Source organism: Stenotrophomonas acidaminiphila, from assembly GCF_001431595.1.
Classification (GTDB): domain Bacteria; phylum Pseudomonadota; class Gammaproteobacteria; order Xanthomonadales; family Xanthomonadaceae; genus Stenotrophomonas; species Stenotrophomonas acidaminiphila.
Genome location: NZ_LDJO01000025.1, coordinates 1 through 57,671 on the forward strand (window position 1 = coordinate 1; position 57,671 = coordinate 57,671).

Genomic DNA, 57,671 nt, shown 5'->3' on the forward strand with positions numbered 1-57,671 from the left:
CATCGCCGCCGGCGACCTGGTGTTCGAGCCGATCTCGCCGCGTTCGGGCGTGTGGGCCGAGCCGGCCATGGTCAACAAGGCGGCCAAGGAGTTCGAGGACACCGAGAAGATGATCGGTGCCGCCGAGAAGCTGTACGGCGAATACCGCTGGGGCCGCTACGACATGCTGGTGCTGCCGCCGTCGTTCCCGTTCGGCGGCATGGAGAACCCGCGCCTGACCTTCGCCACCCCGACCGTGATCGTCGGCGACAAGTCGCTGGTCTCGCTGGTCGCCCATGAGCTGGCGCACAGCTGGTCGGGCAACCTGGTGACCAACGCCAGCTGGAAGGACATCTGGCTCAACGAAGGCTTCACCACCTACGTGCAGGCGCGCATCACCGAAGCGCTGTACGGCCAGGAGGCGGCCGAGATGGAGCGCGAGATCGACCAGACCGACCTGCTCAACGAAGTGAAGGACATGAGCCCGGCCGACCAGGCGCTGGCGCTGCCGCCGCTGAACGAGCGGGACCCGGACGACGCGCTGAGCCAGGTGGCCTACGTCAAGGGCGCGTGGTTCCTGCAGTTCCTCGAACAGCGTTTCGGCCGCGAAGTGTTCGATCCGTTCCTGCGCGGCTGGTTCGATGACCATGCCTTCCAGAGCGCCAACACCGACCAGTTCGTCGAGTACCTGAAGAAGAACCTGCTGCCGAAGAACCCGACCGCGGTGAGCGATGCCGAACTGCACGCGTGGCTGGAGGAGCCGGGCATCCCGTCGTTCGCACCGAAGGCCCGTTCGCGCGGCTTTGCCGTGGTCGACACCGCGCGCATCGCCTGGCTGGGCAGCGAGCAGCTGCCGAGCAACCAGGTGACCAGCCAGTGGACCACCCAGGAATGGGTGCGCTTCATCGACGGCCTGGGCAAGACCGTGCCGGTGGCCAAGCTCGAACAGCTGGACAAGGGCTACCACTTCACCGGCACCCCGAACGGCGAGATCGCCATGCGCTGGTATCCGCTGGCCATCCGCAGCGGCTACACCCAGGCCCAGCCGGCCGCCGGCGAGTTCATCCAGAAGGTCGGTCGCCGCAAGCTGATCCTGCCGATCTACGCCGAGCTGCTGAAGACCCCGGAAGGCCTGGCCTTCGCCAAGGAGGTATTCGCCAAGGCCAAGCCGGGCTATCACCCGATCACCACCGCGTCGGTGGCCGACATGATCGCCAAGGCGGAGGCCGCGCCGAAGCCGTAACCGGCGCGTCGCGGCGAAACGGACAACGGCGGGCCCCCGGGCCCGCCGTTTCTGTCTGGGCCAATGCGGGCGCGGAGGGTGACAGGGCTGGGGTTCGCGGCAGTGGATGTTTAAAGTGGACGCCATCGCGCGGCATCGCCGCGCCTGTCCACGCGGAGTCGTTCGATGAAACCCCTGATCCTTGGCGCCCTGTGCGTCCTCGCCCTGGCCGCCTGCAGCAACCCGGAGGCCGAGCGCCAGCAGCAGGAGGCCGCCGCCGCCCAGGAACGTGCCCGGCGCGAGGCCGATGCCGACGGCATCGCCAGGCTCTACGACGCGGCGGTGACCGCCAGCGAGTGGGAGAAGGCGCGTGTCCACGGCGCCGCGCTGCTCGACCAGTTTCCCGGATCGGCTGCCGCCAGCCGCATCGAGCCGGGCTTCGCCGAGGTCAAGGAAAAGGCCGAGGCTGCGCGCGAACTGCGCCGCATGCAGGGCCTGTGGAGCTACAACCAGGTGGCCGTCGGCAGCAAGGGCGTGCAGCGCTCGGCGATGATCCAGGGCAAGGAGCGGGTCGATGTCGATGGCACCGGCCCCAAGGTGGTGCAACTGGTGTTCCGCGATCATCCGGAATGGAAGCGCCACGCCTACCTGGTGCTGCAGACCGGCGATTTCGCCAAGGCGTGCTATGCCAGCTGCCAGGTCACGGTGACGGTGGACGACCAGGCGCCGCGGCGGATGGCCGCGTACCGCCCCGACACCGACGAGGCCATCGCCATGTTCATCACCGACAACCGGGGCCTGTGGCGGCTGGCGGGCAAGGCCCGGGTGGTGCGCATCGAGTTCCCGGTGAAGGCCGGCGGCACCCGCACCGCGGTCTTCGAGACCGGCGGGCTGGATGGCAGCCAGATGCCCGCGGGCTGGGATTGAGCGGCATGGACACGCACGCCGGCTCCATGCCGCGGCGCCGCGCTGCGCCGCGCGCGTACTGGCCATGCGCGCTGGTCGCGCTGCTGTGGCTGCCCCCGCCGCCGGCGCTCGCCTGCGGCAGCCTGCCCGCCGACGCGCAGCGCCGGCTCGTGGCCGGGGACCTGCAACGGCAACAGGCGTTGGCCGCCATGCTTGCCACCCGGGCCGACGCCATCGTGATCGCCGACGTCGTGGCGGTCGCACCGGACGATGCCCGGGTGCATGTGCGCCAGTGGATCAAGGGGGCAGGGGATGCGGCGCTGCAGGTGGCGCCGGCGAACCGGCTCGATGCCATCGGCTGCCTGCCGTCGGCGGAATTCGGCAATGTCGCGCTGCGGCCCGGGGAGCATTACCTGCTCTATCTGGCCGGCGGCAGCGTGCTGCGTGCCGGCAATCTGCGGCGCGGGTCGCGGGAACTCACCCTGGGCCAGGAACTGGCGCGGGTGCGCGGGTCGATGGTGGCGCCGGCAACGACGGAGGTGCGGTGATGGATCTGGTGATCGTGATCGTGGTCAGCGTGCTGGCCATCGCCCTGCACGTGGTGCTGTACCTGCTGTTCCGGCGCTGGATGGACCGTGACCTGGCGCTGTCGCTGGCCGGCGATGACGAGGACAAGCGGCGCTACATGCTCGATTGCCTGCAGCGCGCCAGGGACGACGGCGTGCGCCGGCGCGAGCTGCCGGCTTGGCTGGAGCGCGAGGCGGCGCGCTACGCGCCGCGCTAATGGGCCGTGGCGCGGTCCGCAGACGCAAACGAAAACGGCGCCCTGCGGCGCCGTCTGCATGTGTCCCGGGCGCGCAGGATCAGAGCGCGTAGCCGAACTGCTGCTTGAACTGCTCGTTGAACTCGTCGAAGTCGAAGCGCTGGTTCTGGGTGCCCGGGTGTTCGACCTTCAGCGCGCCCATCAGGTTGCCCATGCGGCCGATGGTCAGCCAGTCGTAGCCCTTCTGGATGCCGAAGATCAGGCCGGCGCGGAACGCGTCGCCGCAGCCGGTCGGGTCGACCACGCGGCGTTCGTGCGCCGGCGGGATGTCGTAGCTCTTTTCCGGGGTGTGGATCACCGCGCCCTTGGGGCCGCGGGTGGTGATGTAGGCCTTGACCCGGCCGACGATCTCCTTCTCGTTCCAGCCGGTGCGCTCCTGCAGCAGGTTGGACTCGTAGTCGTTGACCACCACGTAGTCGGCCTGTTCGATGAAGGTGCGCAGCTCCGGGCCGTTGAACAGCGGCATGGCCTGGCCCGGGTCGAAGATGAACGGCACGCCCATCTCCTTGAACTCGATGGCGTTCTGGATCATGCCCTCGCGGCCGTCGGGGCCGACCAGGCCCAGGGTCACGCCCGGCACGTCCTTCACGTGGTTCTCGTAGGACCGCATCATCGCGCCCGGGTGGAAGGCGGTGATCTGGTTGTTGTCGTGGTCGGTGGTGATGAACGCCTGCGGGGTGAACAGTTCCTCGATCACCCGCACCCGGGTCAGGTCGATGCCCAGCGCGTCGAAGTGCTCGCGGTACGGGCCGAAGTCCGAGCCCACCGTGCCCATCGGGATCGGGTCGCCGCCGAGCAGGTGCAGGTTGTAGGCGATGTTGCCGGCGCAGCCGCCGAATTCGCGGCGCATGCGCGGCACCAGGAAGGACACGTTCAGGATGTGCACCTTGTCCGGCAGGATGTGGTTCTTGAACTGGTCCGGGAACACCATGATGGTGTCGAAGGCAAGGGAACCACAGATCAGAGCGGACATCGCGAACGGGCCTATACGGGTAATGGGGTGCCGCCGCCATGCGGGCGCAGGCGGGGTGGCGCGGGCGCGCGCCAAAGTGCATAAGGGTACCGGCTGCGGCGGCGCGCGACCAGAACCACGTGTCGCCGGGGCACCCGGGCAAGGGCCTCCAAACCCCCTGCGGGCATGGATTTTCCTTGCCCGTGCCGGGGTGGGTTGATAGGCTAGCCAACCTCGTTTTCTGCCCATTTTTTCGCCATCCGGCGTGGGCGCGCGCCCTCAGGATCACTCCCCAGATGTTCAAGAAGCTCCGCGGCATGTTCTCCAATGACCTGTCCATCGACCTGGGCACGGCCAACACCCTCATCTACGTGCGCGGGCAGGGGATCGTGCTGAACGAGCCGTCGGTCGTGGCCGTGCGCCAGGACCGCGCCATCGGCGGTACCCGCTCGGTGGCCGCAGTCGGCGCCGAGGCCAAGCAGATGCTCGGCCGTACCCCGGGGCACATCACCACCATCCGCCCGATGAAGGACGGCGTCATCGCCGACTTCACCTACACCGAGGCGATGCTCAAGCACTTCATCAAGAAGGTGCACAAGTCGCGCGTGCTGCGCCCGAGTCCGCGCGTGCTGGTGTGCGTGCCGGCCGGTTCGACCCAGGTCGAGCGCCGCGCCATCAAGGAATCGGCCGAGGAGGCCGGCGCCCGCGACGTGTACCTGATCGAGGAGCCGATGGCGGCTGCCATCGGCGCCGGCATGCCGGTCACCGAGGCGCGCGGCTCGATGGTCATCGACATCGGCGGCGGCACCACCGAGGTGGCGGTGATCTCGCTCAACGGCATCGTCTATTCAGCCTCGGTCCGCATCGGCGGCGACCGCTTCGACGAGTCGATCACCAACTACGTGCGCCGCAACCACGGCATGCTGATCGGCGAGGCCACCGCCGAGCGCATCAAGGTGGAACTGGGCTGCGCCTACCCGCAGGCCGAGGTGCAGGAGATGGAAATCTCCGGCCGCAACCTCGCCGAGGGCGTGCCGAAGATGATCAAGATCAGCTCCAACGAGGTGCTCGAGGCCCTGCACGAGCCGCTGTCGGGGATCGTCTCGGCGGTCAAGCTGGCACTGGAGCAGACCCCGCCGGAACTGTGCGCCGACGTCGCCGAGCGCGGCATCGTGCTGACCGGCGGTGGCGCCCTGCTGCGCGACCTGGACCGGTTGATCTCCGAGGAAACCGGCCTGCACGTGCAGGTGGCCGACGACCCGCTGACCTGCGTGGCGCGTGGCGGTGGCCGCGCGCTGGAGCTGGTCGACATGCACGGCAACGAGTTCTTTGCGCCGGAATAAGCCGCACCGGCCCGCTACCGCGCCCGCGCCTCTGCGGCGCGGTGCCCGTGGCGCGCAGGCGCCGGGCATCGCACCGCCGGGGCGTCGTCGCATCCTTCTCCCGTATTTTTCCAGCTGAAGTCCGTCGTGCCGCCCTATGCCGGTCCACCCGTAGCCTCCCGACAGGGCGACGCCAGCAGCACCCTGCGGCTGCTGGCCTACCTGGCCCTGGCGATCACCCTGATCGTGCTGGACGACCAGGGCGGCTGGCTGTCGCGCCTGCGCACGCAGGCCGCCGTGGCGGTGCAGCCGGTGTGGGCGCTGGCGGGCCTGCCCGGGCGCCTGGGCGCCTCGGTACGCGACAACGCCGCCAGCCACAACCAGCTGGTCGCCGAGAACCGTGAGCTGCGCAACCAGCTGCTGCTGGCCAACGCGCGCCTGACCCGCCTGCAGACCGCGGCGCTGGACAATGCCCAGCTGCGCGAGCTGCTGAACGTGGCCGAGCGCAGCGGACTGGACGTGCAGCTGGCGCCGATCCTGGATATCGACCTGGATCCGGTGAAGCAGCGCCTGGTGCTGGATGCCGGCAGCCGCGAAGGCGTGCGCATCGGCCAGGCGGTGATCGATGCCGGCGGGCTGATGGGGCAGGTGATCGCGGTGACGCCGCTGCATTCGACCGTGCTGCTGCTGACCGACCCCGACCATGCGGTGCCGGTGACGGTGGCGCGCAACGGCGTGCGCCTGATCGCCTACGGCCGCGGCGACCGCGTCGAACTGCGCGACATCCCGCTCAGCGCCGGGGTGGAAGTGGGCGACGAGATCGTCACCTCCGGGCTCGGCGGACGCTTCCCGGCCGGCTTCCCGGTGGGCCGGATCCTGCAGCTGCGGCCGGACGATACCCATGCCTTCCTGGTCGGCGAGCTGGAGCCGGCGGCCAAGCTGGACCGCGGCCGCGACGTGCTGCTGTTGCGCTCGGTGCCGCAGATCCCGCGCATGCCGGTGACCACCGGCCTGGAGCCGCCGGCCGGCGACACCGCGCCGGGTCCGCGTCCGGCGCCGGGCAACGAGGTGCCGCGGGGCGCTGCACCGTCGGCGCCGGCCGATGCGGCCACCGCACCGGCAACCCCGCCGGCGCCCGTACCCACGCCGGCCGCCACCGCGTCCCCGGCCACCGACGTGCCGGCGGCGCCGGCAGGAGACCGCCGATGAGCCGCCTGCGCAGCCGCGGCTGGGTATTGCCGGCCAGCATCGCCCTGGCCCTGTTGCTGGGGCTGGTGCCGCTGCCGGACCTGCTGCAGCCGATCCGCCCGTACTGGCTGGCGCTGGTGCTGGGCTACTGGGTGATCGAAACCCCCGAGCGGGTCGGGCTGGGCTTCGCCTTCTGCATCGGCCTGCTGGCCGACCTGCTGTACGGCGGGATCCTCGGCGAGCAGGCGCTGCGGCTGGTGGTGTTCGCCTTCATCCTGCAGCGCTTCCGTGCCCGCATCCGCTTCTTCCCGCTGTCGCAGCAGGCGCTGGCGATCGGCGGGCTGCTGCTCAACGACCGCATCATCAGCGCCGCCGTGCGCCTGTTCACCGCCGAGCCGCTGCTGCCGTGGAGCTACTGGTGGGCGCCGCTGCCGGGCATGCTGCTGTGGCTGCCGATCTACGTGCTGCTGGACGCCGCGCGGCTGGGCAAGCGCGGGCACTGAGCCATGTACGGGCGGCGCCAGCACAAGAACCCGCAGGCCGAGGCCGAGCAGTTCCGGCGCCGTGCGGCGGTCGGCTTCCTCGGCGTGCTGCTGGGGCTCGGCGTGCTGGCCGGCTGGTACTTCAAGCTGCAGGTGCTCGACCATGACGTCTACGCCACCCGCTCGGAAGCCAACCGCATCAAGGCGCGGCCGGTGGTGCCCGGGCGTGGCTTGATCTATGACCGCAAGGGCCGCCTGCTGGCGGAGAACGTGCCGGCGTTCCGCCTGGACGTGACCCCCAACAAGGTCCAGGACATGGCCGCCACCCTGGACGGGCTGCGGGCGATCTTCTCGCTGAGCGACGAGGACATCGAGCGTTTCAACCAGTCGCGCAAGGCGCGGCGCAGCTTCATCCCGGTGACGCTGAAACTGCGCGTCAGCGACGAGGAGATGGCGCGCTTCGCGGTGGACCGCTGGCGCTACCCGGGCGTGGAGCTGGAACCCTACCTGACCCGTCGCTACCCCTACGGCGACCTGCTGGCGCATGTCATCGGCTACGTGGGCCGGGTCGACGACAAGGACCTGCAGGAGCTGGGCGAGGGCAATGCGGCGCTGACCCATATCGGCAAGTCCGGGCTGGAGCGTTATTACGAGGACCAGCTGCGCGGCAAGGTCGGCTATGAGCGGGTGGAGACCAACGTGCAGGGCCGGGCGATCCGCACGCTTGGCCGCGTGCCGGCGCAGTCGGGCGCGGACCTGCGCCTGTCGATCGACGTCGACCTGCAGCAGGCGATGGTGACCGCGTTCGGCGAGCAGGAAGGGTCGGCGGTGGCGATCGACCCGCGTACCGGCGAGATCCTGGCCATGGTCAGCCTGCCGTCGTACGACCCCAACCTGTTCGTCAACGGTATTTCGCACGCCGATTTCAAGCGCCTCAACGAGAACCCCTCGCGGCCGCAGTTCAACCGCCTGGTGCTGGGCGGCGTGGCGCCGGGCTCCACGGTCAAGCCGTTCCTCGGCCTGGCCGGGCTGGACAGCGGGCTGCGCCGGCCCGAGGACAAGATCCTCTCGCGCGGCATGTTCTACCTGCCGGGCGTGAGCCGCGGCTGGGGCGACGCCAATCGCGGCGGCCATGGCTGGACCGACCTGCGCAAGTCGATCTCGCAGTCGGTGAACACGTACTACTACCAGCTCGGTACCGACATGGGCGTGGAGCGTTACGACCAGTACATGGGCGGCCGCTACGGCTTCGGCCAGCCCACCGGCATCGATCTGGCCGGCGAGATCGGCGGCATCCTGCCGTCGCCGGCGGCCAAGGCCCGGCTGCGCAATGAGCGCTGGTATCCGGGCGACATGGTCAACGCCAGCATTGGCCAGGGCCTGTGGAAAGTGACCCCGCTGCAGCTGGTGCGCGGGGTCGGCGGATTGGCCTCCGGGCAGTTGCGCAGGCCGCACCTGGTGGTCGAGCAGAAGGTGGGCTTCGACCACGACTGGGCGCCGCTGCCGCAGCCCGAGTCCAGGCCGATCAGTCCCAATCAGGCCAATCTGCAGGCCGTGCGCGAAGGCATGATGGGCACCATGCAGCCCGGTGGCAGCGGCTGGCGGGTGGCGGCAGGCGCGCCATACCTGATGGCCGGCAAGACCGGTACCGCGCAGGTGGTCAGCCGCAAGGGCACCGCCGCGGTGAATCCGAAGAACCTGCCGATGCACCTGCGCCACCGCGCGCTGTTCATCGGTTTCGCCCCGGCCGAGGATCCGCGGATCGCCATCGCGGTCGCGGTCGAGGGTGGTGGCTACGGCGGCGCGGCGGCGGCGCCGATCGCGCGCAAGGTGTTCGATGCGTGGCTGCTCGGGGTGATGCCCGAGGTGCAGCAGGCTGCCGATGCCGGTGGCTTGGTCGAAGGTGCGGCCAACGCCGGTTCCGCCGTGTCCGCTCCCGCGGCAGCGCCGCCGGGCGAGCCGCTCCCGACGCCGGTACCGTCGCCGTCGCCGGAACCGGTACAGGAGGAACGCCGATGAGGGACTTCCTGCGCTGGTTGCTGGAAATGGCGCAGCGCCTTACCCGCGGCCTGGACTGGCCGTTGCTGCTGGCGCTGTGCGCGCTGATGGGCATGGGCCTGGCGGTGCTGGACAGCGCCGGGGGCAGCGGCCTGGTGATGGCCCAGGGCGCACGTTTCGCGGTGGGTCTGGTGGCGATGTGGGCGATCGCGCGGGTACCGGTGCTGCGCATCCGCGCCTGGACGCCGATGATCTATGCGTTGTCGATGCTGCCGTTGCTGGCGGTGTTCGTGCTGGGCACCGGCAAGTACGGCCGCCAGTGGCTGGACCTGAAACTGTTTTACCTGCAGCCGGCCGAACTGCTCAAGGTGAGCATGCCGATGATGGTGGCGTGGTACCTGCACCGGATGCCGTTGCCGCCGCGGATACCGGTGGTGCTGGTCGCTTGCGTGATCATCAGCGTGCCCACCGCACTGGTGATGCTGCAGCCGGACCTGGGCACCGCCATGCTGATCGCCGCCAGCGGCGTGTTCGTGCTGTACCTGGCGGGGATGCCATGGTGGTGGTTCATCACCGCCGGCACGGTCGGCGGCAGCGCCCTGGCGGTGGTCCTGTTCGCGCCGATCTCGTGGTTCTCGTTCCTGCGGCCCTACCAGCAGGATCGCATCCTGACCTTCCGCGATCCGGACAACGACCCGCTGGGCGCGGGCTGGAACATCATCCAGTCCAAGATCGCCATCGGCTCGGGCGGGCTGACCGGCAAGGGCTGGGGGCTGGGCTCGCAGTCGCACCTGAACTTCATTCCCGAGCAGACCACCGACTTCGCGTTCTCGGTGCTGAGCGAGGAATTCGGCTGGCTGGGCGTGGCGTTCGTGATCGCGCTGTACATCTTCATCATCGGCCGCTGCCTGTGGATCGCGGCGCAGTCGCGCGATGGCTATTCGCGCCTGGTTGCCGGCGCCGTGGGCCTGTCCTTCTTCGTGTACGCGCTGGTCAACGGCGGCATGATTTCGGGCCTGCTGCCGGTGGTGGGCGTGCCGATGCCGCTGATCAGCTATGGCGGCACCGCCGCGGTGTCGCTGTTGGCCGGGTTCGGCCTGGTGATGGCCGCGCGCAGCTACAACCCGGTGCATGGCGGCCACGGCTGAGCCGGCGGCAGGCGCGACCTCCATTCCGGGGAGGTTGATCAGGATCAAACACCGGGTTTCACAAAAGCGTCACAATGGCGCCCGCCACAGGACGCGTCGCGCCGTGGCGGCTGGCCTGCAGACCTGCTGGACGGCTAGGCCGGGATCCGCAGGCCGGGCGTGGGGAGACGCCCGGCTTGTGTCTCAATCCGGTCCGGGCACCGGCTGTACCCGCGGGGATGGGGGTGCAGCCGGTGCCCAGATTTTTTCCGGCCCCGGCGCGGGGCGCTTGCGGACGCCGCGCATTCAGTTTTTAGGCCGTTGCAGCGCGGGGGCGTGTTTTCCCGCGCGGTCATTCCTGGCACTTCAATCTCTTTGCGATTCATGGTGTTATTGATGGAAATTCATCAATGACCTGTTAATCTCGGCTGATGATTCGACGTGTTCTGGTCTGCTGTCTCACCCTGGGCATGGTCGCCTGCGCGACCCAGCCCCAGGCGCCTGCTCCCGCTCCTCACCCGACGGGCAAACCGATAGGCACGGGCGGTACGCCGGCCGAAGCCGCCCCCGAGCGCAAGCCCGATCTGCCGCCGGTGGACCTCACCCCGGTGCCGTTCGAGACCGCGCGCGCCAATTTCGTGCGCGATACCGCCGCCCGCTATCGCCTGGACCCGGCCTACATCGAGTCGGTGCTGGCACAGGCGCAGATCCGCGAACCGATCATCGCCGCCATGGCGCGCCCGGCCGAACGGGTCAAGCCGTGGAACGAGTACCGGCCGATGTTCATCAGCCAGGCGCGTATCGATGGCGGGCGCAGGTTCCTGGCCACGCACCGCGACGCCCTGCAGCGCGTGCAGGAGCGCAGCGGCGTGCCGGCCGAGGTGATCGTGGCGATCATCGGTGTGGAGACCAGCTATGGCGCCAACACCGGCAGCCACCGCGTGCTCGATGCGCTGTACACGCTGGCCTTCAAGTACCCGCGCAGCGGCGACCCGGAAAAGCTCGAGCGCGAGGTGCGACGCGAACTGTTCTTCCGCGACGAACTGGCCAAGCTGTTCGAACTGGCCGCGCAGGAGAGGCTGGATATCACCGCGCTCAAGGGCAGCTATGCCGGCGCCATGGGCATGGGCCAGTTCATGCCGTCCAGCTACCTGGACTATGCCGTGGATGGCGACGGCGATGGCCGCCGCGACCTGTTCAACAGCCATGACGACGTGTTCGCGTCCATCGCCAATTACTTCGTGAAGAAAGGCGGCTGGGTGCGCGGTGGCACCGTCGCGGTGCCGGCCACGCTCGATGCGGGCCGCGAGGAACTCAACCCCGTGGACTGGACGCCGACCCTGGGCATCGACGCGCTGGCCGCGCGCGGCTACCACGCGGTCGTTCCGGTGCGCGCGGCCGGCGCAACCGCCACCCCGATCACCCTGGAAGGCAGTGACGGCAAGCAGTACTGGCTGGGCTTCCAGAACTACTACGCGATCACCCGCTACAACCTTTCCAAGATGTATGCGATGGCCGTGTTCCAGCTGTCCCAGGCCATCGCCGGACAGGAGTTGCCTCCGGCATGAACAGCAAGTGGCTGGTCCCTGCGTTGATCGTTCTCGGGCTGGCTGCCTGCAGCAGCGCGCCACCGAAGTCCCGGTCCGCCGGCCATGGCGCTTCGTCCGGCAGCGTGGTGCAGGGCCAGGGCGGGCGTCCGTCGCACTGCCCCGAGGGCTCGCCCTATGCCAAGGCGCAGGAGGACCCCGCCACGCGCGGCAACTACCGTGCCGGCGGCCTGTATCGGCCGGGCGTCAAGGACACCACCCCCGACTACGTGCCTGACGTGGCCTGCATCCCCGAGCCGCTGGTCAGCGACGAGCCGCGCTCGGCCGTCGGCAACCGCTCGCCGTACGTGGTGCTGGGCAAGGAATACCGGGTGATGGAGCGGGTCGACGATTACGTCGAACAGGGCACCGCCTCGTACTACGGCGCCAAGTTCCATGGGCGCCTGACCTCCAACCGCGAGGTCTATGACATGTACCAGTTCACCGCCGCGCACAAGACGCTGCCGCTGCCGAGTTTCGCCCGTGTCACCAATCTGGACAACGGCGAATCGGTGATCGTGCGGGTCAACGACCGTGGCCCGTTCCACGACGGCCGCGTGATCGACCTGAGCTATGCCGCTGCGGTGCGGCTGGGCATCACCCAGCGTGGCACCGGCCGGGTGGAGGTGCGCGGGTTGACCCCGGGCAGCGACAACCTGCTGGCCTCGCGGGAGACGCGTCGCCCGGCACGCGGGCGCGCCGCCGCACCGGCGGCAGGTACCGCCGCCGCGCCGCCGCCCAGTCGCATGGGTCAGCTGGTGCAGGCGTTGCCGGCCACGCCCGGTGCGGCGCGGACGCCGCGGCCGGCCGAAGTCCACGCCGCCGGTCCGGCGGCACAGGCGGTAGCCGTGCAGGCATTGCCGGCTGCCCCTGGTCCGTCGCCGGCGCCGTCGACGCTGCCCGGCGCCGTCGCGCCGGTGGCCGCCGCCCCGGTACCCGATGCCGCGGCCCGCGCGCTGGGCGCGATCCTGCTGCAGGTGGCGAGCTTTTCCAGTCGCGACAACGCCTCCCGCGCGCTGGGACAACTGAGTGCGGCCGGCATCGCCGGCGCCACGCTCAGCGACGTGGTCAGCGGCGGACGCACTCTGTGGCGCCTGCGCGTGCCGGCCGACGACGTGGCCAAGGCGGCGGAACTTGCCGGCCGCATCGCCGGTCTGGGTTTCGGCAGGCCACAGATCGTCCGCGATTGACCGCGATACGGCATGGAAGCCACGCCGATTGGGCGCTGATGCCGGTGCGATGCCGCCGCCACGCCCTACAATGACCGCCTGTTTTTCCATTCCTTGTCCCGACAGGAACCGCTTTCCAATGAAATTCCGCTTTGCCGCCGCCGCCATGGCCACGACGTTCGCCATCGGCCTGGCCTCCGCCCAGACGCCCACTCCGGCCCCGGCTCCGGCCGCCGCCCCTGCCTCCGCCCAGGTGGCGATCCCGCCCGCACCGGCGCCGTCCACCTCCACCGCGTGGGTGCTGATGGACTACGCCTCCGGGCAGGTGCTGGCCGGCGAGAACATCCACATGCCGCTGCCGCCGGCCAGCATCACCAAGGTGATGACCTCCTACGTGCTGGCCGCCGAGACCCGCAACGGCAAGATCAAGCCCGACGACCAGGTGATGATGAGCGAGCGCGCCTGGCGCGAGGGCGGCGCCGGTACCGATGGCAGCTACAGCGGGTTCCCGGTCAACCAGACCGCGCGCCTGGAGGACATGGAAAAGGGCATGGCGATCCAGTCGGGCAACGACGCCGCCATCGCCCTGGCCGAGCACGCCGCCGGCAGCCAGGAGGCCTTCGCCGCGTTGATGAACAACTATGCCGCCAAGATCGGCATGAAGGACTCGCACTTCGTCAACGCCCACGGCCTGACCGCCGAGGGCCACCAGTCCAGCGCCTACGACCTGGCGCTGCTGGGCCGCGCCTTCGTGCGCGATTACCCGGAAACCTATGCCTACAACAAGATCAAGGAATTCACCGTAGGCAACATCACCCAGCCCAACCGCAACCTGCTGCTGTGGCGCGACGCGAGCGTGGACGGCATCAAGACCGGGCATACCTCGGCGGCCGGCTACTGCCTGCTGAGCTCGGCCCAGCGCGGCGACCAGCGCCTGATCGCGGTGCTGATGGGCGGGGCGTCGGAGAAGCAGCGTGCCGACGACAGCCTGGCCCTGCTGAACTGGGGCTTCCGTTTCTTCGAGACCCACCGCCTGTACGAGACCGGCAAGGCCGTGACCACCCAGCACGTGTGGAAGGGGGCCGCCGACGAGGTGCAGCTGGGCGTGGCGCAGCCGCTGCTGGTCAGCGTGCCGCGCGGCCGCTACGCCGACCTCAAGCCCAGCATGGACGTGCCCAAGCAGCTCGTGGCGCCGATCGCCGCCGGCCAGCAGATCGGCACGGTGAAGGTGACGCTGGATGGCAAGGTGGTCGCCGAGTCGCCGCTGGTGGCGGTGCAGGCGGTGGAAGAAGGGGGCTTCTTCAAGCGCCTGTGGGACGCCTTCATGATGTGGTGGAAGTCCTGATCTGCCCATGAAAAAAGCCGGCGCAAGCCGGCTTTTTTCATGGGCGATGGCGGCCGCTGCCGGCCTGCGTGATCACAGCGTGCGGCTGATGGTGAAGCTGCCGAACACCGGGCGCTGCTTCTGTCCCTCGAATTCGCGGCTGCGGTGGTAGCGGGCCAGCGCGAACTTCCACTTGCCGCGGGTGAGCGCCACGCCGTAGCCGATGTCGCCGACCAGTGCGCGCCTGTCCACGCGGTGGCTGCCGCGGAAGGTGTTGCCGTCCAGGGTGATGTCGCGCAGCACCCAGCGCGCATCGGCGGTCGCGAACAGGTGCCCCGACCAGCCGGACAGCCGGCCGCCGCGGGTCGGCGCGGTGTTCTCGCCGGCCGGGCGCAGCGGCGAGCTGCCGAAATCGTCGGGCAACTGCCAACCGAAGCGGACTTCACCGCCGGCGTTGCCGTAGGTCGCCAGGTTGCCGAGGGCGCCACCCCAGTGGCTGATCGCGTCCCAGCCCCAGCCGGCATCGTTGTTCGCCGGCCAGCGCCGCATCCGTTCATGCAGCAGCCGCAGCACCGGCTCGTCGTGCAGCTGGTTCTTCCAGCCCATGAACTTCTCGTCGTCCAGCACGCCGTGCACGGCGTCCTGTACCTGCTTGCCCTGCGCCGACGGACCGACCATGCCCACTGCCAGCTGGGTGGTGCGCAGGCGGTCGCCGGTGCGCGCGTTGTAGCCGAAGTTGACCAGCAGCACCCCGGCATAGGGACGGTCGTCGCCGATCAGGTCGGTGCGGGTGCTGTCGGTCGGGGTGAACAACCCCTGGCCGACGCTGAAGATCATGTTCTGCTGCTCGAAACCGCCCGGCTGCAGCCGTTCCAGGTGGCGGTTGATCCAGCGCGCCGGCGCCGGCAGGCAGGGGTCGTCGGTGTAGTCGGCCAGGTTCGGCGAGACCAGGGTCAGCATCGCGCCGTTGGTATAGCCCTGGTCCTGGTGGGCGCCGCCGAACAGGTCGTTGTCCACGCGGAAATTGACCGCGGGCGGGTGGTCGCGCAGGGCGCTGCCGCTGCAGGTATCGGGCTGCGCGGCCGCGGCGCATGCGGGGCTGCCGGCGAGCGCCAGTGCCAGCGCCAGGGGCAGCCGGAGGCGGGTGTCCATGCACTCGGATCCGGGTCGTGGGAGTGCGCGCAGCTTACCGGCGCGGCCCGTTCAGGCGCAGTGGCGGCCGCGGATCACATCGTTGCAGCACCGCCGGCTGGCGCCGCGAACCGTGACGGGCGCAGGTTGGAAACCGTCATGGCCCTGCGGTAGCATCGCCGCCGACCACTCCGCGCTTGCCATACTGGCTGCCTGCAAGGACCAGGACCCTAGTCGCTGGGTTTTCAGACCAAAGGAACGCGCCCGCCACGCGGCGCAGGTTAACGGGGAATACAACACTATGCGTAATGTCTTTTCGCCGCTGATGGCGGCTGCCCTGACCGTGGGTGTCGCCGCGGTCGTGTCCAGCCAGCCGGCGCAGGCGTCGTTCAAGAACACCGGCACCCAGGCCCAGGAGCAGCGCAAGCAGGCTGCCGCCCAGATTCCGGTGTGCCAGCGTCCGATCGGCACGATTTCGGTGATCGAGCCGGAAGACGCCACCAACTGGTGGACCGGCCAGCAGCTGCCGGCGCCATCGCGGCTGATCAAGGTGTTCGTCAGCCGCTCGCGCTGCTTCACCCTGGTGGACCGCGGCGCCGGCATGGCCGCCGGCCAGTTCGAGCGTGAGCTGGCCGCCAGCGGCGACCTGCGCGGCCGTTCCAACGTCGGCAAGGGCCAGATCAAGGCCGCCGACTACGTGATGATCCCCGACCTGGTGTCGCAGAACAGCGACGCCGGCGGCAATGCCATCGGCGGCCTGCTGGGCGGCCTGATCGGCGGCAAGGCCGGCGCGATCGTCGGTGGCCTGAATTTCCGCAGCAAGACCGCCGACGTGGTGCTGACAGTGACCGACGTGCGCTCCTCCGAGCAGGTGGCGATCTCCGAGGGCTCGGCGCGCAAGAGCGACATCGGCTTCGGTGCCGGCGGCGGCCTGTTCGGCGGCAGCGGCTTCGGTGCCGCCGGCGTCGGCGGTTATGCCAACACCGAAATCGGCCAGGTCATCACCATGGCCTACCTGCAGGCCTACACCGACATCGTCGCCCAGCTCGGCGGCCTGCCGGAGAACGCCTCGGCGGCCAACGCCCAGCAGGCGGTGACGGTGACCCGTCCGGGGCGCCTGCTGGCCAACGCCAAGGGCACCGGCGCGCCGGTGCGTTCGCTGGACGCGGGCATGATGCTGTACCCGACCGGCAACAAGGAAGGCGTGATGTGGGAAGTCGAGGATGAACTGGGCAACAAGGGCTGGGTCTCCTCGACCCTGCTGGAGCTGTCCAAGTAAGGGCGGCGCGCCCGCACCGGTGCCGGCGTCCGCCCGGCGCCGGCCGCGCGGCGACAACGCAGCTTTCCATGGAAGGGCCGCCCGCAGCGGCCCTTCCGCGTTCCCGGACCTTGGGTTTGCCGGTCCGCGCCCCGATAATGGCGGGCATGGAAATCAAGTCCGACAACCCCGAACACGGCTTCCAGTTTCCCGGCACCTTCGAGTTGAGCGCCATGGGCGCTGCCAACATCGGGCTGGAGCATGAACTGCCGCAGCTGCTGCTGCAGGCCGGTCTGGATGTGCTCAGCGAGCGCATCAGCTGGAAGCACTCGTCCAACGGCAAGTACGTGTCCGTGCGCATCGCCTTCAAGGCCGACAGCCGCGAGCAGTACGACGCCGCGCACGCGGCCCTGCGCAACCATCCGGAAGTGAAGTGGACGCTGTAGGCGCCTGCGCGGCCGCGGCGGTGGGCGCTGGCAAGGTCCGCGCGGCGACGCTGCGCGACCTCGGTCGCCAGGCCTATGCACCGGTCTGGCACGCGATGCAGCGTTTCACCGACGCCCGCGACGACGCCACCACCGACGAGCTGTGGGTGGTCGAGCACGATCCGGTGTTCACCCTGGGCCAGGCCGGCAAGGACGAGCACGTGCTGGCGCCGGGCGACATCCCGGTGCTGCACGTGGACCGCGGCGGCCAGGTGACCTACCACGGCCCCGGCCAGATCGTGGTCTACCCGCTGCTGGACCTGCGCCGGCTGGGCATCGGCGTGCGCGACTACGTATGCCGCATCGAGCAGGCGATCATCGACACCCTGGACGAGTGGAACATCGTCGCCGAACGCCTGGAGGGCGCGCCGGGGGTGTACGTCGGCGGCGCCAAGATCGCCGCGCTCGGCATCCGCGTGCGCCGCGGCTGCAGTTTCCACGGGCTGGCTTTCAACGTCAGCCTTGACCTGGAGCCCTTCCATCGCATCAATCCCTGCGGTTACGCCGGGATGCAGGTGACCTCGGTGCTAGACTTGGGCGGTCCTTCGGGCATCGCGGCGGTCAAGCCGGTGCTGCTGTCCCATCTGGCCCGGCAGTTCGGGCTGGACCTGCGCGACGATCCCGGACTGCCCGACCTGACCATGCGGCCCTGACGCCGCCGGAACGCCATGAACGAATCCACCAGCCGCTCCATCCCCCTGCAGGTCCTGCAGGGCGACACCCCGTCCGCGCCGCTGCAGGCCGGCGCCAAACAGCTCGGTGGCGACAAGATCAACCGTTCGCCGGTGCAGTTCGCCGATGCCCCGGTGCTGCGCAAGCCGTCGTGGATCCGCGTGCGCATCCCGTCCGGCAACGCCGTCCAGCAGCTCAAGGCCAAGCTGCGCGAGAACCGGCTGGTGACGGTATGCGAGGAGGCCAGCTGCCCGAACATCCACGAGTGCTTCGGCCACGGCACCGCCACGTTCATGATCCTCGGCGAGGTCTGCACCCGCCGCTGCTCGTTCTGCGACGTCGCCCACGGCCGGCCCAAGCCGCCGGACGCCGCCGAGCCGCTGCACCTGGCGCAGACGGTCAAGGACATGGGCCTGAAGTACGTGGTGGTCACCAGCGTGGACCGCGACGACCTGCGCGATGGCGGCGCCGGCCATTTCGTCGATTGCATCAGCGCCATCCGCGAGTTCAGTCCGGGTACCCGGATCGAGATCCTGACCCCGGACTTCCGTGGCAAGGGACGCATGGAGCGCGCGCTGGAGATCCTTGCGGCCAATCCGCCGGACGTGTTCAACCACAACATCGAGACCGTGCCGGACCTGTACCGCAACGTGCGCCCGGGCGCGGATTACCAGTGGTCGCTGACCCTGCTGCAGAAGTTCAAGGCGCAGCATCCGGGCGTGCCCACCAAGTCCGGCATCATGCTCGGCCTGGGCGAAACCCTGGAGCAGGTGCAGGCCACGCTGCGCGACCTGCGCGCGCACGACGTGGAAATGGTCACCATCGGCCAGTACCTGCAGCCGACCCCGCACCACCACCCGGTGCTGCGCTACTGGACGCCGGACGAGTACAAGGCGCTGGAGGACTACGGCTACGCGCTGGGTTTCCACCACGTGGCGTCCGGGCCGATGGTGCGCTCGTCCTACCACGCCGACCGCCAGGCCGCCGGCGCCGGGGTCGGCTGACGCGCCTTCGCCGCACCCCGCGAGCCCGTGTCCGCGCCGCTTGCAGGGTGGCGCGGCGCAGTGCCGCCGCCACGGTGCACAGCGTTATGCCCGGCAGCGTGGCCCGGGCCTGCTTTTCCCGTTCTACCGCCCCGGCTGCCCTGGCCCGCGAGCCTCGCCCCGGCAGCCGGGCGATCGCCAGGCACCCCGGTTGCCCCTGCTGGAATGACCACCGCGCCCGTCGCCGGGCTGGCCGGCCCGGCGGGGCTCCGGCACGGTTCACGTTGCGCTACGGTCGGGCCGCTAGGCTGTGGGCGGTCCGGATGACAAGCGCTGCAACTTCCGGCACTGTCCCGTTGTCCGAGTCATCCGCAGTCTCATTCCACCGCCCGGTGCCACGAGTATTTTGATGAACTACCGAGTACCCGCTTTCCTGCTGGCTTTCGCGCTGACCGCGCCGGCCGCGCTGCTGGCGCGCGCCGACACCTCGGCGCTGCCGTCCACCGCGACGGTCGACCAGGCGACCACCTCCAAGCTGGTCTACGGGCTGCTGTCCGACAGCCGCTACGCCTACCGCCCGCGCCCGCTGGACGCGGCGACCTCGCAGGATGTGTTCAAGCGCTACCTGGAGTCGCTGGACAGTGGCAAGCAGTTCTTCACCCGGGACGACGTGGAGCGCTTCGCGCCGCTGGCCGAACGGACCGGCAACGCGATCCGCAGCGGCGAACTCGACCCGGCGTTCGAGGTGTTCGCGGTCTACCGCCAGCGCGTCGGCGAACGCGTGGCCCATGCGCGGCGGCTGCTGCGGCAGGAGCCGGATTTCACCACCAACGAGCGCTTCGACTACGACCGCAAGGACGTGCCGTGGGCGACCAGCGCCGAGCTGGACGAACTGTGGCGCAAGTCGGTGAAGAACGACTGGCTGCGGCTGCGGCTGGCCGGCAAGCCGGCCGCCGACATCCGCAAGACCCTGGACAAGCGTTACGCCACGCTGCTCAAGTCGGTCAACGAGGTGAAGGGGGAGGACGTGTTCTCCTTCTTCATGAACGCCTACACCCGCGCGGTCGATCCGCACACCGATTACTTCACCCCGCGCACGGCCGAGAACTTCAACCAGGCCATGTCGCTGTCGCTGGAAGGCATCGGCGCGCAGCTGCAGCGCCAGGACGACGTGGTGGTGATCCGCGAGATCATCGCCGGCGGCCCGGCCTCGGTGGACGGCACCCTCAAGCCGGGCGACCGCATCGTCGGTGTCGGCCAGGGCCGCTCGGGCCCGGTCGAGGACGTGATCGGCTGGCGCATCGACGACGTGGTGGCCAAGATCCGCGGCGCCAAGGACACCCAGGTGCGGCTGGAGTTCATCCCCGCCGCCGAAGGCCTGGACGGCAAGCACCGCATGGTGACCCTGACCCGGCAGAAGGTGCGCCTGGCCGAGCAGGCCGCCAAGGGCGAGACCATGTCCATTCCCGGCGCCGCCGGCGAGCCTGCGCGACGCATCGGCATCGTCAAGCTGCCGACCTTCTATCAGGATTTCGAGGGCCGTCGCCGCAACGCCACCGACTATGCCTCGGCCACCCGCGACGTGGCGCGCCTGCTGGCCGGCTTCAAGGCCGACAAGCTCGACGGCGTGGTGCTGGACCTGCGCAACAACGGCGGCGGTTCGCTGGACGAGGCGATCGAACTGACCGGCCTGTTCATCGAACAGGGGCCGGTGGTGCAGGTGCGCGAATCCGGCGGCCGGGTCACCGTCAACAGCGACCGCAACCCGGCCGTGGCATGGGACGGGCCGCTGGCGGTACTGATCAACCGCGGTTCGGCCTCGGCCTCGGAGATCTTCGCCGGCGCCATCCAGGACTATGGCCGCGGCCTGGTGATCGGCGAGACCACCTTCGGCAAGGGCACCGTGCAGAACGTGGTGCCGCTGGACCGCTGGCCGGCCAGCGAGAAGGAACGCTTCGGCCAGGTCAAGCTGACCATCGCCCAGTTCTTCCGCGTCAGCGGCTCGTCCACCCAGCACAAGGGCGTGGTGCCCGACCTGGCATTCCCGGCCAGCGTCGATGCCAGCGAGTTCGGCGAGAGCACCTACGACAATGCGCTGCCCTGGACCCGCATCGCCGCGGTGCCGCACACCCAGTACGGCAACTTCGCGCCGATCCTGCCGAAGCTGGAGACGCGCCATGTCGCGCGCATCCGCGGCGACCGCGAGTTCAGGTGGTGGGAAGAGGACGTGCAGCAGTTCCGCAGCGAGGCGGCGAAGAAGTACGTATCGCTCAACGAGGCCGAGCGCCGCGCCGAACGCGACAAGCAGGACGCCCAGCGCAAGCAGCGCCAGGAAGTGCGCAAGGAACTGGGCCTGCCGCTGGACCCGCTGGCCGACGACGGCAGCGACGACGGCCTGACCGGCAACGAGCGCGACATCGTCAAGGATGCCGCGCGCGAGAAGGCCGCCGAGAAGCGCCCCGATCCGCTGCTCAAGGAATCGGCGTCGATCCTGGCCGATGCGGTGAACCTGCTGGAGAAGGACCGGCCGCTGTCGGCGCAGGTGCTGCCGCAGTCCAGCGGCCCCGGCCGCTGGGCCGACTGAGCGCGGGCCGACAGCGTCCGCGCGTTCAATGCGCCGTCAGCGTGCCTGCACGCTGGCGGCGTTATGCTGATGGCCTTCCGGTATGTGGAGGCGCCATGCACAGGCATCGTTCACGCGTACTGCTGGCCCTGGCCTGCTGCACCGTCCTGGGCGGCTGTGGCGGCCGGGCCGCCGACACCCCGCTGCTGCGCGAGTCGTTCGACTCCGGCGATACCTATACCCGCGACATCGATGCGTCCCCGGCGCAGGCCTGCGAAGCGGCGCGCCGTGCGCTGCTGGGGCAGGGCTACGCGATCACCCGCGCCGGTACCGACAGCGTCGAGGCCAACAAGAATTTCCAGCCCAGGGAAGAACTGCACGAGCAGCTGGTGCTGCGGGTGTCCTGCGCGGCGCACGGCAATGGCCGCGCGCAGGTGTTCGCCAGCGCCGTGCAGGACCGCTACGCGCTGAAGAAATCGCCGACATCGGCCAGCGTCGGGGTCGGCGCGCTGGGTTCGGTATCGCTGCCGTTCGGCGGCAACGACGATTCGCTGGTGCGGGTGGCCAGCAGCACGGTGCAGGACCCGGTGTTCTACCGTCATTTCTTCGAGCGCCTGCAGCAGTACCTGACCCCGGCGGCTCCAGGGGACGCCGCGCGGTGAGGCGTGCCCGTCGCATCCCGGCCTGGTTGAGCGGATGCGCGCTGGCGCTGCTGGGCCTGGCACCGACGGTGGCGGCCGCCGATGGCGCCGCCTGCGTGCTGCCGCTGCTGCAACGGCTGGGCTGGCAGATACGCGAAAGCGACGTGCCCGCGCCGCTGGTGCACGGGGGCGAGCCCTGCCGCCGTGCCTCGCTGGACGATGCGCGACGGCACGGCGACCTGCAGGTGCAGGTGCCGCGCGGCTACGCAGGCGTCCCGCGCGCGCGCCTGCAGCGCGAGCTGCTCGAGCACCCCGCGACCCTGTGCGCCTACGCGTTCGAACTGGGCGAGGCCGCGCGCCGCGCCGCCACGCGCCTGCAGGACAATCGCGGCTACCGCTTCTCCGCGCTGCAGCTGGGGTGGATCGGGTTCGGCGCACGCGGCGCGCGTTCACAGGGCTGGCAGCGCTTCCGCAGCTTCGGCCGCGGCTACCGGCCGGTCGCCTCAAATTCGGTCGCGCTGGAGGCGTTCTACAGCGGGCGGGTGCGTTCGGAATGCGGCGTCGGTCGCCAGGTCGCGCAGCTGGCCACGCAGCGCGAGCTGTACGGCGATGCCGGCTTCGACCGCGAGTTCACGCCGGGCGAGTTGTCGATCGGCACCTTCCTCACCCTGCACGACACCCCCAGCATCCTGCTGGGCAGCCAGGCCGGCGAGTTCTTCGCCGACGGCAAGGCGGTACGCAGCGCGCGCCTGGGACGGCAGGCGTTCATGGGCGTGCCCGGCTTCATCGAGCACGTATTCGACCGGCAGTACCTGGATGACATCAACAACCAGGCCGAGAACTTCATCATCACCGATGTCAGCGCACAGGCCGCCGATGCGCTGGCGCGGCACGGCGGCTTCGCCCACTACGACGCGCTCAACCGGCGCCTGTGGGAGCTGTCGCGGCAGATGCCGGCCAGCGGCGGGCGCTACTTCGAGCGACTGCTGCACGAACGCGACCCGGCGCTGCGCGAGGCGCTGCCGCTGGCGCAGCGCCCGTTGCTGGCGCAGATGGACGCGCTGCTCGCCGACCCGGTCTATGCCGGGCTGATGCTCTACGTGCACCCCAGGGGCATCCGCCCGCTGGGCTACCACATCGCGCGCCTGCTCGACCGCAATCCGCGCACGCCGTACGCCATCGACCTGGCCCTGCACAATCTGCACACCACGCTGTTCCGCCGCTGGCTGCAGGCGCAGCTGCGCGATTGCGCGGGGGCAACCGCTTACATCGACGAACGAGGTGGAACATGGAACTGGGCATGATCGGGCTGGGGCGCATGGGCGCCAACATGGCGCAGCGCCTGCACCGCGGGGGCATCCGCGTGACCGGCTTCGATCCCGGGCAGGCGGCACGCGAGCGCATGGCCAGCGCCGGCGTGGCCACGGCGGCCTCGCTGGAGGCGCTGGTGCAGGCGATGCCTGCGCCGCGCGCGGTGTGGCTGATGGTGCCGGCGGCGGCGGTCGAGCCGCTGCTGGAACAGTTGCTGCCACTGCTGGCGCCCGGCGACCTGGTCGTGGACGGCGGCAATTCCTGGTACCGGGATTCGTTGCGGCACGCGCAGCGCTGCCACCAGGCGCAGGTGGCGTTCATCGACTGCGGCACCAGCGGCGGCGTCTGGGGCCTGAAGGAAGGCTACTGCCTGATGCTGGGCGGCGAGCCGGGCGCGATGGCGCGCCTGAAGCCGGCGCTGCAGGTGCTGGCGCCGGCGGCGGATCGCGGCTGGGCGCACGTGGGGCCGGTCGGCGCCGGGCATTTCTGCAAGATGGTCCACAACGGCATCGAGTACGGAATGATGCAGGCCTATGCCGAGGGTTTCGCGCTGATGCAGAAGAAGCAGGCGTTCGCGCTCGACCTGGCCCAGGTGGCCGAGGTGTGGCGGCACGGCAGCGTGGTGCGTTCATGGTTGCTGGACCTGGCCACCGACGCGCTGCGGGACAACCCGCGGCTGGAAGGCATCGCGCCCTATGTGCAGGATTCCGGCGAGGGCCGCTGGACGGTCAGCGAGGCGATCGAACTGGACGTGTCGGCGCCGGTGATCACGCTCTCGTTGCTGGAGCGCCTGCGCTCGCGCGAAGCCAACTCCTTCGCCGACCGGATGCTGGCGCAGATGCGCAGCGGCTTCGGCGGGCATGCGGTGAAGGCGGCCAACGATGGTGAATGAATGGGGAGGGGCGGGACGATGAAGAATCCCTGGCATGCATGGATCCTGCTGGGCGGATGCCTGTGCGGCGTGGTGGCGCCGCCACTGCACGCCCAGGCACCGCCGGAGCCGCCGCAGGCAGCGGCTCCGGAGCAGCCGGGCGACGCCTGGATCACCACCCGCATCCGTGCCGCGCTGGTGCCGCTGCAGCGTGACGGCCATGCCGACGTGCGCGTCGCTACTGCCGCAGGCGTGGTCACCCTGGAAGGATCGGTCGACAGCCCGATCACCCGCGACCGTGTGGTTGAACTGGCCACTCGGGTATGGGGCGTGCGCGGCGTGGAGGCGCAGGCATTGCAGGTTGCCGGGACAACGCCGTATCCGTGACGGCGGGCGCCCTGCGCCGCGTTCACTCCGGCCGCGAATCATGCAATGCTTGCGCACCGGTTCGCATGCACTCGGCCGGCTCCAGTCTCAGGGGAGCCGCTCCCTTGGCACTGCCTGCCAACGGCCTGGCGTACCTGGGAAACCGTTCACGCTCATCCCGGTTTTGGTACCGGCCACAGGCTAAGGAATGAGGATGGCTTATCGATTCACCGACGAGGGCTGGGACCGCTGGCGCTTCGCCGGCCTGGCACTGGCCGCGCTGCTGATCGTCGTGGTGCCTTCGTTGTTGCTGCTGCAGCTCTCGCGCGACAGCGTCAATGCCGCCAACTGGGTGGCGCATACCCAGGCGGTGAGCGCACGCCTGTACGTGCTGCAGGCCGATATCCGCGATGTGGAGTCGGCCGCGCTGACCATGTCCAAGGGCGTGGAATCCGACGCGCTGCGGCAACGCCTGCGGCGCGCCGACTACATCGGGCAGACGCTGGGCGAACTGTCGAACCTGGTCAGCGACAGCCCGGAGCAGCTGGTGCGCATCGGCCGCATCACCTCCATGCTGGAACGGCGCATGGCGCTGGCCAAACAGATCGCCGACAGCGTCGATTCGCCGCGCCAGCGCCAGCTGATCGAAGAGATGACCTTCAGCTATCCGATCCGCGACATCGTCGTGGAACTGCAGCATCACGAAGAGCAGCTGCTGACCAAGCGCGTGGCGGCGGCGCAGCGGCAGCAGCGCCTGTCCACCCTGGTCACCTGGAGCACGCTGGCCGCGCAGCTGCTGCTGCTGGGGCTGGTGCTGTGGCTGCTCAAGCGGCAGATCGGCCGCCGCAACCGCGCCGAACAGCGCCTGCTGCAGGCCAGCGCCCGCGCCGGGGCGGTGCTGCAGACGGTGCGCGAGCCGATCGTGCTGCTCAATGCCGAGCAGCGCATCGTGCTGCACAACGCCGCCTTCGCCGAGCTCTACGGCGTGCAGGGCCGCGATGCCAACGGCCAGCCGCTGCAGTCGGTCGGCGAGGGCGCCTGGGCCGACCCGATCATCCACCAGCGCCTGGCCGACGTGCTGCTGCGCGGCCGCGAGCTGTGGGACTACGAGCACGAACAGCGCGGTGTCGATGGCCTGGTGCGGATCATGCTGGTCAATGCCCGGCGCATGCCGCTGCCGGACAGCGACGATGAAGTGGTGTTGATGACGGTCAGCGACGTCACCCTGCAGCGCGCCGTGCAGCTGCGCGTCGAGGAGCTGAACCGGCAGCTGGAAGGCAAGATCGAGCAGATGGCCGAGGTCAACCGCGAGCTGGAGGCGTTCAGCTATTCGGTCTCGCATGACCTGCGCGCGCCGCTGCGGCACGTGGCCGGGTTCTCCGACAAGCTGGCACGGCACCTGGGCGAGGACGCGGACGAGCGCTCGCGCCACTACCTGCAGGTGATCGGCGACTCGGCGCGGCGCATGGCGGCGCTGATCGACGACCTGCTGGTCTATTCGCGGCTGGGCCGCGGCGCGATGCGCCTGCAGCCAGTGGACATGCAGTCGCTGGTCGCCGACACGCGCGCGCTGCTGGATTCCAACCTGCGCGCCGAGGCCGGCGCCGACGGTACGGTACGCGACGTGCAGTGGAACATCGGCCCGCTGCCGGTCCTGGTGGCCGACGAGAACATGATGCGCCAGGTGTGGCTGAACCTGCTCGGCAACGCGGTCAAGTACACTGCCGGCCGCGAACACGCGCTGATCGAAATATCCGCGCAGCAGCTGCCCGACGGTGGGCACCAGTTCACGGTGCGCGACAACGGCACCGGTTTCGACATGCAGTACGCCGGCAAGCTGTTCGGCGTGTTCCAGCGCCTGCACAAGGCCAGCGACTATCCCGGCACGGGCATCGGCCTGGCCAGCGTGCGCCGCGTGCTTACCCGCCACGGCGGACGGATCTGGGCCGAGGCCCAGGTCGACCAGGGCGCCACCTTCCATTTCATCCTTCCACCCCCTGCGCCCGACGCGCACAGCTGAGGTCCACCCGAATGAGTCCCCTGCGTACCATCCTCATTGCCGAAGACAGCCCGGCCGACGCCGAAATGGCGATCGACGCGCTGCGCGACGCGCGCCTGGCCAATCCCATCGTGCACGTGGAGGACGGCGTGGAGACGCTGGATTTCCTGATGCGCCGCGGGGCGTACGCCAACCGCGAGGAAGGCCTGCCGGCGGTGCTGCTGCTGGACATCAAGATGCCGCGCATGGACGGGCTGGAGGTGCTGCAGCGCATCCGCGCCGAGGACGAACTGAAGCGCCTGCCGGTGGTGATCCTGTCGTCCTCGCGCGAGGAAAGCGACCTGGCGCGCAGCTGGGACCTGGGCGTCAACGCCTACGTGGTCAAGCCGGTGGACGTCGACCAGTTCTTCAACGCGGTCAAGACGCTCGGCACCTTCTGGGCGGTCATCAACCAGGCCCCGGAGCTGGAGTAAGCGCAGATGCCCAACAAAGGGACGCCGTTGGGTCCATTGCGCATCCTCCTGGTCGAGGACTCGGCCGAGGACGCCGAGCTGCTGTGCGACCAGATGCTCGAAGCCGGGCTGGAATGCAGCTTCGAGCGGGTCGACAGCGACGCCGAGATGCGCGCGCTGCTGGCGCGGTGGGTGCCGGACATCGTGCTCTCGGACCTGAGCATGCCGGGCTTCTCCGGCTACCAGGCGCTGCGCATCCTGCGCGAGACGCACCCGCAGGTGCCCTTCATCTTCGTCTCCGGGACGATGGGCGAGGAGACCGCGGTACAGGCGCTGCACGAAGGCGCCAACGACTACATCATCAAGCACCAGCCGGCGCGGCTGCCCTCGGCGGTGGCGCGTGCCGTCCGCGAGGCGCGGCGCGAGATGGAGCGGTTGCGGGTCGAGGATGAACTGATGCGCGCGCAGCGGCTGGAAAGCCTGGCCCTGCTGGCGGCCGGGCTCAGCCACGACCTGCGCAACATCCTGCAGCCGCTGCTGATCGTGCCGGACCTGATCCGCGACCGCAGCGACGACCCCAAGGTGGTGCGGCTGGCCGACGTCATCGCCGAATGCGGGCGGCGCGGCCACGAGATGGTCGAGTCGATGCTGTCGTTCGTGCGCGGTTCGCGCCTGCCCAGCGAGCGCATCGTGCTGCAGCGGCTGTTCCAGGCGGTGGGGATGCTGCTCAAGAGCAGCCTGCCGGGCAACATCGACCTGCACCTGGACGTGCGCGACGAGCGCATGGCGGTGGAGGGCAACTACACCGAACTGCAGCAGGTGCTGCTCAACCTGGCGCTCAACGCGATCCAGGCCATGCCCGATGGCGGCCGCCTGAGCCTGGTGGCCGAACGCGTGGCCACCACCGATGGCGAGCGCCTGTGCATCCGCGTGCAGGACCAGGGCATCGGCATGGACGAGACGACCCTGGAGCGGTTGTTCAGCCCGTTCTTCACCACCAAGGCCAGCGGCACCGGGCTGGGACTGGTGTCGTGCAAGCGCATCGTCGAGAGCCTGGACGGCACGATCTCGGTGTCCAGCCGCCTGGGCGAGGGTACCTGCTTCAACCTGCTGCTGCCGTTGCATGGCGCGGTGGCGGAACCGGAAGTCGGCGACAGGCCGGTGGTCCCGGCCGGTCGCGGCCAGCGGATACTGGTGGTGGACGACGAAGCCACGCGCCTGTCGCTGCTGGGCAACGCACTGGCCAGCCAGGGGTACCGGCTGCGGCTGGCCGCGGACGGCGCAGCGGCGATGCGCCACCTGCAGGAGGCCGGCATGCCGGACGCGGTGCTGGTCGACAGTGGCATCCCGCTGCTGTCCGCCGGGCAGCTGCTCACCGAGATGCACGGCATGGGATACCGCGGCCCGGCCATCGTGCTGGAGGAGAACAGCAACGAAGCGTTTGCCGATGGCATGGTGCCCGCGGGAATCAGCGTGCACGTGCTGCCGCGCCCGCTGGAGATGCAGCGCGTATTCCGCGTCGTGGCTGACGCGCTGGGCACCGGCTGAGGCGCCGGCAACGCGCGCGGAAGGTTCTGGCGCCGGGTTGCCGGGTACTGGTCGCCCGGCCCAGGCCCTATCATGTGCGTCCCGATTGCGACCGCGCGGTGGCACGCCGCGCCTCCCCCGATGACGACCGTCCTACTCAGCCTGGGCAGCAACGTGCGCCCGCAACATCACCTGCAGGCGGCGGTGCAGGCGCTGCGCGAGCGTTTCGGGCAGATCACCGTCTCCCCGGCCTACCGCACGCCTGCGGTGGGCTTCGACGGCCCTGATTTCCTCAACAACGCGGTGATGCTCGATACCGGCCTGCCGCTGGTGGAACTGGACGACTGGCTGCATGCGGTCGAGGATGCGCACGGCCGCGACCGCAGCGGGCCGCGTTTCAGCGACCGTACCCTCGACATCGACGTGGTGTACTACGGCGACCTGGTGGTGGAAGGCCCCGGGCACCTGCGCATCCCCCGTCCCGAGCTCAAGCATGCCTTCGTGCTCAAGCCGCTGGCCGACATCGCCCCGGATTTCATCGACCCGGTCCGTGGCCTCAGCCTGCGGCAGATGTGGCAGGCGCACCCGCAGCACGGCCACGCGTTCGACACGGTCGCGCTGTAACCGGCACGCCGCGCGGCTAGGTCAGCGTACGCCCGCCATCGAGCCGCAGCGTCTGCCCGGTGATGTAGCCGGCATCGTCCAGCAGCCAGCGCACCGCCGCGGCGATCTCGTGCGGCGTGCCGGTACGCGCCAGTGGCGTGCGCTCCATCAGCTTGTGCTTGGCCGCCTCGCTCTTGCCCTGTTCCGGCCACAGGATCGCGCCGGGCGCCACCGCGTTCACCCGTACGTGCGGGGCCAGTTCCAGCGCCAGCGAGCGCGTGGTCATTTCCAGCGCGGCCTTGGCCGCTGAATAGGCCGGGTGGTCGCGCAGCGGCTGGCTGGCGTGCAGATCGGTCAGATTGACGATGGCCCCGCGCTGCCGGCGCAGGTGCCCGGCGGCGGCCTGGGCCAGGAAGAACGGCGCGCGTGCGTTGACCGCGAACAGCTCGTCCCACTGCTCGACCTGGACCTGGCCGAACGGCGTGGGGAAGAAATTGGAGGCATTGTTGACCAGCGCGTCGAGCCGGCCGAAATGCGCCACCACCTCCTCGACCAGCTCCGGCAGCGCCTGCGGGTCGCGCAGGTCGGCCTGTACCGCCAGCACGCTGCCCGGGCGCTCGCTCTCCAGGTCGAAGGCCAGCGCCTGCAGCTCCTCGCCCGACTGGTGCGCGTGCAGCGCCAGCCGGTAACCATGGGCGTGCAGGTGGCGGGCTATGACCGCGCCGATACGGCGCGCGCTGCCCGTCACCAAAGCCACCCGTTGCGGATCCGTCATCTGCGTTTTCCTCGCTCGGCTATCCTGTGCATTGTCTCCGCAAACCGCCGTGCCATGCATTCCGACCTGCCCCTGCCCGAATCCGACGCGCTGGCCCACAGCGAGCAGCTGGCCGCGCACCTGCGCGCGGAGATGCTCGCCCAGGGCGGCGCGATGCCGTTCTCGCGGTTCATGGAGCTGGTGCTGTATGCGCCGGGCTGGGGCTACTACAGCGCCGGCGCCAGCAAGTTCGGCGCTGCCGGCGACTTCGTCACCGCACCGGAAATGGGCACGCTGTTCGCCGCGGCCACCGCCAACGCGCTGGCTCCGGCATTGCGTGGGCTCGGTGCACAGGCGCGCGTGCTGGAACTGGGCGGTGGCAGCGGCGCGTTCGCCGAGGCCGCGCTCGGGCGCCTGGCCGAACTGGACGCCCTGCCGGCGCGCTACGCCATCCTCGAACCCAGCGCCGACCTGCGCCAGCGCCAGCACCAGCGCCTGCAGGACGCGCTCGACCCGGCGGTCTTCGCCCGCGTGGAATGGCTGGACCGCCCGTTCGAGGACGCATGGGACGGCGTTCTGTTCGCCAACGAGGTGATCGACGCGCTGCCCACGCCGCGCTTCCTCATCGACCAGGGCGAGGTCTACGAGGAGACCGTCGAGCTCGACGGCGAGGGCCGCTTCGTACGCGGTGCGCAGCCGGCGGACATGCTGCTGTCGGCCGCGGTGCGCCACGTGGAGCGCTACCTGGAGCGCCCGTTCGCCGACGGTTACCGCTCGGAACTGCTGCCGCAGCTGCCGTACTGGATCCAGGCGGTGGCCGGCGGCCTGCGCCGCGGCGCCATGCTGTTCGTCGACTACGGCTACACCCGCGCCGAGTTCTACCAGGACGACCGCCGCGACGGCACCGTGCGTGCGTTCTACCGCCACCGCGTGCACAACGACGTCTACCGCTGGCCGGGCCTGCAGGACATCACCGCCTCGGTGGATTTCACCGCACTGGCCGAGGCCGGCACCGGCGCCGGCTTCGACCTGGCCGGCTACTGCCACCAGGCCGGCTTCCTGTTCGGCAACGGCATCACCGCCCTGCTCGAGGACGCCGATGAGCGCACCGACGAGGTCGGGCGCGTGCGCCTGCGCGAACAGTTCAAGCGCCTGACCCTGCCCACCGAAATGGGCGAGCGCTTCCAGGTGATGGGCTTCAGTCGCGATGTCGACCTGTCGGCGGCGTTCGCGATGGGCGACCTGATCTGGCGCCTGTGAGCGGCCCGCTGTTCAAGCCGCTGCGCCACCTGCCGTTCTGGATCGGGCTGTGGGTGCTGGCGGTGCTGGGCGTGGTCGCGGTGTGCCTGCTCCCGCCGCCGCCGTTGCCGCCGCTGCCCGAAAACGGCGACAAGGCCGAACACTTCATCGCCTATTTCCTGCTTGCGGCCAGCGCGGTGCAGCTGTTCCGGCGCGGCCGCGCGCTGGCGGCCGTGGGCCTGGCGCTGGTCGCGATGGGCGTGTGCATCGAGTTCGCGCAGGGCGCGCTGACCGCTACCCGCAGTGCCGACCCGTTCGACGCGCTGGCCAATACCGTCGGCGTGGCGGTGGGACTGGCAACGGCGTTCACCCCGTTGCGCGACCTGCTGCTGCGGCTGCAGCCGCGCCGCGACGCCGCAGGGCAGCGGTAGGCGCCTGCATCTGCTCAGGGCGCTTCAGCGCAGCGGCGCTGTGCGCAGGCTCGCGCCGGTGGTGGCCGAGGGAAAGGCGACTGCGCGATCGGGCGTGCTTCCCCCCGGGGCGCATGCACCCGCGGCATGCATTGAGAGGGTCCGGTCCGGGTGCTACCGTGCCATCCAGGCGATTGCCTGCACGCCGCATAGCCAGTTGCACGCGGTGACCGACACCGGCCATGCGGCGCATGGCCGCGGCCACGCGCCACCGCCGGTTCTCCCCGCCAGCGTCCATGCTGGTTGCCTTTCATCTTCGAACAACAGCTGGGTGCGCATGCCTGACACCGCCATCAACCTGCAGGAAAAGCTGGCCCGGTTCTCGGAGCATTGGTCGCCCCGGGTCATCGCGGAGATGAACGACTACCAGTTCAAGCTCGCCAAGGTGCTCGGTGAGTTCGTCTGGCATTCGCATGCGGACACCGATGAGGTGTTCATCGTGCTGGCCGGTGAGATGGTGCTCGAGTTCAGGGACCGGTCCGTCGCGCTTGCCGCCGGCGAAATGTACGTGGTGCCCAAGGGCGTGGAGCACCGCCCGGTGGCGTCCAGCGAGTGCAGCATCATGCTGGTGGAGCCGCGCGGGGTGGTCAACACCGGCGACGCCGGCGGCGCCTACACGGCACCGAATGATATCTGGGTGTAACCCGCGCGCAGCTGCCGGCGCGTCTGGGCGGCCCCTGCAGCGGCGCGCCGGTACCCGTGCGCGCCGCTAGCGCAGCGTCACCCGGTCCAGCACCCACATGTCGGGGCGGAAGTCGCCACTGAAGCGGATGCACAGCGCTTCGGTTTTGTCGGTGCGGCGCAGCAGTGGCGCGTGCAGGGTGATGAAGCTGTCGGCGTCGGGGCGTGCGGGCAGCGGTGCGGTGGCAATGCGCTTGCCGTCGCAGGAGCCGGCGCGGATGTCCAGTTCGCCATGCGCGCTGCGTGCGGGCAGGAAGCGGCGGCGGGCGTTCTCTTCCTCGCTCTGGTCGATGATGTAGGGCAGGCGGCCGGCGCGTACTTCGATGCTTTCCGCGCCGGCCATGGGCGCCTGTTCCCAGCGCCAGCACGGCTGCATGAAGGCGACGTTGAACAGGGCGCGCCGGCCGTCGGCCTGCACGGTATCGTCCTGCATCCGCAGCACCGGGCCTTGGGCGATGCACGGCTGCAGCTGCGCGTTGCCGCGGCTGCGCAGGCTGGCGGCCGTCACCTCGAAACGCTGCGCGGGCTGCAGCGCGTTGTCGCCGGCGAAGGCGGCGGTGCGCAGCTGCAGCGGCAGCCCGGCCTCGATGGGGCCGGCGTACAGCGGCGACCGCGCCGTCGGCTCGCTGCCGTCGAGCGTGTAGCGCACCGGGTAGCCGAGCGGATTGGACAGCTGCAGCGTCGCCTTGCCGGCAGCGGCGGGCGCATCGTCCAGCAGCACGCCGAACGGCGTGCGCGCATAGCCGACGCCCAGCGCCTGGTAGCGCCGGGTCCAGGCCGGCAGCCGCTGCAGGAAGCTGGCGTAGTCCTTGCCGGCCTTTGGCGTCCAGCCGGTCTCGGCCACTGCCAGCAGGCGCGGGAAGGTGTTGTGCTCGACCGCGGAAAACCGCACGTCGTCGGTGGTCCACATGTTGGCCTGCAGGCCGAGGATGTGGTGGTGCCGGTCCGCGTCCAGCGCCTCGGGCACCGGTTCGAAGCGGTAGAACCGCTCCATCGGGATCAGCTTCGGCCGCGGGCGGCCGCCGGGCTCGTCCGGCGAATCGGTCTGCAGGTAATCCAGGTACAGGTCGGCATTGGGCGACATCACCACGTCGTGGCCCTGCCGCGCGGCGGCGAGGCCGCCGTCGATGCCACGCCAGGACATCACCGTGGCGTCGGGCGCCAGGCCGCCGTCGAGGATCTCATCCCAGCCGATCAGGCGCTTGCCGTGGCCGTGGACCTGCGCTTCCAGGCGATGGATGAACCAGCTCTGCAACGCATCCTCGTCGGCCAGCCCGAGCTCGCGCATCCGCGCCTGCACGCGTGGCGACGCCTGCCACTGCGCCTTGATGGCCTCGTCGCCGCCGACGTGGATGTAGGGGCCGGGGAACAGCTGCGCCACTTCGGCGAACACGCCATCGAGGAAGTCGAACGTGGCATCGTCCACGTTGAACAGGTTGGCGTGGATGCCGCGGTGCGCGGAAACCGGGATCTGCCGGCCCTCGGTACCGAGCGCCGGGTAGGCGGCGATGGCGGCGGTGGCATGGCCGGGCATGTCGATCTCCGGCACCACGGTGATGTGCAGTGCGGCGGCATGGGCGACGATGTCGCGGATATCGTCCTGCGTATACCAGCCGCAGTAACGCACCGGCGTGCCGCTGGCCGGATCGACGCCGGCATCGCCGGCGGGAACCCGGCAGCCACCGACCTGCGCCAGGCGTGGATGGCGCTTGATCTCGATGCGCCAGCCCTGGTCGTCGGTCAGGTGCCAATGGAACACGTTGAGCTTGTGCAGCGCCATCGTGTCGAGCAACTGCCTGACCTGCGCCGGGGTCTGGAAATGCCGGGCCGAATCGAGCATGTAGCCGCGCCACGGGAAGCGCGGCGCATCGTCGATGCGCATGGCCGGCAGCGTCACGCGCGCGGCGGCGCTCTGGGTGAGCAGCTGCCACAGGGTCACCGCGCCATGGAACAGGCCGGCCTCGCTGCTGGCGCGGATCGTGATGCCGTCGTCGCCGACGCTGAGCGCATAGCCTTCCGCCGGGATGCCGCTGCCCGGTTCGACAGCCAGGCGGATGCCGTGCGTGCCTTGGCCGCGTGCGGCGATGGACAAGGGCGTGCGTCCGGCCTTTGCGAGGAACGCGTTGAGCTGGCCCGCAACCCGCATCGCGGCGTCGCCCTCGGCCTGCACGACGGTGCTGGCGTCCACGGAGAAGGCCGCGGCATCGGCATCGACCCGCATCGACGCCGGTTGTGGAATGAGCGAGGGGACGATGGCGTCGCCGCCGGCGCGGACCGGCTGGCACAGCGCCAGCAGGCAGAGGGACAGCCACGCGGATCGACGCATCATGGATTCCGGTTGCGCAAGGGCCAGGCCGGATTATCCGATGATCGGCTATCGTTGCCCATCGCCGCCCCTGCTCCGGATACGCGCATGCATGGATACATGAGAAACCTTTTCCTGTGCGGGCTGTTGCTGGCGGCGACGGTGCCGGTGCAGGCCATCGCGGCGGTTGGCGATGGACCCGAGCCCGGCATCGAGGTGCTGCTGCGCGAGCGCGCCGATGCGCTGAAGGGCAAGCGCATCGGCCTGGTCACCAACATGACCGGCGTCGACCGCGCGCTGCGCAGCGACATCGACCTGCTGGCCGCGCGTACCGACGTCCAGCTGGTGGCGCTGTTCGGCCCGGAGCATGGCGTGCGCGGCGACGTGCAGGCCGGTGGGCACGTGGATTCATCGCGCGATGCGGCCACCGGATTGCCGGTGCACAGCCTCTACGGCGAGCACCGCGAACCGACCCCGGAGATGCTGCGCGGCATCGACCTGCTGCTGTTCGACATCCAGGATGTGGGGGCGCGTTTCTACACCTACCCGTACACGCTGGCCAACGTGCTGCGCGCGGCGCGGCGCGACGGCATCCCGGTGTGGGTGCTGGACCGGCCAAATCCGGTCGGCGGGCTGAAGGTGGAAGGCCCGGTGCTGGAGCCGGCGCAGGCCTCGTTCGTGGGCATGTTCCCCATTCCGGTGCGCCACGGCATGACCATCGGCGAACTGGCGCGGTTGTTCAATGCCGGGTTCGGCATCGGCGCCGATCTCAGCGTGGTGCCGATGCGCGGCTGGCAGCGCGGCGATGCCGAGCCAGGCGGGGCCATGCCGTGGGTACCGCCGTCGCCGAACATGCCCACGCGCGATACCGCGCTGGTCTACCTGGGCACGGCGCTGCTGGAAGGTACCAACGTGTCCGAGGGCCGCGGCACCACGCGGCCGTTCGAGACCCTCGGTGCGCCCTTCGTCGATGCGCGGCAACTGGCCGATGCGCTCAACGCGCTCGACCTGCCGGGCGTGCGCTTCCGCCCGACCGCGTTCACCCCGAGCTTCTCCAAGCACGCCGGCAAGGCCTGCGGCGGGGTGCAGATCCACGTCACCGACCGCGAGGCGTTCGTGCCGTTCCGTACCGGGCTGGCGGTGGTCAAGACCCTGCACGACCTGTATCCGGATGCGTTCCGCTTCCAGTCCGATGCACCGGGCGCGACGCCCGGCTTCTTCGACAAGCTGGCCGGCAATGCCTGGCTGCGCGAGGCGATCGGGCGCGGCGATGCGCTCGATGCGATGCAGGCACGCTGGCAGCCGGAGCTGCGGCGGTTCGAGGCGCTGCGCACGCGCTATCTGCTGTACCCGTGAGGGCGGCGGGGATGCTCCCCGACGCCCCCTGCGGGATGCCCGGAGGCGCTGGCCGCGCCTAATCCCGGGTCCGCAGCGTCACCTGCTGCAACACCCACATCCGCGGCCGGGTGTCGCCGCTGAAGGTCATGCACAGGTCGGCGCTGCCGCCGATCGCCGAGCGCAGCGGCGCGTCCAGGGTGATGAAGCCATCGGCGTCCGGTGCCTGCGGCAGCGGCACGGAGGCCAGCACCGGGCCTTCGCAGCCATCACGGACCTCGAACTCGCCGTGCGCCGTCACCGCCTTGCGGAAGCCGCGCCTGGCCTCTTCTTCGCGCAGCAGGCCGAAATTGTAGGGAATGCGACCGGCGCGTACCTGGATCGAGGCCACGTCCTGCAGCTGCGCGCCTTCCCACAGCCAGCACGGGTTGAAGATGCTCACGTCGAAGGTTTCGCGCGGGCCGTCGGTGGGGTTGTCGTCCTCCAGCCGCAACAGCAGGCGGCCGCCCTGCGGGCACTGCGCCAGGGTCTTGTCGGTGCGGCTGAGCAGTGCGGCCGCATCCAGCGTCCACCGGCTTGCCCGGTCGGCCAGCGGCCTGCCCTCGAAGAAGGCGGCGGCGTGCAGCTCGGTCGGCACCGCCAGGTCCAGCGGTGCGGTGTAGGCGGGCGATCGTGCCGTCGGTACGCTGCCGTCGGTGGTATAGCGGATGTCGCCGTAGCCCAGCGGGTTGGACAGCTCGACCCGCACCCGGTTGCCGGCGCGGTCGTCCTGGCGCTGCATCGCCACCGACAATGCGGTCTGCCCGTAGGCGATGCCCAGCGCCCGGTAGCGTTGCAGCTGCACCGGCAGGCGCGCGAGGAAGCCGTCGTAGTCCTTGCGCTGCAGCGGCGTCCACGCGATCTCCGCCAGCGCCGCCATGCGCGGGAACAGGTTGTGCTGCAGGCGTTCCCAGGTCCGGGTGTGTTCGGTCCACATGTTGGCCTGCACCCCGATCACGTGCCGGCGCTGCTCGGGCTGCAGCTGCCCGGGTATGGGATCGAATGCGTAGATCTTCTGCATCGAGGTGAACTTCGGCCGGCCCGGCGGTTCGTCCGGCAGGTTGGTCTGCAGGAAGTCCAGGTACAGCGTGTTGCCGGGCGACATCACCACGTCGTGGCCGTGGGTCGCCGCTTCGATGCCGCCCTCGATGCCACGCCAGGACATCACCGTGGCCTGGGGCGGCAGCCCGCCCTCGATGATCTCGTCCCAGCCGATCAGCTTGCGGTCGTGCGCTTCCAGGAACGTCTCCAAGCGCTTGAGCATGTGCGACTGCAGCGCTTCTTCGTCCTTCAGCCCGAGCTTGCGGATATGCGCCTGCACCGCGGGCGATGCCTGCCACTGGTACTTCACCGCCTCGTCGCCGCCGATGTGCACGTACGGGCCGGGGAACAGGTCGATCACTTCGGCCAGGACGCCTTCGAGGAACTGCAGCGTCTCCTCGCGCGGGTTGAACAGGTAGGGATTCACGCCCCAGTTGTGCGACGGCTCGGTGGGGCCATCGACCACGCCGTGCTCCGGATAGGCCGCCACCGCCGCCTGGGCGTGGCCGGGTACGTCGATTTCCGGAACGATGGTGATATGGCGGGCCGCGGCGTAGGCCACCACGTCGCGTATCTGTTCCTGCGTGTAATGGCCGCAGTACCGGTTGGGGGTGCCGTCGGCGTTGCGCCCGGCGTCGCCCTGCGGCACGCGGCAGCCGCCGACCTCGGTGAGCCGGGGGTAGCGCTTGATCTCGATGCGCCAGCCCTGGTCGTCGGTGAGATGCCAGTGGAAGGTGTTGAGCTTGTGCGTGGCCATCGTGTCGAGCAGGGCCTTGATCTGCTCCACGCTCCAGAAATGCCGCGCCGAGTCGAGCATCAGCCCGCGCCAGGCGAAGCGCGGCGTGTCCTCGATCCGCATCGCCGGCAGCGCCACCGCCACCGCCTGCGGCCCGGCAAGCAGCTGCCACAGCGTCATCGCGCCATTGAACAGTCCATGCTCGTCGCCGGCTTCGACGCGGATGCCGTCATTGTCGATGTGCAGCGTGTAAGCCTCCGGCGATGCGCCGGCCTGCGCGGGAACGATGCGGAAATCGATACCGTTGCCTTCGCCCTTGCCGCTGGCCAGCCGCAGCGGCGTGGTCCTGCCCAGCAGTTCGGTGAAGTGCGCGGCCACCCGGCCTGCGGCATCGCCCTGGGCGCGCAGGGGCGTGGTCGCATCGACCACGAAACGGCCCTCGGCCGGCCGCACCATGGCCGGCAATGGAATCAACGGCACTCCCTTGACCTCGGCGGCCGCCACCGTCGGGAGCGGTGCAGTGGAAGATGCAGGCGTGCAGCCGGCGGCCATGGAAAGCGCCGCGAGCAGGGTGGCCGTCAACAGCGTGGCGGCGGTTCTGTTTCGGATCATCGTGACTCCCTGGAGCTGGGCGGATGCATGGCGGTGGGCGCCTGTGTCCGGGCGCCGGGGCGCGGGACGCGGGCGGTTGGTCGCCACTGTAAAAAAAAAGGGCCTGGAAAAGCTCCAGGCCCGTTGGAGGAGAAAGAACGCAATCGGGATTCCGCGCCGGTGCCCCGCCCTTAGAAGGCGAAGCGCAGCGAGGCCATGTAGCGGCGGCCGCTCAGGTAGGCGCCGCGGGTGAGCTGTTCCACGCCCGAGTAGGAGTGGTACTGCTCGTCCAGCAGGTTCATGCCTTCCAGGCCGACGGACAGGTTCTCGTTGATCCGGAAGGCGATGGACGCATCCAGCGAGGCGTAGTCCATCGTCCACAGCTGGCGGCCGGCGCTGACGTTGGTGAAGTACTTGTCACGCCAGCCGTAGGTGACGCGCGCGGTCCAGGTGTCGTTCTCGAAGAACGGGCTGATGTTGAACTGGTTCTTCGAGTTGAACGGCAGCGGGCGGCCGCCGGTGGCTTCGCCGTCTGAGTAGGTGTAGTTGGCGACGATGCCGAAACCAAGGCCGAAGTTCTGCTGCCAGGCCAGCGAATAACCCTTGATCCGGGCGTCGCCGGCATTGCGCGGGCGGTCCACCAGGTAGGTGTCGTTCTTGTTCTGGTTCTGGTTCCAGTGCGTCTCGGGGGTGGACTCGGTGAGGATGTAGTCGGCCACGTCGCGGTAGAAGATGGAGCCGGCGACGATGGCGTTCTCGGCGAAGTACCACTCGGCGGAGAAGTCGACGTTGGTGGACTGGTAGGGCTTGAGGTTCGGGTTGCCGCCGCCGCCGGTCAGCGCGGTGTCGGACAGCCACAGGTAGGACGAGATGTCAGTGTAATTGGGGCGTGCGATGGTCTTGGCGACGGATGCGCGCAGCACCAGCGATTCGGTGGCGTCGTAGACCAGGTTCAGGTTCGGAAGCACGTTGTTGTACTTGTTCTTCTTCACCACCGGGTCGTACGAGGCGGCCAGCTTCTCGGCCGACCATTCCGGCTTGGTGCACCCGGCCAGGCCGGTGTTGCATTCGTAGCTGCCCGACTCCAGGTCGGTACGCACGTAGCGCACGCCGACGTTGCCGCGCAGCTTGTCGAAGCTGAAGTCGGCCTGCACGTACGCCGCGCCGATGTCCTCGTTGATCGACCAGTTGTTGCGGGCGAACTCCTCGGCGCTGAACGGCGACACGACCGGCATGGTCTGCCACGGCGCCAGCCATTTGCCGCTGCTGATGTAGTCGGCCAGCTTCCAGCCGTCGATGGTGAAGCGCTTGCCCAGGTCGCCGTAACCGCTGAGGCCACTGAGATAGTTGCCCGGCAGCTCGCGCGGATCGAACTGCGACGCCTTGGCATCGCCATAGGTGGCCACGGCGGCCAGTCCGATACCCTGCTGGATCTGGCGGGTCTCGTGCTTGCGCTGCTTGTAGCCGAAGCGGAGCAGATAGACCGGCGAATCGAGCTTGATGCCGAAATCGACCTGGCCGTAGGTTTCCTTGTCCACGGTCGGCTTCTCCACCAGGTTGCCGCCCCAGCCGGTGTTCCAGCCCGGCTTGGACGGGTCGCCGCCCCAGCCGCCGTCCATCTGGAACTGGTCGGGGTTGAGGAACGGGTTGTTGCCGGTGAAGGTCACACTGCCCGGATTGCCGGGGGCATCGGCGATGGACCAGGTGTAGTCGGTGCGCGCCAGGAACTCGCCGAACACCTGCTTCGGGCCGCCGTCGGCCTTGGTGCGGCCGATATGGGTGGACGCGAACCAGCGCTCGTCGTTCCAGTCGAGCTTGACGTCGTAGGTCGACGACTCGACGTTGGCGCGGCGGTTCTGCAGGTCGAACACCACCAGTCCGTTCTTGTGGCTGGCGCTGGTGATCAGGCCGTCCTTGACGGTGATGTCGCTCAGCGTCTTCAGGCTGTTCCAGGTGTTGCCCTGGTGGGTGAACATCGACTGCGCCATGTGGTCGAAGTTGGCGTCGATCTTCAGCGCGTTCAACTCGATGTTCATCTGCTCGACCGGCTTGAACTGCAGCGCCAGCGAGTAGGTCTTGCGCTCGCGTTCCTGCTCGAAGAAATGCGCGCTGGTGGAGTTGGGGCCCACCGCGTTCGGGTTGGCATACAGCGTGTCGGCGCAGGTTCCGGTGCAGGTGGCCGGCAGCGTCGGCTGCACCCCGTTGACCGGCGGCTTGGACCAGTCCGGCGGCAGGTTGGTGACCGAGCCCGGTGCGCCGCCGACGCCGGCGATGTAGTCCTTGGCCCGCACGATGCCGTAGGACTCGATGCCATCGCGGCGGATGCTCTCGTTGGAGGCCTGCGCCGAGACGATCACGCCGAAGCTGCCGGCGTCGTTCTTCCACGCGAACGCGGCCGAGGCATTGGGATCGGTCTTCTCGACGCGGTCGTTGCGGCCGTAGCTGACGCGGCCGGACAGGCTGACCTTCTCCGGCATGTCCAGCGGCTTGCGGGTCGAGACGATCACGGTGCCGCCGATCGAGCCCTCGTCGATGCGCGCTTCCGGCGACTTGAACACTTCCACCTTGCCGACCAGCTCGGGCGCCAGCAGCGAGTAGTTGAAGGTACGGGTCGGGAAGTCGGACATGTTCCAGTCGCCGGAGGCGATGGACTGGCCGTTGAGCAGGGTACGGTTCAACGCCGGATCGGTGCCCAGGATCGACACCTTCTCGCCCTGGCCGTAAGCCCGGTCGATGGTCACGCCGGGGATGATGGTCATCGCCTCGGCCACGTTGGTGGCCGGGAACTTGCCGACGTCCTCGGCGGTGATGACGTCGACGATGGCGTCGGCATTGCGCTTGGTCTCCAGCGATTGCTGCAGGCTGGCGCGGATGCCGGTGACCACGACGCGGTCGAGGTCGGTCGCCTCCTTGCCCGCCTCCTGCGCATGCGCGGAAAAGCTCAGGCAGGTGACGATGGCGGCGGACAGTACGGACTTGCGGTACCTCATGATGTCTCTCCTCATCATTGGCGTGTTTGTGGGTTGAACCGCGGGTGCTGGGGGGTGCCGGTGCGCGGGCGGCTGCCCGTGCGGCGGTATGGGTTGCTGCGTGGGTGGGAGCGTGGTCAGGTGCTGCGGTGCTGCAGATACCAACTGGCAGCGCCGATGACGCCCAGTTGCCCGTGCTCGACCAGTTTCACGGGAATGCGCTGCAGCGCCTTTGCCATGGGTCCCTTGTTGAGGAAACGCTCGACGAAGGTGCTGCCGATGAGGAACTGGCCGAGCTTTGGCAGGATGCCGCCGGCCAGGTAGATGCCGCCCTGCACGCCGTAGAGCAGGGCCATGTCGCCGATGGTGGAACCGAGGATTCCGCAGAACAGTTCCAGGGTCTGTACGGCGAGCGGGTCGCTACCGTCGCAGGCGGCGGCGCTGACGGCATCGGGGGTGGCGTGCACGGGCGTGGCGCCGCGCACGGCGCACAGTGCGTTGTAGAGGTTGAGCAGGCCGGGCCCGGACAGCGCGCCGTGCTCGATGGAGACGTGGCTGCGGTTGCGCAGCATCTGCTGCAGGACGGCCATTTCCAGTTCATTGCCGGCGGCCAGCGCGGCCTGTCCGGCCTCGGTGGCGAGCACGACCGAGCGCTCGCCGACGGGAATCCAGAGCGCGGCGCCCAGGCCGGTGCCGGGGCCGACGACGAGGGTGGGGCCGCGTGGTGCCTGCGCCGGGCCGGTGAGCTGCAGCACCTGGCTGCCGTCGATGTGGGCGGCGGCGTGGGCGACGGCTTCGAAATCGTTGACCAGGTGCACGGCCTGGAAGCCGAGGTCGTCGCGGATGCGGCTGGCCGACAGCGGCCAGGGCAGGTTGGCGGAGATCACGCTGCCATCGGCCAGCGGGTAGCCGGCGGTGGCGATGACGCATTCGCGCGCGCCCGGGGCATGGGCATGGAAGTCGGCGAGGATCGGTCCCAGCCCGGCGTGGTCGGCGCAGCGGTAACGGCGGTAGGCGATGACGTCGATGCCCTGGTCCGGCGTGGCGCGGACCAGCCCCACCCGCACATGGGTGCCACCGACATCGGCGGCGATCAGCGGCACGGCCGGCGCGGCGATGGGCAGGTGCTGGGTTGGACTGAAGCTGGCGACCACGCGGTTCCCCCGGAGTGTCTGCAGATCCATGGGGAGCTGCGGCATCCGGAGTTTCAGTGTTGGCTGACAACGATGTCAAGCTGCTTTGCAAAAAATTTTCAGATAGTTGGATTGGCCAAAATCCAAAATAAGTCAATGATTGCAATGGATAAAATTATTTCAATCGAAACGATACGTAAAAATAGAGTGGATGAGAAGGCGGGCGTCTGAATTCTGTGAAATTTTTTCGCATCCTCTTTCCACGGCGCATGGCCTGGACCGGGGCCGGCCTCCGGCGTGCCGGGCGCTACCTGTCCCGGGCGATCCCCACAAAGACGGGGGCCACCGTTTCCGGTGGCCCCTGGTGCGTGCTCAGCGCGTGGTTTCCAGTTTTATCCAGTCCAGCGTCCACAGCTCGGGCCGGGTGTCGCCGGTGAAACGGATGCACAGGTCGGCGCGTGGCGAGGAGGTGCGCAGCGGCGCCTGCAGTTCGACGAAGCCGTCGGCGCCCGGTGCGGCGGGCAGCGGCAGCGAGACCAGCGGCGTGCCCTTGCAGTCGGCCAGGATCTCCAGTTCGCCATGCGCGGTGCGGGCGGGGGCGAAGCGCCGGCTGGGCTCGTCATGGGCGAGCTGGAAGTTGTACGGGATGCGGCCGGCGCGGACCTTCACCGCGCTCACTCCGGCCAGGTCCGCGTCCCGCCACAGCCAGCACGGGCTGAAGATGTTGACGTTGAAGATCGCGCGTTCGCCATCTGCCGGGCCGTCGTCTTCCAGGCGCAGCAGCAGCTTGCCGTCGCCGGGGCAGAGGTCGAGCCGGGTGTCGTCGCGGGTGAGCAGCGAATCGGCGGTGACGGCGAAGCGGCTGGCGGCTGCCAGTGGGCGGTCCCGGAAGAACGCCGCGGCGCGGATCTCGGCCGGCAGTCCCACCTGCAGCGGCTGCGTGTAGCGCGGCGAGGTGGGGCCGACCTCGCTGCCGTCCAGGGTGTAGTGCACCGCGTAGCCGAGCGGGTTGTCGAGGGTGACCCGGGCGGTGCCGGCGGCGCGGTCGCCGCTGTCGTGCATGTCCACCTGGAACGGGGTCTGCGCATAGTCGATGCCCATCGCCCGGTAGCGCTGCAGCTGGCGCGGCAGCCGCTGCAGGAAGCCGGCGAAGTCGCGCTTGTCGGCCGGGCTCCAGCCGGTCTCGGCAACCGCGGCCAGGCGCGGGAACAGGTTGTGTTCGAGGATGCGGTCGCTGCGGGTGTGCTCGGTGAACATGTTGGCCTGCAGGCCGAGGATGTGCTGGCGCTTGTCGGCGGCCAGTTCGGCAGGCACCGGCTCGAATTCATAGGCCTTGCGCAGGTCGATGGTGGTCGGCCGGCCCGGCGGCTCGTTCGGCGAGGACGTCTGCAGGTAGTCCATATACATGTGGGTGACCGGGGTCATCACCACGTCGTGGCCCTCGCTGGCGGCCTTCAGGCCACCCTCGGTACCGCGCCAGGACATCACCGTGGCCTCCGGCGGCAAGCCGCCCTCGAGGATCTCGTCCCAGCCGATCAGGCGCCGGTCGTGCTGCTCGAGGAACTTCTCCAGGCGCTTGATGAGGTGGCTCTGCATCTCCATCTCGTTCTTCGCGCCGATCGCGCGCATGTGCGCCTGCACGCGCGGCGAGGCGATCCACTGGTCCTTGACCGCCTCGTCGCCGCCGATGTGCACGTAGCGCGCCGGGAACATGTCGATCACTTCCAGCAGCACGTTCTCCAGGAACCGCAGGGTGGCTTCATCGGTGTTGAACAGGTTGGGGAACACGCCCCACTGGTTGTCGATGACCAGCGGCTTGCCGGTGGTGCCCAGCGCCGGGTAGGCCGCGATGGCGGCGGTGGCGTGCCCGGGCACGTCGATCTCCGGGATCACCTGGATGTGCCGCTGTGCGGCATAGGCGACGATCTCGCGGATCTGTTCCTGCGTGTAGTAGCCGCAGTAGCGGCGCGGCTCGCCGGTGGCCGGGTCGCGGCCGGCATCGCCCAGCGGCACCCGGCAGCTGCCGACCTCGGTCAGCTTCGGGTAGCGCTTGATCTGCATGCGCCAGCCCTGGTCGTCGGTCAGGTGCCAGTGGAAGGTGTTGAGCTTGTGCTGGGCCATGGCGTCGAGCAGCTTCCTGATCTCGTCCATGCTCTGGAAATGGCGTGCCGAATCCAGCATCAGCCCGCGCCAGCGGAAGCGCGGGGTGTCGTCGATGGTGGCGGCCGCGACGCGGCCCGTGACGTCGCCGGTGAGCAGCTGCGCGGCGGTGACCGCGCCGTAGAACAGGCCCACGTCGTCGCCGGCGCTGATGTCGATGCCGCTGCGGGAGACCTTCAGCGCATAGCCCTCGGCGGTGTTGGTCGCGGAGGGATCAAGGCGGAAGCGGACCTGTGCCTGGCCGGCGTCGTCGGCCACGGCCAGGGTCGGGCCGCCGTTGCGTGCCAGCAACTCCACGAACTGGCCGGCGGCGCGGCGCGCCGCATCATCGCTGCCGCCGGCGCGGGCGCCGGCTTCCAGCACGAAGTCCCCGCCGCCGCCCGCCTGGTAGCGGGCCGGCTGCGGGATCAGCGATGGCATGGGGGCGCTGCCGGCGGCATGGGCCTGCAGGGCGATGCTGCCGAGCAGCAGGCAGCTGCCGAGCCAGGTCGTGCGGTGGCGCATGCGGAGGGACTTCGTCATCGGGCGGAGCTCCTGTGTTTTCTGGAAGGTACTCAAAAAAACGCCGGGCCCGGAATGATCCAGGCCCGGCGCGTCATGCTGTCCGGCGATGCAGCGTGCCGGGATGGATCAGTACTTGAAGCGGAAGTTCAGGTAGTACTGGCGGCCATTGCTGTAGAACGCGCTCGGAATGCTCGCGCTCTGGTAGTACTTCAGCGACGGGTTGTTGAGGTTCAGCGCATCGAAGCTGACGCTCATCCAGTCGGTGGCCTTGTAGCTCAGCGACAGCGACAGAGTGCCGAAATCGTCCTGGTAGTAGGGATTGGCGCCCTTCAGGCCGATCAGGAACGCCGAACGGTAGGTGTAGCTCACCCGCGCGCCGAAGGTGTCGTTCTCGAAGTAGCCGCCGACGTTGTAGGTGTTCTTCGACGTGCCGAGCAGGTTGTTGCTGCCGTCGGCCCAGGTGTGAGAGGTGCTGCCGTCGGCATAGGTGTAGTTGGCGTTGACGCCGAAGTTGTCGCCGATCGGCTGTTCGTAGGCGAGTTCGACGCCGGTCACCTTGCCATTGGAGTTGACCGGAACCGCGACCTGGTATTCCTCCAGCTTGTTGGTCAGCTCGCTGAACAGCATCTGCTTCTCGGTGCCGAAGGCGACGTAGTCCTTCAGGTTCATCGAGTAGGCGCCGATCGAAAGCAGGCCGCGCGGCATGAAGTACCACTCGAGGTTGGCATCGAAGTTGGTCGAGACCACCGGGTTGAGCTTCGGGTTGCCGCCGCTGCCGGTGCGGCTCAGGTCCGAGCCGCTCGACGCGGCGCCCAGTGCCGAGTAGTCGGGCAGGGTCTGGGTCTGCGAGGCGGCGAAACGGAACACCAGGTCGTCGGCCATGTCGAACTTCAGGTTCGCGCTCGGCAGCACGCGGCTGTGCTTGTTGTTGAAGGACAGCGCCTTCCATGCGCCGAACAGGCTGCTGACGTCGGCATTGGCCGGGTTGCTGACGGCCTGGTAGGTGTCGATGTCCTGGTCGATGTTGACATAGCGCAGGCCGACGTTGCCGCTCCAGCGATCGCCCGAGAAGTTGGCCTGCACGTAGCCGGCGAAGTTCTTCTCCGCCACCTTCCACTCGCCGCCGTAGTTGTGGCGGCCGGTGGGGCCGTCATTGCCGGACAGCCAGGTGGAGTTCTTGAGGATGGCTTCCTTCAGCGCCGCCGGCGTGAAGTACCACAGGTTGCGCGGGAAGCTGCCGCCGATGCTGCTGGCGAAGCCGCCCGGATACGAGGCGGTCGCGCCGTTCTTGAGCGTGCTCCAGATGTCGCCCGGCGAGGCGCCTTCCGGGGACAGCGCCTCGCGCTTGTGGTCGGCGTAGCGCAGGCCGAAATCGATCGAGTTCAGGGTGCCGTTGTCGAAGTACTGGTTGAAATCGGCGGTGAACCATTTCTCCTTGTCCAGTGCGGTGACCTGCTGGTTGCCCCAGGTGCCGAAGCTGGTCACGTCGCTCGGGTCGGTGCCGCCCCCCAGGGTCCAGTCGACCGGCGAGCCGATGCCGTGGGTGGCCCAGCTCGCGCCTGCGTCGGCCGCCAGGGTCACCTCGGCGATGAACTGGCGCGGGGTAGAACCTTCACCCTTGGTGGAACCGGCCTGGAACCTGGCACCGAGCCGGTCGTTGACCTGCCAGTCGGCGTCGAGCGTGAGGTAGTTGCTCTTGGCCGTCGCCTCGCGATAGATCATGTCGTACACGGCATAGTTGGTGCCGGGCTTGCCCGCATACGTGGCATTGGTCAGCACGCCGTCCTTGACCACATAGCCGGGCTTGGGCGATTCGGTATTGGCGAAGTTGCCGCCCCACAACATGAAATTGCGGTTGTAGTTGTTGGCATCCATCTTCGAGCTGAAGCCTTCGACGCCCAGGGTCAGGTTGTCCGCCGGCTTGAACTGCAGCGAGAGCAGGCCGCCCTTGCGCTCGCGGGTCTGCTCGAACAGGGTCGAGCCGAGCAGGGCCGGCGCGTACGCGCCGATCAGGTCCGGATTGTTGAGGCCCACTTCGGTGAGGTTGCCGTTGCCGTCTCTGCCGGTGATCTGGAAGAAGCCCGAGGGCAGCTCCTGCGCTTCGCGGCGCAGTTCGCGCTTCTGGCTGAACGCCTGCACCATAACGCCGAAGGTGCTGTCCTCGTTCTTGTAGTTGAACAGGCCGGCGAGCTGCGGGTCGTTGGACTTGGCCTGGTCCGAGCGCACCGCGCCGATCGAGGCTTCGGCGGTGATCTGCTTGGCGAATTCAAGCGGCTTGCGGGTGATGATGTTGACCGTGCCGGTGGTGCCGCCGTCCTGCAGCTTGGCCTGCGAGGACTTGTTCACTTCCACCGAGCGCACCAGTTCCGACGGCAGCAGGGTGTAGCTGACGCTGCGGCCGACGTTGCTGCCCTGGCTGAGCACGAACCAGTCGGCCGAGCCGACGCTGTGGCCGTTGATCAGGGTCTGGGTCAGGCTCGGGCTGGTGCCGCGCAGGCTGACGCGGTCGGCTTCGTCGAAGCCGCCTTCATCGGCGCTGGACGAGCTGATGTTCACGCCCGGCAGGCGCTGCAGGGTGTCGGCGACGTTGTGCGCCGGCAGCTTGCCGACATCTTCTGCGGTGACGACCTCGACGCGTGCATTGGCTTCGCGCTTGGTGTCCAGCGACTTTTCCATCGAGCCGCGGATGCCGGTGACGGTGACGGTGTCCAGGTCGGTCGCCTTGGGCTGCGCTTCCTGCGCGTGGGCGCTGAAGGCAAGGCAGCCGGCGATGGCTGCCGAAAGCAGGGTCTTGCGGTGCATGTTGTCTCTCCTCAACATCGGAATGAAAGGCACGGGCGTGCCGCTTTACTTCTGGTCTTGCTATTGCATCTGTTGCTTATGCTGCGAGGCTTGCGTGGCCAACTTTTCCAGATACCAACTGGCAGCGCCGATGACGCCCAGTTGCCCGTGCTCGACCAGTTTCACGGGAATGCGCTGCAGCGCCTTTGCCATGGGTCCCTTGTTGAGGAAACGCTCGACGAAGGTGCTGCCGATGAGGAACTGGCCGAGCTTTGGCAGGATGCCGCCGGCCAGGTAGATGCCGCCCTGCACGCCGTAGAGCAGGGCCATGTCGCCGATGGTGGAACCGAGGATTCCGCAGAACAGTTCCAGGGTCTGTACCGCGAGCGGGTCGCTGCCATCGCAGGCGGCGGCGCTGACGGCATCGGGGGTGGCGTGCACGGGCGTGGCGCCGCGCACGGCGCACAGTGCGTTGTAGAGGTTGAGCAGGCCGGGCCCGGACAGTGCGCCGTGCTCGATGGAGACGTGGCTGCGGTTGCGCAGCATCTGCTGCAGTACGGCCATTTCCAGTTCATTGCCGGCGGCCAGCGCGGCCTGTCCGGCCTCGGTGGCGAGCACGACCGAGCGCTCGCCGACGGGGATCCAGAGCGCGGCGCCCAGGCCGGTGCCGGGGCCGACGACCAGGGTGGGGCCGCGCGGCGCCTGCGCCGGGCCGGTGAGCTGCAGCACCTGGCTGCCGTCGATGTGGGCGGCGGCGTGGGCGACGGCTTCGAAATCGTTGACCAGGTGCACGGCCTGGAAGCCGAGGTCGTCGCGGATGCGGCTGGCCGACAGCGGCCAGGGCAGGTTGGCGGAGATGACGCTGCCATCGGCCAGCGGGTAGCCGGCGGTGGCGATGACGCAGTGCGCCACCTGCGGATGATGGCTGCCGAAGTCGGACAGGATCGCGCTCAGGCTGGGGTGGTCGCCGCAGCGGTACTTGCGGTAGGAGAGGATCTCGATCGTCCCGCCGTCGCTGCCGCCGGCGCGGATCAGGCCGACGCGGACATGCGTGCCGCCCACGTCGGCGGCCATGAACGGCCGCGACGCACTGTCGAGCGGAAAGGTCTGCAGTGTGGGGGCGGCAGCGGTCACTCGGTTTCCCTATGGCGTTGGGGGAGCGCCCGTCAGGCGCCATCGGGAGCCGAGTCTGTAATCGTTCTGACAACGATGTCAACGAATAGTTGAAACTTTCGATGTTGCGCCGCAGCGCCGTTTTGCGCACCGACCGCTCTGCCCGCAAGGTTGCAATCGAAAGCAGGCGTGCGGCAAATCCTGCGTTTTTTAGGGGCGGGCATGTTGATCGGCATGGCCTTGCCGCGCCCCGGCTGGCGGCCCGTCGGCGGGTCGCGCGTGCACGCGTTGTTGACAAATGCGGCGGCACCCAACCATAAATGTGACAACGTTGTTCCCAGTTACCACCGGTCGGCGTGAGCCGTCCCTCTCGCAGCTGCAGGAGCCTTGCCAATGTCCGCCGTTCCCGCCTCCACGCCGCGCACCGGCATGGCGTCCTCGATCGCCATCGTCGGCGGTCTGTTCTTCATCCTCGGATTCTGTACCTGGATCAACGGGCCGCTGATCACCTTCGTCAAGCTGGCCTTCGAGGTCAGCGAGGTGTCGGCGTTCCTGGTGCTGATGGTGTTCTACCTGTCCTATTTCTTCCTGGCCCTGCCGGCGTCGCTGATTCTCAACCGCACCGGCATGAAGAAGGGCCTGGCGTTGAGCCTGGCGGTGATGGCGGTGGGCGCGATGCTGTTCGGGCAGTTCGCGACCCAGCGCTGGTTCGCCGGTGCGCTGGGCGGGCTGTTCGTGATCGGCGGCGGCATGGCGCTGCTGCAGACGGCGGTCAACCCGTACATCTCGATCCTCGGCCCGATCGAGGGTGCGGCCCAGCGCATCGCGCTGATGGGCATCTGCAACAAGGTCGCCGGCATCCTGGCGCCGATCGTGATCGGCTCGCTGGTGCTGCACGGCATCGGTGACCTGGACGCCCAGGTGAAGGTCGCCGACGCGGCGACCAAGGCGCAGCTGCTCAGCGATTTCGCCGCCAAGATCCATACCCCCTACATGGTCATCGCCGGGGTGCTGCTGCTGGTGGCGGTGGGCGTGCTGTTCTCGCCGCTGCCGGAAGTGCGCGCGGCCGAGGCCAATGCCGTGGCCGCCGATGGCGCCCAGGAGAAGCGCAGCATCTTCCAGTTCCCGCACCTGTGGCTGGGCGTGCTGTGCCTGTTCGTCTACGTCGGCGCCGAGGTGATGGCCGGCGATGCCATCGGTACCTACGGCCATGGCTTCGACCTGCCGCTGGACCAGACCAAGCTGTTCACCTCCTACACGCTGACGGCGATGCTGGTCGGCTACCTGGTCGGCCTGGTGCTGATCCCGCGCTTCATCTCGCAGGAACGCTGGCTGGCGGTTTCCGCGGTGCTCGGGGTGGTGTTCTCGCTGGGCGCCTACGTCACCCACGGCTACGTCTCGGTGGGCTTCGTGGCCGCGCTGGGCTTCGCCAACGCGATGATGTGGCCGGCGATCTTCCCGCTGGCGATCCGCGGCCTGGGCCGTTTCACCCAGACCGGCTCGGCATTGCTGGTGATGGGCATCGCCGGTGGCGCGATCATTCCGCAGGCGTTCGCGGTGCTCAAGCAGCACTTCGACTTCCAGCTGGTGTTCGCGGCGCTGATGGTGCCGTGCTACCTGTACATCCTCTATTTCGCTGTCAGCGGGCAGCGTGCGGGCCGCGCGCATGGCGGCTGAATCGAGCATCATGGCGGCCAGTCAGTCCAGGCAGGAAACCGTCATGCGCAGGCCCACCATCAAGGACGTCGCCGAGCGGGCGAAGGTCTCGCTCAAGACCGTATCGCGGGTCATCAACAACGAACCATCGGTGATGCAGGCCACCCGCGCGCGGGTGCTGCGCGCGGTCGCCGAGCTGGACTACGAGCCGGATCCGTCGGCGCGCAACCTGCGCAGCAACACCACGTTCGTGATCGGGCTGGTCTACGACAATCCGAACCCGTACCACATCATCGGCGTGCAGAACGGGGTGCTGTCGGCCTGCCGCGAGACCGGCTTCGGCCTGCAGATCCATCCCTGCGACTCGACCTCGCCGATGCTGGCCGAGGAGCTGGCCGACTGGGTGCAGCGTTCGCGCCTGGCCGGGCTGGTGCTGACCGCGCCGATGTCCGAGCGCCCGGAGCTGGTGGCCGCGCTCAACGCGCGCGGGATCAAGACGGTGCGGATCATCGCCGCCACCGAGGACCCGGCCGACGGCGCCTGCGTGTTCGTGGACGACCGCGATGCCGCCTACGAGATCACCGAACACCTGATCCAGCTCGGCCACCAGCGCATCGGCTTCCTGTGGGGCGGGCCGGAGCACCGTTCCAGCGGCGAGCGCTATGCCGGCTACGAGGCGGCGCTGAAGGACTACGGCATCCCGCTGGACAAGCACCTGGTGATTCCCGGCGACTACACCTTCGACGATGGCTTCCGCGGCGCGCGCCGGCTGCTGGCGCTGCGCGAGCCGCCCACGGCGATCTTCGGCTCCAACGACGAAATCGCCGCCGGCGTGCTGGCGGCGGCCAACTCGGCAGGGCTGAACGTGCCCTACGACCTGTCGATCGCCGGTTTCGAGGACAGCCCGTTCTCGCGCCAGTCGTGGCCGGCACTGACCACCGCCAAGCAGGCCACCGGCGACATCGCCCGGCATGCCGCGCGGCTGCTGATCAGCCAGCTGCGCACCGACGCCTACGAGGACAACCCGCTGCAGCTGCAGAACCAGGGCTTCGTGCCGCAGCTGGTGGTGCGCGGCTCGACCGCGCCGTTGCGCCAGCAGCCGTTGCGGCCGCCTACCCCTTCCCCCGATCTTTCCGAGTAGAACCATGTTGCCCAGCGAGACCGAAACCCTGATGTTCAACGAGGCCGCTTCCAGCGCCTCGGTGATCGCCGCCCAGTTCGACCGCAACCAGGAGCGCGTGCGTGCACTGGCCGCGGACCTGCGCGAGAACCCGCCGCCGTTCGTGGTCACCTGCGCGCGCGGCAGCTCCGATCATGCCGCCACCTATGCCAAGTACCTGTTCGAGACGCGGCTGGGGCTGGTGACCGCTTCGGCCTCGCCTTCGGTGGGCTCGGTGTACGAAGCCAGGCAGAAGCTGCAGGGGGCGCTGTACCTGGTGATCTCGCAGTCCGGCAAGAGTCCGGACCTGCTGCGCAACGCCGAGGCGGCCAAGGCCGCCGGTGCGCGCGTGGTGGCGCTGGTCAACGTCGAGGATTCGCCGCTGGCGCAGCTGGCCGATACGGTGATCCCGCTCGGCGCGGGCGCCGAGCGCAGCGTGGCCGCGACCAAGAGCTACCTGGCGTCGCTGGCCGCGATCCTGCAGCTGTGCGCGTACTGGCGCGACGACCCGACCCTGATCGCCGCGCTCGACGCCCTGCCCGCGGCCCTGACCCAGGCCTGGCAGTGCGACTGGACCGCGCTCACTGAAGGCCTGGTCGATGCGCACAATCTGTTCGTCGTCGGTCGTGGTCCCGGGCTGGCCGCGGCACAGGAAGCCGCGCTCAAGTTCAAGGAAACCTGCGGCCTGCACGCCGAGGGCTACAGCTCGGCCGAGGTCAAGCACGGGCCGATGGCGCTGGTGGGCAAGGATTTCCCGGTGCTGGCCTTCGCCCAGCCGGACGAGACCGGCGCCGGCACCCGCGCCCTGGCCGACGAGTTCGCCGCGCGCGGCGCGCGTGTCTGGCTGGCGGGCGAGGGCGGCAACCTGCCGGTGGCGGTGGCCCCGCACCCGCTGTGCGCGCCGCTGCTGACGGTGCAGAGCTTCTACCGTGCGATCAACGCCCTGGCGCTGCGCAGGGGCCATAATCCAGACCTGCCGCCGCACCTGAACAAGGTGACCGAAACCGTCTGACCGCCACTCCCCGGCCTGCGCGACCGGCCGGGCGATGCGTCCGGCGAGCCAGGCACCTGATCCGGCCAGGCGCGGTCCGGGCATTCCCCCGCCGCCCCGGCATGGGCAGGGACGCGGCCGTTGTTCATCCTTCCCGCCCCCGGACGCGGGAGGGTATCCGGAAACCAGAAGATGACCCGCTACGCATTGACCAACGCCCGTGTCCTGGGCAACGACGACTTCCACTCCGGCCATGCGGTGCTGGTGCAGGACGGCAAGGTGGCCGCGGTGCTGCCCGAGGCGTCGCTGCCTGCGGGCGTGCCGCAGCACGATCTTGGCGGCGGCTGGCTGCTGCCGGGCTTCATCGACGTGCAGGTCAACGGCGGCGGTGGCGCATTGCTCAACAATGCCCCGGACGTGGCGTCGCTGCGCACGATGATGCGCGGACATCGGCGCTTCGGCACCACCGGCATGATGCCGACCCTGATCAGCGACGATGCGGCAGTGATGGCCCAGGCCATCGCCGCGGTGCGCCAGGCCATCGCCGAAGGCGTGCCCGGCATCCTCGGCATCCACCTGGAAGGCCCGTACATCGCGCCGGCACGCAAGGGCACCCACGACGCCGCCAAGTTCCGCGTGCCGGGGCCGGACGAGGTGGCGATGGCGACCTCGCTGGACAACGGTGTCACCGTGATCACGCTGGCGCCCGAGCGGGTTCCGGTGGAGACCATCAGGGCGATGGTCGGCAACGGCGCCATCGTCTGCGCCGGCCATACCGCGGCCAGCTACGAACAGACCCGCGCCGGCCTGGATGCGGGAATCAGCGGCTTCACCCACCTGTACAACGCGATGACGCCGCTGCAGGGGCGCGAGCCCGGCGTGGTCGGCGCCGCGCTGGAGGATCCGTACAGCTGGTGCGGGGTGATCGTCGATGGCGTGCACGTGCACCCGGCCAGCCTGCGCGTGGCGCTGGCGGCCAAGCCGCGCGGCAAGGTGCTGCTGGTGACCGACGCGATGCCGATGGTGGGCGCCGACGATCCTTCGTTCGCGCTGTATGGCGAGGTGATCACCGCCGTGGACGGCGTGGTGCGCAATGCCGCCGGCTCGCTGGCCGGTTCGGCGCTGGACATGGCCAGCGCCGTGCGCAATACCGTCGACCTGCTCGGGCTGCCCCTGGCCGAAGCCGCGCGCATGGCCTCGACCTACCCGGCGCAGTTCCTGCGCGTGGACGACCGCTATGGGCACATCGCGGCGGGTTACCAGGCGGATTTCGTGTTGTTGGATGACGCCCTGCAGGTGCAGGCGACGTGGATCGCGGGGCAGCGGGAGTAAGGGAGCTCCTCTCCCTTCGAGCGCCCGCGCCGCTGGCGTGGAGCGCGGAGCGGGAGGGGACGGGCGGAGCCTCGTAGCGTTTGATCGTACGAAGCCCCGTTTTGATCGGCGCTGGGCAACGGCAACGGCAACGGCTTTCGCTCCCGCTTCGGTGAGCGGGTTACTTCTCTTTGCTCGTGCAAAGAGAAGGTAGCCAAGGCAAAGCACGCCCTGCCTTCGCGCCCACGGCACCGACATGCCGTGGGTCCACTCCGCGGCCGGGATTTTTCGACGCGACATCCCTGTCCCGTCGAAAAACGACGTGCATCCCTGCACGTCGGCCCTTGCGGGGTCTTGTCCGGCGGCTCCGTCACTGCGGAAGGGAACCCGGCAATTCAGAATCGCGAGCAACAGCAACAGCAACAGCAACAGGCCTCTGCGTGTGGTTCCGGCAAAGGCGGCAGTTGTTTTCAACAGACCGAAGTGCCGGTCAATCGCTTTTCAACGCATCGCCATCAGTTTCCGACACCTGATCGCACGGGACACCCTCGATGACCAGTTCCCCATCCAGCCAGACACCCACCCGCTTTGCATCGGTCGATGCCCTGCGCGGCATCACTGTCGCGGCCATGCTGCTGGTCAACAACCCGGGCACCTGGAGCCATGTGTATGCGCCACTGGAACATGCGCAATGGCATGGGTGCACGCCCACCGACCTGGTTTTTCCGTTCTTCCTGGTGATTGTCGGCGTGTCGATCGCGCTGGGCGTGGTGCCCCGGGTCGAGCAGGGCGCCGACCGCGCCGCGCTGACCCGCACCGTGCTGGTGCGGGCGGCGCGCATCGTCGGCCTGGGCCTGCTGCTGCACCTGCTGGCGTGGTGGTGGCTGGATCTGGCGCATTACCGTCCGCTGGGGGTGCTGCAGCGCATCGGCGTGTGTTTCGCCGCCGTCGGCGTGCTGGCGATCTGGTCGCGCGCGGCCACGCAGTGGACCTGCCTGCTGCTGTTGCTGTTCGGCTACGCGGCGCTGTTGGCGGCCGGTGGCACCCTCGAGCCGTGGCACAACCTGCCCAGTCGCGTGGACACCATGCTGTTCGGCGACATGGCTTACCGGTACGACGCCGCCACCGGCCTGGGGCATGATCCCGAAGGACTGCTTTCGACGCTTGGCGCGCTGGCCTCGACCCTGATCGGCCTGCGTGCCGGCGCCCTGCTGCGCGACGGTCACCCGGCGCGCCTGCTGCCCGCGGCCATCGTGCTGTTGGTGCTGGGGGCGCTGTGGTCGACCTGGCAGCCGCTCAACAAGAACCTCTGGACCCCGTCCTACGTGCTGTGGACCGCTGGCTGGGCGCTGGCGGCGCTGTGGCTGGCGCACATGCTCATCGACCGCATGCAGTGGCCGCCGCTGGGGCGGCGCTTCGGCGTCAACGCGATCACCGCCTACGCCGGCTCCGGGGTGACGGTGCTGGCGCTGCTGGGCACCGGCGGCTGGGGTTGGCTGTACGGCAATGTGTTCGACCGCTGGATCACCCCGCTGGCCGGGGCCGAAGCCGCCTCACTGGCGATGGCCATCGCCTTCGTCGCCGTCTGGTGGCTGCCGGTGTGGTGGCTGGACCGGCGCCGGATCTACCTGAAGATCTAGCGGGCTTTTCAATGAGCTGTTCTATCCTGCATCGGTATGGGTGCTCCAAGGGATGGAACCAGGATGTGCAGGAAGCAGAAGTTTGGGATGGCGGTGGCGGTGTGGTTGGTGACACTGTGGGCGCTCCCCGCCATGGCCGGCCCGGTACCGTCTTTGCCTGCCCGGGAGCAGATGCTGGGCCTCCTGGAACGCAAGGCGCTGCACCGCGACCGGGTCGACTGGATGACGTTGCGTCGTGATCTTGCCGCGACGGGTGATCCCGAACGGCAACGCAGGCTGCTGGCCGAGGCCATCAACCGCGCGACCGCCGGTCATGGCGGGTGGATGTCGGCCGAAGAACTGCGTGACAGGTCCCGCAGGACTGAGCACACGGCCCCGGTGGTGCCGGCTGCGGGAGCGATCGCGGAGCCGGGGACCGAGCGGATCGACGCGCGGCTTGGTCTGGTCAGCGTCGGCCCCTATCTGCTCGACCTGGGTCTCCCGCGCGAGTTGCAGCGGGATGCCGAGCGCCGGCATGCGCAGCGTCTGCAGGATGCCCTCTGGCGACAGGATGACGGCAGTCGCTGTGGCTGGATCGTGGACCTGGCCGAGAATACCGGCGGCAACATGTGGCCGATGCTGCTTGGCGTGGGGCCGCTGTTGCGCGGGCGGGTCGATGGGCCGGATGTCGTCGGTTACTTCTTCGACGGTGCCAACCTGCAGTCTTGGCGCTATCGGGAAGGGGCGGTATGGGTGGGCGACGCTTCGCTACTGGTTCCGGACAATGCGACTCGTCGCCTGCGAAGGCCGGATGCCCCGGTTGCGGTGCTCCATTCCGGGCGTACCGCCAGCTCCGGCGAAGCCATCGTGCTTGCGCTGCGCGGACGTCCGGCCAGCCGAAGTTTCGGCACGCCGACGATGGGCTATTCCACCGGCAACGTTCCATTGACGCTGGTCGATGGCAGCACGCTGCTGCTCACCACCACGGTGATGAAGGACCGCAACGGCATTGGCGATGGCAGTCGCATCGTGCCCGATGTTGCTGCGGCGCGACGCGCCGACGCGATGCGATTGGCGCAGGTATGGTTGCTGTCCCAACCGGCCTGCTCCGGAAAACCTGCGGCAGCGCGCTGGAAAGCCGGGGCCGGGGCCCAGTTCCCTTGAAGAATGCACTCTGACCCCGGCTTTTCTCCTCCATCGCCTCAGCGGGCTGCGCCGATGGCGTTGATCCTGGCCCGCTTCAAGGCTTCGCCCACGGCCGGGCCGCTCAGGCCTTCGGCGGCGAGGTCGCGTGCGTTGATCGCCAGCGCCGCGGCGTGCAGGCGCAGCAGGGTGGCACGCTGGGGATAGTCGCTGTCCTCGAAGCCGAGCCGGCCGCGCTTGTCGCATTCGCAGGCCAGCGCCATCTGCGCGATGCGTTCCGGGCGCCGGAAGCCGTCGCAGCGCTGGAGCAGTTCCAGCACGGTGGCGTCGCGCAGCTCGTCGATGCGGTGCACGTTGAGGTGCTCGCGGCACACCGCCGCGGCCAGCTGGCGGTGGTCGGCGGGAATCCGCAGCCGGTCGCACAGCGCCGCCAGTGGCTTCAGCCCGCGCTGTTCGTGCATGACATGGCGCGGCAGCTGGTCTGCCGGGGTGAGCGCCTTGCCGAGATCGTGGGTGAGCGCGGCGAAGCCGACCAGGTCGTCGCCCGGCGCCAGCGTTGCGGCCATGTCGCTGACCATTTCCTGGTGCACCCCGGTGTCTACTTCCGGGTGGAACTCGATGCGCTGCGGGATGCCGTACAGCGCGGCCACTTCCGGCAGGATCGGTGCCAGCGCGCCGGTATCGTGCAGGGTGCGCAGGAACGCCGAAGGGCGCGCTGCGCGCAGCGCCTTGCGCAGTTCCTGCCAGATGCGTTCGGGTACCAGCGCGTCCAGTTCGCCGCTGGCGGCGATCTCCCGCATCAGTGCGGCGGTTTCCGGGGCGAGGGTGAACCCCAGCGGTGCGAAGCGCGCCATGAACCGTGCCGCGCGCAGTACCCGCAGCGGATCCTCGACGAAGGCCGGGCCGACGTGGCGCAGCACCCGCGCCTGGATGTCACGCGCGCCGCCCCAGGGATCGACCAGCGCGCCGCTGTCCTCGTCGCAGGCGATGGCATTGATGGT

The 57,671-nt window shown here is 69.2% G+C and carries 46 protein-coding genes (1 of these 46 running past the window's edge); 35 read left to right on the plus strand and 11 right to left on the minus strand.

The window, feature by feature from the left end:
• From ABB33_RS08045 to ABB33_RS08060, 4 genes are all read left to right on the plus strand, one after another.
• Nucleotides 1–1,222 (plus strand): leukotriene A4 hydrolase C-terminal domain-containing protein (locus tag ABB33_RS08045; RefSeq protein WP_161809414.1); only part of this gene is annotated, 1,222 nt, incomplete at its 5' end.
• A 165-nt stretch (nt 1,223–1,387) separates the two neighbouring features.
• Entirely contained in the window at nt 1,388–2,128 is a 741-nt protein-coding gene (locus ABB33_RS08050) for a hypothetical protein (RefSeq protein WP_056931785.1), read from the plus strand.
• Nucleotides 2,129–2,133: 5 nt separating this feature from the next.
• Nucleotides 2,134–2,655 carry a hypothetical protein gene (locus tag ABB33_RS08055; protein WP_056931786.1) on the plus strand — a complete coding sequence of 174 codons (522 nt, stop codon included), beginning with the start codon at nt 2,134–2,136 and terminating at the stop codon, nt 2,653–2,655.
• Complete coding sequence (locus tag ABB33_RS08060; RefSeq protein ID WP_054662880.1) at nt 2,655–2,891, plus strand: hypothetical protein; 237 nt, start codon at nt 2,655–2,657, stop codon at nt 2,889–2,891. Before ABB33_RS08055 ends, ABB33_RS08060 begins: the two co-directional genes overlap by 1 nt.
• A gap of 79 nt (nt 2,892–2,970) precedes the next feature.
• Here the strand turns inward: ABB33_RS08060 and ABB33_RS08065 are convergent, their stop codons facing one another.
• Entirely contained in the window at nt 2,971–3,903 is a 933-nt protein-coding gene (locus ABB33_RS08065; protein ID WP_054662883.1) for a carbohydrate kinase family protein, read from the minus strand.
• Between the two features lie 275 nt (nt 3,904–4,178).
• Between ABB33_RS08065 and ABB33_RS08070 the strand changes: the two genes are divergently transcribed.
• The 8 genes from ABB33_RS08070 (at nt 4,179) to ABB33_RS08105 (ending at nt 14,099) form a co-directional block, all read left to right on the plus strand.
• Nucleotides 4,179–5,225 (plus strand): rod shape-determining protein, encoded by a 1,047-nt coding sequence (locus tag ABB33_RS08070; protein ID WP_054662886.1) that lies wholly within the window; start codon nt 4,179–4,181, stop codon nt 5,223–5,225.
• Nucleotides 5,226–5,351: 126 nt separating this feature from the next.
• Entirely contained in the window at nt 5,352–6,413 is a 1,062-nt protein-coding gene (mreC, locus tag ABB33_RS08075; protein WP_056931787.1) for a rod shape-determining protein MreC, read from the plus strand.
• The gene (gene mreD, locus ABB33_RS08080) at nt 6,410–6,895 is read left to right on the plus strand and encodes a rod shape-determining protein MreD (protein ID WP_054662893.1); all 486 of its coding nucleotides are present in this window, start codon (nt 6,410–6,412) and stop codon (nt 6,893–6,895) included. The genes mreC and mreD overlap by 4 nt, the downstream gene beginning before the upstream one ends.
• 3 nt (nt 6,896–6,898) lie before the next feature.
• Nucleotides 6,899–8,893, plus strand: a complete 1,995-nt coding sequence (mrdA, locus tag ABB33_RS08085) for a penicillin-binding protein 2 (protein WP_056931788.1) — start codon at nt 6,899–6,901, stop codon at nt 8,891–8,893.
• Entirely contained in the window at nt 8,890–10,020 is a 1,131-nt protein-coding gene (rodA, locus tag ABB33_RS08090; protein ID WP_056931789.1) for a rod shape-determining protein RodA, read from the plus strand. Before mrdA ends, rodA begins: the two co-directional genes overlap by 4 nt.
• Nucleotides 10,021–10,430: 410 nt before the next feature.
• Entirely contained in the window at nt 10,431–11,567 is a 1,137-nt protein-coding gene (gene mltB / locus ABB33_RS08095) for a lytic murein transglycosylase B (protein ID WP_056931790.1), read from the plus strand.
• A complete protein-coding gene (locus ABB33_RS08100) occupies nt 11,564–12,775 on the plus strand; it encodes a septal ring lytic transglycosylase RlpA family protein (RefSeq protein WP_056931791.1) in 1,212 nt (403 codons plus the stop codon). Before mltB ends, ABB33_RS08100 begins: the two co-directional genes overlap by 4 nt.
• Nucleotides 12,776–12,893: 118 nt before the next feature.
• Nucleotides 12,894–14,099 (plus strand): D-alanyl-D-alanine carboxypeptidase family protein, encoded by a 1,206-nt coding sequence (locus ABB33_RS08105; protein ID WP_054662908.1) that lies wholly within the window; start codon nt 12,894–12,896, stop codon nt 14,097–14,099.
• A 72-nt stretch (nt 14,100–14,171) separates the two neighbouring features.
• Here the strand turns inward: ABB33_RS08105 and ABB33_RS08110 are convergent, their stop codons facing one another.
• Nucleotides 14,172–15,230 carry a lipid A deacylase LpxR family protein gene (locus tag ABB33_RS08110; RefSeq protein ID WP_056931792.1) on the minus strand — a complete coding sequence of 353 codons (1,059 nt, stop codon included), beginning with the start codon at nt 15,228–15,230 and terminating at the stop codon, nt 14,172–14,174.
• A gap of 304 nt (nt 15,231–15,534) precedes the next feature.
• On the opposite strand from ABB33_RS08110, the gene ABB33_RS08115 reads away from it, so the two are divergent.
• From ABB33_RS08115 to folK, 13 genes are all read left to right on the plus strand, one after another.
• Complete coding sequence (locus tag ABB33_RS08115) at nt 15,535–16,488, plus strand: CsgG/HfaB family protein (protein ID WP_054662914.1); 954 nt, start codon at nt 15,535–15,537, stop codon at nt 16,486–16,488.
• Between the two features lie 146 nt (nt 16,489–16,634).
• The gene (locus ABB33_RS08120; RefSeq protein WP_054668581.1) at nt 16,635–16,913 is read left to right on the plus strand and encodes a DUF493 family protein; all 279 of its coding nucleotides are present in this window, start codon (nt 16,635–16,637) and stop codon (nt 16,911–16,913) included.
• On the plus strand, nt 16,901–17,605 hold the full coding sequence (gene lipB / locus ABB33_RS08125; protein WP_056931793.1) for a lipoyl(octanoyl) transferase LipB: 705 nt from the start codon (nt 16,901–16,903) through the stop codon (nt 17,603–17,605). Before ABB33_RS08120 ends, lipB begins: the two co-directional genes overlap by 13 nt.
• Before the next feature lie 15 nt (nt 17,606–17,620).
• Complete coding sequence (lipA, locus tag ABB33_RS08130) at nt 17,621–18,628, plus strand: lipoyl synthase (RefSeq protein ID WP_054662920.1); 1,008 nt, start codon at nt 17,621–17,623, stop codon at nt 18,626–18,628.
• Nucleotides 18,629–19,016: 388 nt separating this feature from the next.
• Nucleotides 19,017–21,191, plus strand: a complete 2,175-nt coding sequence (locus ABB33_RS08135) for a carboxy terminal-processing peptidase (protein ID WP_056931794.1) — start codon at nt 19,017–19,019, stop codon at nt 21,189–21,191.
• Between the two features lie 95 nt (nt 21,192–21,286).
• Complete coding sequence (locus tag ABB33_RS08140; protein ID WP_056931795.1) at nt 21,287–21,832, plus strand: DUF2242 domain-containing protein; 546 nt, start codon at nt 21,287–21,289, stop codon at nt 21,830–21,832.
• Nucleotides 21,829–23,115 carry a hypothetical protein gene (locus ABB33_RS08145; protein ID WP_380611220.1) on the plus strand — a complete coding sequence of 429 codons (1,287 nt, stop codon included), beginning with the start codon at nt 21,829–21,831 and terminating at the stop codon, nt 23,113–23,115. Before ABB33_RS08140 ends, ABB33_RS08145 begins: the two co-directional genes overlap by 4 nt.
• Nucleotides 23,100–24,014, plus strand: a complete 915-nt coding sequence (gnd, locus tag ABB33_RS08150; protein ID WP_056931796.1) for a phosphogluconate dehydrogenase (NAD(+)-dependent, decarboxylating) — start codon at nt 23,100–23,102, stop codon at nt 24,012–24,014. Before ABB33_RS08145 ends, gnd begins: the two co-directional genes overlap by 16 nt.
• 18 nt (nt 24,015–24,032) lie before the next feature.
• Nucleotides 24,033–24,380 carry a BON domain-containing protein gene (locus tag ABB33_RS08155; protein ID WP_056931797.1) on the plus strand — a complete coding sequence of 116 codons (348 nt, stop codon included), beginning with the start codon at nt 24,033–24,035 and terminating at the stop codon, nt 24,378–24,380.
• 193 nt (nt 24,381–24,573) lie between these two features.
• Nucleotides 24,574–26,379 (plus strand): sensor histidine kinase, encoded by a 1,806-nt coding sequence (locus ABB33_RS08160; RefSeq protein ID WP_054662935.1) that lies wholly within the window; start codon nt 24,574–24,576, stop codon nt 26,377–26,379.
• A gap of 11 nt (nt 26,380–26,390) precedes the next feature.
• Entirely contained in the window at nt 26,391–26,831 is a 441-nt protein-coding gene (locus ABB33_RS08165) for a response regulator (RefSeq protein ID WP_054662938.1), read from the plus strand.
• A gap of 6 nt (nt 26,832–26,837) precedes the next feature.
• The gene (locus ABB33_RS08170) at nt 26,838–28,358 is read left to right on the plus strand and encodes a hybrid sensor histidine kinase/response regulator (RefSeq protein WP_056931798.1); all 1,521 of its coding nucleotides are present in this window, start codon (nt 26,838–26,840) and stop codon (nt 28,356–28,358) included.
• 120 nt (nt 28,359–28,478) lie between these two features.
• The gene (gene folK, locus ABB33_RS08175) at nt 28,479–28,961 is read left to right on the plus strand and encodes a 2-amino-4-hydroxy-6-hydroxymethyldihydropteridine diphosphokinase (RefSeq protein WP_054662944.1); all 483 of its coding nucleotides are present in this window, start codon (nt 28,479–28,481) and stop codon (nt 28,959–28,961) included.
• Between the two features lie 16 nt (nt 28,962–28,977).
• On the opposite strand, the gene ABB33_RS08180 is transcribed toward folK, so the two are convergent.
• Complete coding sequence (locus ABB33_RS08180) at nt 28,978–29,715, minus strand: pteridine reductase (protein ID WP_054662948.1); 738 nt, start codon at nt 29,713–29,715, stop codon at nt 28,978–28,980.
• Between the two features lie 54 nt (nt 29,716–29,769).
• On the opposite strand from ABB33_RS08180, the gene ABB33_RS08185 reads away from it, so the two are divergent.
• From ABB33_RS08185 to ABB33_RS08195, 3 genes are all read left to right on the plus strand, one after another.
• Nucleotides 29,770–30,954 carry a class I SAM-dependent methyltransferase gene (locus ABB33_RS08185; protein ID WP_056931799.1) on the plus strand — a complete coding sequence of 395 codons (1,185 nt, stop codon included), beginning with the start codon at nt 29,770–29,772 and terminating at the stop codon, nt 30,952–30,954.
• A complete protein-coding gene (locus ABB33_RS08190; protein ID WP_152985015.1) occupies nt 30,951–31,364 on the plus strand; it encodes a VanZ family protein in 414 nt (137 codons plus the stop codon). The genes ABB33_RS08185 and ABB33_RS08190 overlap by 4 nt, the downstream gene beginning before the upstream one ends.
• A gap of 316 nt (nt 31,365–31,680) precedes the next feature.
• On the plus strand, nt 31,681–32,046 hold the full coding sequence (locus tag ABB33_RS08195; protein ID WP_056931800.1) for a cupin domain-containing protein: 366 nt from the start codon (nt 31,681–31,683) through the stop codon (nt 32,044–32,046).
• 66 nt (nt 32,047–32,112) lie between these two features.
• On the opposite strand, the gene ABB33_RS08200 is transcribed toward ABB33_RS08195, so the two are convergent.
• On the minus strand, nt 32,113–34,410 hold the full coding sequence (locus ABB33_RS08200) for a beta-N-acetylhexosaminidase (RefSeq protein ID WP_056931801.1): 2,298 nt from the start codon (nt 34,408–34,410) through the stop codon (nt 32,113–32,115).
• A gap of 99 nt (nt 34,411–34,509) precedes the next feature.
• On the opposite strand from ABB33_RS08200, the gene ABB33_RS08205 reads away from it, so the two are divergent.
• Nucleotides 34,510–35,745, plus strand: coding sequence for an exo-beta-N-acetylmuramidase NamZ family protein (locus ABB33_RS08205; protein ID WP_056931802.1), 1,236 nt, complete (start codon nt 34,510–34,512; stop codon nt 35,743–35,745).
• 58 nt (nt 35,746–35,803) lie between these two features.
• On the opposite strand, the gene ABB33_RS08210 is transcribed toward ABB33_RS08205, so the two are convergent.
• The 6 genes from ABB33_RS08210 to ABB33_RS08235 form a co-directional block, all read right to left on the minus strand.
• The gene (locus tag ABB33_RS08210) at nt 35,804–38,152 is read right to left on the minus strand and encodes a beta-N-acetylhexosaminidase (protein WP_056931803.1); all 2,349 of its coding nucleotides are present in this window, start codon (nt 38,150–38,152) and stop codon (nt 35,804–35,806) included.
• A 170-nt stretch (nt 38,153–38,322) separates the two neighbouring features.
• The gene (locus ABB33_RS08215) at nt 38,323–41,121 is read right to left on the minus strand and encodes a TonB-dependent receptor (RefSeq protein WP_056931804.1); all 2,799 of its coding nucleotides are present in this window, start codon (nt 41,119–41,121) and stop codon (nt 38,323–38,325) included.
• A 116-nt stretch (nt 41,122–41,237) separates the two neighbouring features.
• Nucleotides 41,238–42,284 (minus strand): glucokinase family protein, encoded by a 1,047-nt coding sequence (locus ABB33_RS08220; protein ID WP_056931805.1) that lies wholly within the window; start codon nt 42,282–42,284, stop codon nt 41,238–41,240.
• 321 nt (nt 42,285–42,605) lie between these two features.
• Complete coding sequence (locus ABB33_RS08225) at nt 42,606–44,915, minus strand: family 20 glycosylhydrolase (RefSeq protein WP_056931806.1); 2,310 nt, start codon at nt 44,913–44,915, stop codon at nt 42,606–42,608.
• A gap of 108 nt (nt 44,916–45,023) precedes the next feature.
• On the minus strand, nt 45,024–47,699 hold the full coding sequence (locus tag ABB33_RS08230; protein ID WP_056931807.1) for a TonB-dependent receptor: 2,676 nt from the start codon (nt 47,697–47,699) through the stop codon (nt 45,024–45,026).
• A gap of 60 nt (nt 47,700–47,759) precedes the next feature.
• Entirely contained in the window at nt 47,760–48,812 is a 1,053-nt protein-coding gene (locus tag ABB33_RS08235) for a glucokinase family protein (RefSeq protein ID WP_413975716.1), read from the minus strand.
• A 372-nt stretch (nt 48,813–49,184) separates the two neighbouring features.
• Here ABB33_RS08235 and ABB33_RS08240 point away from each other — a divergent pair, with 372 nt between their 5' ends.
• From ABB33_RS08240 to ABB33_RS08265, 6 genes are all read left to right on the plus strand, one after another.
• The gene (locus ABB33_RS08240) at nt 49,185–50,468 is read left to right on the plus strand and encodes a sugar MFS transporter (RefSeq protein WP_054662972.1); all 1,284 of its coding nucleotides are present in this window, start codon (nt 49,185–49,187) and stop codon (nt 50,466–50,468) included.
• 43 nt (nt 50,469–50,511) lie between these two features.
• Complete coding sequence (locus ABB33_RS08245; RefSeq protein ID WP_056931820.1) at nt 50,512–51,588, plus strand: LacI family DNA-binding transcriptional regulator; 1,077 nt, start codon at nt 50,512–50,514, stop codon at nt 51,586–51,588.
• Nucleotides 51,589–51,592: 4 nt separating this feature from the next.
• Entirely contained in the window at nt 51,593–52,618 is a 1,026-nt protein-coding gene (locus ABB33_RS08250) for an SIS domain-containing protein (RefSeq protein WP_054662975.1), read from the plus strand.
• Between the two features lie 171 nt (nt 52,619–52,789).
• Nucleotides 52,790–53,929, plus strand: a complete 1,140-nt coding sequence (gene nagA, locus ABB33_RS08255) for an N-acetylglucosamine-6-phosphate deacetylase (RefSeq protein WP_054662978.1) — start codon at nt 52,790–52,792, stop codon at nt 53,927–53,929.
• A gap of 530 nt (nt 53,930–54,459) precedes the next feature.
• A complete protein-coding gene (locus tag ABB33_RS08260) occupies nt 54,460–55,548 on the plus strand; it encodes an acyltransferase family protein (protein WP_056931809.1) in 1,089 nt (362 codons plus the stop codon).
• Between the two features lie 63 nt (nt 55,549–55,611).
• Nucleotides 55,612–56,691 (plus strand): S41 family peptidase, encoded by a 1,080-nt coding sequence (locus tag ABB33_RS08265; protein ID WP_056931810.1) that lies wholly within the window; start codon nt 55,612–55,614, stop codon nt 56,689–56,691.
• Nucleotides 56,692–56,729: 38 nt separating this feature from the next.
• Here ABB33_RS08265 and ABB33_RS08270 read toward each other — a convergent pair whose 3' ends face one another.
• Nucleotides 56,730–57,671 carry the 3' portion of a multifunctional CCA addition/repair protein gene (locus tag ABB33_RS08270; protein ID WP_056931811.1) on the minus strand. It continues 279 nt past the right edge of the window, so only the last 942 of its 1,221 coding nucleotides appear in the window; its start codon lies beyond the right edge, outside the window; the stop codon is at nt 56,730–56,732.

Bases quoted from the DNA above. Each gene is read 5' to 3' on its own strand.
- ABB33_RS08140 (WP_056931795.1), top strand. From the start codon at position 21,287: ATGCACAGGCATCGTTCACGCGTACTGCTGGCCCTGGCCTGCTGCACC.
- lipA (WP_054662920.1), top strand. From the start codon at position 17,621: ATGAACGAATCCACCAGCCGCTCCATCCCCCTGCAGGTCCTGCAGGGC.
- ABB33_RS08170 (WP_056931798.1), top strand. From the start codon at position 26,838: ATGCCCAACAAAGGGACGCCGTTGGGTCCATTGCGCATCCTCCTGGTC.
- gnd (WP_056931796.1), top strand. From the start codon at position 23,100: ATGGAACTGGGCATGATCGGGCTGGGGCGCATGGGCGCCAACATGGCG.
- ABB33_RS08070 (WP_054662886.1), top strand. From the start codon at position 4,179: ATGTTCAAGAAGCTCCGCGGCATGTTCTCCAATGACCTGTCCATCGAC.
- ABB33_RS08195 (WP_056931800.1), top strand. From the start codon at position 31,681: ATGCCTGACACCGCCATCAACCTGCAGGAAAAGCTGGCCCGGTTCTCG.
- ABB33_RS08265 (WP_056931810.1), top strand. From the start codon at position 55,612: ATGTGCAGGAAGCAGAAGTTTGGGATGGCGGTGGCGGTGTGGTTGGTG.
- nagA (WP_054662978.1), top strand. From the start codon at position 52,790: ATGACCCGCTACGCATTGACCAACGCCCGTGTCCTGGGCAACGACGAC.
- ABB33_RS08210 (WP_056931803.1), bottom strand. From the start codon at position 38,152: ATGATCCGAAACAGAACCGCCGCCACGCTGTTGACGGCCACCCTGCTC.
- ABB33_RS08155 (WP_056931797.1), top strand. From the start codon at position 24,033: ATGAAGAATCCCTGGCATGCATGGATCCTGCTGGGCGGATGCCTGTGC.
- ABB33_RS08230 (WP_056931807.1), bottom strand. From the start codon at position 47,699: ATGCACCGCAAGACCCTGCTTTCGGCAGCCATCGCCGGCTGCCTTGCC.
- ABB33_RS08220 (WP_056931805.1), bottom strand. From the start codon at position 42,284: ATGGATCTGCAGACACTCCGGGGGAACCGCGTGGTCGCCAGCTTCAGT.
- mreD (WP_054662893.1), top strand. From the start codon at position 6,410: ATGAGCCGCCTGCGCAGCCGCGGCTGGGTATTGCCGGCCAGCATCGCC.
- ABB33_RS08065 (WP_054662883.1), bottom strand. From the start codon at position 3,903: ATGTCCGCTCTGATCTGTGGTTCCCTTGCCTTCGACACCATCATGGTG.
- ABB33_RS08060 (WP_054662880.1), top strand. From the start codon at position 2,655: ATGGATCTGGTGATCGTGATCGTGGTCAGCGTGCTGGCCATCGCCCTG.
- ABB33_RS08120 (WP_054668581.1), top strand. From the start codon at position 16,635: ATGGAAATCAAGTCCGACAACCCCGAACACGGCTTCCAGTTTCCCGGC.
- mrdA (WP_056931788.1), top strand. From the start codon at position 6,899: ATGTACGGGCGGCGCCAGCACAAGAACCCGCAGGCCGAGGCCGAGCAG.
- ABB33_RS08105 (WP_054662908.1), top strand. From the start codon at position 12,894: ATGAAATTCCGCTTTGCCGCCGCCGCCATGGCCACGACGTTCGCCATC.
- ABB33_RS08135 (WP_056931794.1), top strand. From the start codon at position 19,017: ATGAACTACCGAGTACCCGCTTTCCTGCTGGCTTTCGCGCTGACCGCG.
- folK (WP_054662944.1), top strand. From the start codon at position 28,479: ATGACGACCGTCCTACTCAGCCTGGGCAGCAACGTGCGCCCGCAACAT.
- ABB33_RS08245 (WP_056931820.1), top strand. From the start codon at position 50,512: ATGCGCAGGCCCACCATCAAGGACGTCGCCGAGCGGGCGAAGGTCTCG.
- ABB33_RS08250 (WP_054662975.1), top strand. From the start codon at position 51,593: ATGTTGCCCAGCGAGACCGAAACCCTGATGTTCAACGAGGCCGCTTCC.
- ABB33_RS08055 (WP_056931786.1), top strand. From the start codon at position 2,134: ATGGACACGCACGCCGGCTCCATGCCGCGGCGCCGCGCTGCGCCGCGC.
- ABB33_RS08115 (WP_054662914.1), top strand. From the start codon at position 15,535: ATGGCGGCTGCCCTGACCGTGGGTGTCGCCGCGGTCGTGTCCAGCCAG.
- mltB (WP_056931790.1), top strand. From the start codon at position 10,431: ATGATTCGACGTGTTCTGGTCTGCTGTCTCACCCTGGGCATGGTCGCC.
- ABB33_RS08110 (WP_056931792.1), bottom strand. From the start codon at position 15,230: ATGGACACCCGCCTCCGGCTGCCCCTGGCGCTGGCACTGGCGCTCGCC.
- ABB33_RS08165 (WP_054662938.1), top strand. From the start codon at position 26,391: ATGAGTCCCCTGCGTACCATCCTCATTGCCGAAGACAGCCCGGCCGAC.
- ABB33_RS08215 (WP_056931804.1), bottom strand. From the start codon at position 41,121: ATGAGGTACCGCAAGTCCGTACTGTCCGCCGCCATCGTCACCTGCCTG.
- ABB33_RS08100 (WP_056931791.1), top strand. From the start codon at position 11,564: ATGAACAGCAAGTGGCTGGTCCCTGCGTTGATCGTTCTCGGGCTGGCT.
- ABB33_RS08260 (WP_056931809.1), top strand. From the start codon at position 54,460: ATGACCAGTTCCCCATCCAGCCAGACACCCACCCGCTTTGCATCGGTC.
- ABB33_RS08205 (WP_056931802.1), top strand. From the start codon at position 34,510: ATGAGAAACCTTTTCCTGTGCGGGCTGTTGCTGGCGGCGACGGTGCCG.
- ABB33_RS08050 (WP_056931785.1), top strand. From the start codon at position 1,388: ATGAAACCCCTGATCCTTGGCGCCCTGTGCGTCCTCGCCCTGGCCGCC.
- ABB33_RS08225 (WP_056931806.1), bottom strand. From the start codon at position 44,915: ATGACGAAGTCCCTCCGCATGCGCCACCGCACGACCTGGCTCGGCAGC.
- ABB33_RS08185 (WP_056931799.1), top strand. From the start codon at position 29,770: ATGCATTCCGACCTGCCCCTGCCCGAATCCGACGCGCTGGCCCACAGC.
- ABB33_RS08160 (WP_054662935.1), top strand. From the start codon at position 24,574: ATGGCTTATCGATTCACCGACGAGGGCTGGGACCGCTGGCGCTTCGCC.
- ABB33_RS08180 (WP_054662948.1), bottom strand. From the start codon at position 29,715: ATGACGGATCCGCAACGGGTGGCTTTGGTGACGGGCAGCGCGCGCCGT.
- rodA (WP_056931789.1), top strand. From the start codon at position 8,890: ATGAGGGACTTCCTGCGCTGGTTGCTGGAAATGGCGCAGCGCCTTACC.
- ABB33_RS08240 (WP_054662972.1), top strand. From the start codon at position 49,185: ATGTCCGCCGTTCCCGCCTCCACGCCGCGCACCGGCATGGCGTCCTCG.
- ABB33_RS08200 (WP_056931801.1), bottom strand. From the start codon at position 34,410: ATGCGTCGATCCGCGTGGCTGTCCCTCTGCCTGCTGGCGCTGTGCCAG.